Source organism: Quadrisphaera granulorum, assembly GCF_003149145.1.
Classification (GTDB): domain Bacteria; phylum Actinomycetota; class Actinomycetes; order Actinomycetales; family Quadrisphaeraceae; genus Quadrisphaera; species Quadrisphaera granulorum.
This window is the reverse complement of the sequence record NZ_QGDQ01000033.1, coordinates 1-52,892: the sequence shown is the minus strand read 5'-3', so window position 1 is coordinate 52,892 and position 52,892 is coordinate 1. Positions and strand designations below refer to the sequence as shown.

The window sequence follows — 52,892 nt, the reverse complement described above, 5'->3', positions numbered from 1 at the left end:
GGTGGAGTGTGGCGGTGAACCGCACCGGCCCGCCCGGACCCCCTGGTCCTGACGGGCGGCCGACACCGCCGGCGCCGGCGGCTGGGGATGGGGTGGTGTGGACCGCTCCGACGGGGCACACCTACCGGGTGGACCCGCAGGTGCTGCTGGACCCCGCCGACACCCCGCCGGGAACCTTCTCGGGAGATTTCTCGGGGGCTTTCTCGGGGGCACCTGCCGGTGCTCGGGCCGATGCTGGCCCGCCGGGAAGTTGGGCCGATCCCGCCGGTGACAGCGGCGGTGTGAGCGCCGCGGAGCGGCTGGTCGGTGGGCTGCCGGTGTGGGCTCACCGGTTGCTGGCCGATGTGCTGCCCGCGTGGGTGGGGTGGCCCCCTGACGGCACGCCAGCGGCGGCGGATCCGAGCCAGAGCCAGAGTCAGGTGCAGTGGTCCCCGGAGTGGGCGCGGGCGGTGTTCACCGACGTCCCACCCGACCCGCTGCCCGACCCTGACGACGATCTTGGCGACCCGGCAGACCTCCACGATGACCGCGGAGGGTTCGAGGGTCCTGACGACGAGGGAGAGGAACCGTGTCTGTTCGACGACCTCCCCGGCGCGTGACCGTCCGCTCGTCGCGGCGCGGGGCACATCACGACGGAGCCACCATGCGAAGGTTGAGCCCCGGCGGTGATCAGCGCCGCGGGTAGGTGGCCAGCTCCTCGCGCAGGTCGGCTGCGGCGCGGTAGAGCTGCTGCTGGGTGAGGCGCAACTCCACACAGCACCAGTCGTGGGCCTGCTCCGGGAAGGGCGGGGGCGCCCACTCGGCACCGAGACCGACGAGGATCCGGAACTTTCCCGGCTCGACGGCGCTTGCCTCGTCACCGCCACGAGCAGCGTCAGGTCCCACACCGAGCGATAGGCACGGCTCGAGGAAGACGAGCCACCCGCGGTCCTGGAGCACGTCCCACCAGAACGGCACGCTGTCCCCGTCAGCCTCGTCGCCGCCGCCGTCGTCGTCCTCCCACGCTGTGGCAGGGGCGACCTGCCCCCGGCCGGCGCGCTCCCACCAGTCGGCCACCTCGGCGACCTCCCACGTGGTGAGCGCAGGATCGACGAACGACCACTCCGTCCCCCGAGCGGTGCGCACCCGTCCGGCGACGAGCAGCCAGTTCGCGTCCCACTCATCGCCGTCGTCGTCGACCGTCGCATCGGGGAACTGGTACCCGGCGAGGCGCAGCTCCACCTCAGCACCGTCGTCGCCGCGCAGGATCACGTCGGCATCATGGCCGCCACGGAACAGGTGCTGCCACGGGACAGACGCGGCACCCCCAGCTCCGCCGCGTTCCACCATCAGGTACGGCCGTGTGTGAGCCGATGGTCCTGCTGAACCATCAACTCACCACCCCTCGCGGAGGCTTCCCCGTGTCACGCCGCCTTGCGGACCTCCGCGTCGCGCACAAGCTCTACGCCGGCTTCGGCGTGGTCTGCCTGCTGCTACTGACCATCGCCGGACTCAGCGCCAGCCGACTCCACCAGGCTCAGGCGAACCTCGAGCACCTGGCGTCCTCGGGGCTGGCAGCGGTCGACTCGTCGGACCGGACGGCGCTGGCCCTCCTGCAGATCCGCTACGACGCGTCGATGCTCGCCCTCGTCAGTGACCCCGCGACGCTCGCCGCCACGGTCAAGCAGATCGAGGACGACGACGCCGCCCTGCAGGAGCAGTGGAAGACCTACCTCAGCACCAAGCCCGCCAGCTCCGACCCGCAGCGCGAGGCTTTCCTGTCGGCGCTGAAGGACTACGAGACGGGCCTTCAGCAGCAGATCCCCCTGGCACAGGCGAATGACACCGCCGGCTTCCTCGAGGTCCGCGAGAAGGTGACGTCCCCCGCCGCCACGAAGGCCTTCACCGCGCTGAAGGAGATCGTCGACACCGAGAAGGCCCACGCCGACGGCCTTGCCAGAGAGGGGCGGCAGGCCTACCAGCAGGCGCTGATCGCTCTTCTCGTGGTCTCCCTGGTGGCCGTGGCGCTGGCGCTCGGTATCGCCGTCGTCGTCGCCCGCTCGGTCACCACGCCGCTCGGCACCGTCGTCGACGTCATGGCCGCGGTGGCCAAGGGACGGCTCGACCTGCGCGTCGGATTACGCCGGCGTGACGAGGTCGGCCAGCTCTCCGCCTCGACGGATGCCTCGCTGGACGCCCTCTCGGCAGCCATGCGCGAGATCCGGGCCGAGACCAACGCCCTGAGCACCTCCTCGGTGTCGCTGCGCGGCGTCTCCGGTGATCTGGCGTCGGGCGCCGAGGAGGCCGCGGCGCAGTCGCACGTCGTCTCCGCAGCCAGCGAGGAAGTCTCCGTCTCCATCTCGACCGTCGCTGCCGCGGGTGAGGAGATGACAGCGGCTATCACGCAGATCGCGGCGGCTACCGCGGAAGCCTCGTCGATGGCCACGTCCGCGGTGTCGGCCGCCGGTCAGGCCGGTCAGGCCATCGAGCGGCTGGGCACGTCGTCCCAGGAGATCGGCGACGTCGTCAAGCTCATCACCTCTATCGCCGAGCAGACCAACCTCCTCGCCCTGAACGCCACCATCGAGGCCGCCCGGGCGGGCGAGATGGGCAAGGGCTTCGCCGTCGTCGCCGGGGAGGTGAAGGAGCTGGCCCGCCAGACCGCGCAGGCCACCGACGAGATCACCGCCAAGGTGAGCGCCACCCAGAGCGACGCCGCAGCCGCAGCGACGGCTGTCACCCAGATCAGCGACGTCATCGCCCGCATCGACGAGGTCCAGGCCACCATCGCCGCCGCCGTCGAGGAGCAGTCAGCCACCACGAGCGAGATGGTCCGGAACATCACGGAGATCTCCAGCGGGTCCGGTCAGATCTCGGCGAACATCTCGAGCATCGCGAGCGGCACCGACCAGAACCGGGATCGCGCCGGCCACACCGCGCAGATGGCCGGAGACCTCTCCGGCTCGGCCAGCCGCCTGGAGGAGCTGACCGGGCGCTTCACCGTCTGACACGGTCCCGCTGCGCTCCGCGGGCCGGCTGCGCGGTGACGGCGACTGCCGCGGGGCCAGGCCCCAATCACCCCTGCGCAGGGTGCCGGGTGCAGTCGGACGTGCAGAAGTCCCCCACAAGGCCCGTGGAGGGTCCTGCGGGGGACTTCTGCACGTCCGACTGCACGGCCCCGACAGCCGTCATAGCCCCGACAGCCCGACGCGGACGTCAGGCACTCACAAGATCAGACGCCGACAGCGGCCTTCAGCACGTCGGCACGGTCGGTGGTCTCCCATGTGAAGCCCGGCAGCTCGCGCCCGAAGTGCCCGTACGCGGCGGTCTTGGCGTAGACCGGCCGCAAGAGGTCGAGGTCGCGCACGATGGCGGCCGGGCGCAGGTCGAAGACCTCGCGGATCGCCGCACTCAGACGCGCCAGCGGCACGGTCTCCGTGCCGAAGCACTCCACGTACAGCCCGACCGGGTGCGAAGCACCGATGGCGTACGCCACCTGCACCTCGCACCGGCTGGCGAGCCCGGCAGCGACGACGTTCTTGGCCACCCAGCGCATCGCGTACGCCGCCGACCTGTCGACCTTGGACGGGTCCTTGCCGGAGAACGCACCGCCACCGTGGCGGGCCATGCCGCCGTAGGTGTCCACGATGATCTTGCGACCGGTGAGGCCGGCGTCGCCCATCGGGCCACCGATCTCGAACCGGCCGGTGGGGTTCACGAGCAGACGGTGCCCGGAGGTGTCGAGGTCCGCCAGACCGCGCAGCCCCTCCAGCACGGGCGCGACCACCTCGGAGCGGATCTGCTCGGCCAGCTCACCGAGGTCGACCCGGGGCGCGTGCTGCGTGGACAGCACCACGGTGTCGAGGGAGACGGCGCGGTCACCGTCGTACCCGATGGTCACCTGAGTCTTGCCGTCGGGCCGCAGGTGCGGCAGCACGCCGTCCTTGCGGACCGCGGTGAGCTGCTCGGACAGGCGGTGCGCCAGCCAGATCGGCAGCGGCATGAGCTCGGGGGTGTCGGTGCAGGCGTACCCGAACATGAGGCCCTGGTCACCGGCGCCCTGCGCGTCGAGCGGGTCGTCGGAGTCGAGCGACCCCGAGCGCTGCTCCCAGGAGGAGTCGACGCCCTGCGCGATGTCCGTGGACTGCGCACCGATCGAGACCGAGACGCCGCAGGAGTGCCCGTCGAAGCCCTTCTCGGAGGAGTCGTACCCGATACCGAGGATGGTGTCGCGGACGATCTGCGGGATCTCGACGTAGCCCTTGGTCTTCACCTCGCCAGCAATGTGAACCTGGCCAGTGGTGACCATGGTCTCGACGGCGACCCGACTTGTCGGGTCTTGGTCGAGCATCGCGTCGAGGATGCGATCGCTGATCTGGTCGCAGATCTTGTCCGGGTGACCCTCGGTCACCGACTCGGAGGTGAACAGGCGCAGGTCGGCCTTGGCAGCCATCAGAGGTCTCCTCGCTGGTCCACTCGTCCATGGGTCAGGCGCATCGCGACAGCGTCCCAGACCGCGTCAGCGATGGTCTCCTTGGGCGCCGGACCGACGGATCTTTCGGAGCCGTCTGCCCCGAGGATGACGACGGTGTTGTCGGGGGTGCCGAACGCTCGCCCACCACCGACCTCGTTCACCACCAGGAGGTCGGCACCCTTGCGGACCGCCTTGAGCCTGCCGTGCTCGATCACCGAACCCGACGCGTCACCGGTCTCCGCAGCGAACCCGACGACGACCGTCGAGGCCGCCACCCGACCCTCGCGGCGCGCCGCGACGAGCCCGGCAAGGACGTCGGGGTTGCGGACCAGCTCCACGACGAGGCCGTCGCCGTCGTCGTCAGATTTCTTGATCTTGCTTTCGGAGGGTGCGGCGGGCCGGAAGTCGGCCACCGCGGCAGCCATGACGACGACGTCAGCGCCCCCCTCCGCAGCGGACACCACCGCGTCACGCAGCTGCAGGGCGGTGCTCACGGGCACCACGTGCGCACCGGCGGGGTCGGGCACCTCGGTGTGGGCCCGCACGTACGTGACGCGCGCACCGCGGGCGAGGGCCCGCGCGGCCAGCGCCGCACCCTGCCGCCCGGAGGAGGCGTTGCCGAGGAAGCGCACCGGGTCGAGAGGCTCGCGGGTGCCCCCCGCCGAGACCACGACGTGCCGACCGGCCAAATCGAAGGAGGAGGAGGACGACGACGACGGCGCGCCGCCCGCAGCCGCTCCGCCCAGCAGCGCCATCGCCGCAGCGTGGATGCGCTCGGGCTCCGGCAAGCGCCCGGGGCCGGTGTCGGCGCCCGTCAGGCGGCCACTGTCGGGGTCGAGCACGTGGATGCCGCGCTCGCGCAGCGTCGCGACATTGGCGACCACCGCCGGGTGCTGCCACATCTCGGTGTGCATCGCCGGGGCCAGCAGCACCGGGCAGCGCGCGGTGAGCAGCACGTTGGTGAGCAGGTCGTCGGCGAGGCCGTGGGCGGCGCGCCCCAGGAGGTCGGCGGTGGCGGGGGCGACGAGGACGAGGTCGGCCTCGCGGCCCAGCCGCACGTGCGGCACCTCGTGGACGTCGCTCCACACCCCGGTGGCCACCGGCTGGCCCGACAGCGCCGCCCACGTCGGCTCACCGACGAACTTCAGCGCCGCCTCGGTGGGCACCACACGCACGGACGCGCCGCCCTCGGTGAACAGGCGCAGCAGCAGCGCCGCCTTGTAGGCGGCGATGCCACCGCCGACACCGAGGACGACGCGCGCTGGGCTCATCGCGGGTGGGAGCTGAGAGCTGTGGTGCGGAGCAGCGCTGGGCCCAGGGACGCGGGGCTCAGAAGCCGCGCGCGTCGTCCGAGGGCGCCGCGAACGGGTCGGACGGGGCAACGGCCGCGGCCTCGGCGGCGGCCTCCTCCGGGCTGACCGGGCGGATCGTCAGCAGGCCCGCGTCGATCTCGCGCAGGGCGACGCTCAGCGGCTTCTCCTGCACGTGGGTCTCCACGAGCGGACCGACGTACTCCAGCAGGCCCTCGCCGAGCTGGGAGTAGTAGGCGTTGATCTGGCGGGCGCGCTTGGCGGCGTAGATGACCAGCCCGTACTTGGAGCCGTCGGCGGCCTCGAGGAGGTCGTCGATGGGCGGGTTGGTGATGCCTTCGGGGGCAGCGGTGGTGCCGGACACAGGTGTCCTTCCAGATCGGGGACGAGCTCGCGCTTCGGGTCGTGCAGTGCTTCTGGTCGTGCACAGGGTCAGACGGCTCAGCGAGAGGTGAGCGGACCCAGACCCATCCATGATACGAGCTCGTCAGCGGCTCGGCTGACGTCGTCGTTGACGATGGTGGTGTCGAACTCCTTCTCGGCGGCGAGTTCCACCCGTGCGGTGGACAGGCGCCGCTCCCGCTCCTCGGGTCCTTCGGTGCCCCGGCCCACCAGGCGGCGCTCCAGCTCCTCCCAGCTCGGCGGGGCGAGGAACACGAAGTGCGCGTCGGGCATCACCGCACGGACCTGGCGGGCGCCCTGCAGGTCGATCTCGAGGAGCACCGGGGTGCCGGCAGCCAGCGCCTGCTCCACCGGACCTCGGGGGGTGCCGTAGCGGTGTCTCCCGTGGACGACGGCCCACTCGAGCATCTGACCCCGCTCCACGAGCCCGTCGAACTCAGCCTCGCTCGTGAAGAGGTAGTGCACGCCGTCGACCTCGCCCGGACGGGGCGAGCGGGTGGTCGCCGAGACGGACAGCCACACCTGCGGGTAGCGGGCGCGGACGTCAGCGGCGACGGTGCCCTTGCCGACAGCCGTCGGCCCGGCCAGGACGACCAGCCGCTGGGGCGTCGTCCCGGCCGGGCCGGAGGTCGGTTGCTGGTTCAGCGGCCGAAGCGGTCGATGAGGGCGCTGATCTGGTTGGCGCCCAGACCGCGCACGCGACGCGTCTCGGAGATGCCGATCTCCTCCATGACCTTCTGGGCGCGGACCTTGCCCACGCCCGGGAGGGCCTCGAGGAGGGCGGAGACCTTCATCTTGCCGACGACGTCGTTCTCCTGGCCCTCGCGGATGACGTCGCCCAGGTCGCCCTGGGAGTGCTTGAGGCGGTTCTTCACCTCGGCGCGCTCACGACGGGCGGCGGCAGCCTTCTCCAGGGCTGCAGCACGCTGCTCGGGGGTCAGGTTGGGGAGCGGCACTGAGAGTCACCTCTGCACGTCGTTGGGTACGTCGGACTGATCTGTCGGATCTGATCTGTCTGGTCTGAACTGTCTGCTCTGGGCGGGTCTGAGGCTGCCTGATGGCAACCTAGCCAGCTCACCTGGTCAGAGCAACGCCGGGGTCACGGATGGTGACGCAGAGCGTTTCTGCAGGCGACGGCCGAGCGTACGGCCGCCTCCTGAAGAGCTCGCACCGAGGGTCCCGCGGAAAGGATCTCCCGGCTGGAGGAGGCGAGGACGGCGCTGCGCGCGGGCCCGAAAACCCGCGCGAGGTCGGCCGGTCCCGCGCCCTGCGCACCGATGCCGGGGGCCAGCAGCGGACCGTGCACGGCGGCTAGGTCCACCGCCAGGCGAGAGGCCGCGTCACCCGTCGTCGCCCCCACCACCAGCCCCACGGACCCCAGGGGCTCACCGGCCGCCTGAGCTGCGGCGTTACGCTGCGCAGCGGCCCGGGCGACGGCGGCGGCCACCGCCTCGCCGTCCTGCCCGCGGGCGTGCTGGACGGCCGCGCCCTCGGGGTTGGAGGTCAGCGCCAGCACGAAGACGCCGCGGCCGGTGCGCGCCGCAACGTCGAGCAGCGGGTCGAGCGAGCCGAAGCCCAGGAACGGCGAAGCCGTCACCGCGTCACCGGCCAGCGGGGAGCCGTCGCCGGCGAACGCGTCGGCGTAGGCCGCCATCGTCGAGCCGATGTCGCCGCGCTTGGCGTCCACAACGCACAGCACGCCGGCTGCCCTCGCATCGGCCACCACCTGCTCCAGGACAGCCACCCCGCGCGACCCGTGCCGCTCGAAGAACGCCGCCTGCGGCTTGATCGCCGCGCACGAGCCCGCCACGGCCTCTACGACGGCCCGGGAGAACCGCTCCAGGCCGCTGGCGTCGTCGGAGAGGCCCCAGGCCGCCAGGAGGGCCGGCGAAGGGTCGATACCGACGCACAGCGGACCGTGGGCGTCCATGGCGGCGGCGAGCCGCACGCCGAACGGCTGCGGGGTCGACTGCTGGGTCGGCTGCTCGGTCAACTGCTGGGTCTGGTGGGACTGCTGGGTCATAGGTCGGTGCTCCTCGTGATGCCGCGGCCGGGCTCGTGGGCGATGCCGACGACGTCGGCCAGGCGCGCCACCCCGCGGCGCGCCAGCTCCGCCTCCAGCTCCCGGGCCACGCGGGCCGGTGCGGAGGGGTCGGCGAAGGTCGCGGTGCCCACCTGGACGGCGCACGCACCGACGGCGATGAGCTGCAACGCATCGGCGCCGCTCGCCACACCACCCGCGCCCACGATGGGGACGTCGGGCAGCACGCCGGCGCGCTTGGCTGCGGTGAGCTGCCAGATGCAGCGCACGGCGATGGGCCGGATGGCCGGGCCCGACGTGCCACCGGTCACCCCCGCGAGCTGCGGGCGCAGCGTCACGGGGTCGATGACCATGCCGAGCGTGGTGTTGATGGCCGTCAGACCCGTCGCACCGCCATCGGTGCAGGCCCGCGCGACCGCCACGAGGTCGGTGACGTCGGGGCTGAGCTTGGCGAGCACGGGCAGCGCTGGACGACCCGTCGCGGCGGCGGCAGACGACACGGCGCTGCTGACGGCGTCCAGGACGGCGCGGGACGCGCCGGTGTCGCACGCGAACACCAGACCGCGGTTGGCGACGTTGGGGCACGAGATGTTGACCTCGATCGCCCCGACCGGGCTCTCGGGGCCCAGGGCCGCCAGGCGGCCGGCCAGCTCGCCGAACTCGTCCGCGTCTCCTCCGGCGATCGAGACGACGACACGCGCGCCGGCCTCGGCGAGCACGGGCAGGTCGTGCTCGAGGAAGCTGTCGATGCCCGGGCCCTGCAGGCCGATGCTGTTGAGCATCCCCGACGGCGTCTCGGCCATGCGTGGGGTGGCCCGGCCCGACCGCGGGTCACGCAGCACCGACTTGGTGACGACGGCGCCGAGCGCGGCGAGGTCGAGGTAGGGCGCCAGCTCGGCCCCGGCGGCGGCGCAGCCGGAGGCGGTCATGGTGGGCGCCGGGAGGTGGAAGGACCCGATGGACGTGGAGAGGTCCACGGCCGTCGCCGCTGGGGCGTGCACAACGTCCTTGATCGTCGCGGATTCCATGTCAGTGGCCTCCCATTGCCGTGGGAGCGCCTACGGCGTCGTCGGGGACCAGCGCCCCACCCCGCAGGTGGGGTGCGGCGCCGATGGCGTCCCAGCGAAGGGCGTCACCGTCGAAGACCGGGCCGGCGGTGCAGGCTCGCAGCATCCGCGTGCGGCGCACCCCGTCGTCGTCGTCCTGAGCGACGGGGAGCACGCACGTCATGCAGACGCCGACACCGCAGGCCATGGACTCCTCCACCGCCAGCCAGGTGCGCGCGCCCTGCCCGAGCACCTCGCGGGTGGTGGTGTGGACCGAGCGGAGCATCGGCATGGGGCCGCAGGCGTAGACCCACGGATCTCCCAGATCTGCCAGCTCCAGCAGCACCTCGGGCAGGGCGTCGGTGACGCGGCCCGGGGCTCCGAGGGAACCGTCGTCGGTGGTCACCACGAGGGCGTCAGCAATCCCGTCCAGCGCGGTCGCGTCGTCGACGGCGCTCGTGCCGAGCAGCCGGTCGGCACTGGCGGCCCCGACGATGCCCACCACGCGGCTGCCCTGGGCCGTCAGCACTCGCGCCAGCCACGGCAGCGGGGCCGCGCCATAGCCGCCGCCGATGACGACCCCGGGGGTCCCCGCCTCGGGGATCGGGAACGGGCGGCCCAGCGGCGCCGTCGTCGGGACGACGTCGCCGGGGCGCTTCGCCGCCAGCAGTCGCGTCCCCGGACCGGCCGCCGCGACCACCACCTCCAGCGTGCCCGCCACCGGGTCCGCGGCGTGCAGCGACAGCGAGCGCCGCAGGAGCATGCCGGAGTCGCCGACGCCGCACGCCACGAACTGCCCCGGCTGTGCGCGCCGCGCGGCCTCGGGGGCGTGCAGCACGAGGTGCGTGTACGCCCCGACCGGGCGCGCGGAGACGACCTCGGCCGCCTCCTGCACGCCCGCGGGCGCCGTCGTCGTCCTGCTCATCTGACAGTCACCGAACCTGTCGGCAAGCCAGTCACCGGGTCGTCTTCAGGTACTCGGCGTGCTCCTGCAGCGACCTCACCCGCACCGGCTCCCCCGCCGCGCGGGCGGCGTGGGCGGCGTCGATGGCCGCCGCGGCCGCCGCGAGCTGCTGCACCGTGGTGAAGACCGGCACGTCCATCGCGGCCGTGGCCGCGCGGATCTCGTACCCGTCAGCCCTTGCCCCTGCAGCGGCCGGGGTCTCGCCAGCGCTGGGGGTGTTGACCACGAGGTCGACCTCGCCGGCGAGGATCCGCTCGACCACGGTCGGCTCGCCGTCCTCCCCGTGACCGGAGGAGTGCTTGCGCACCACCGTGCTCGCGACGCCGTTGCGGCGCAGCATCATCGCGGTGCCCTCGGTGGCCACCACCCGGAAGCCCAGGTCAGCCAGGCGCTTCACCGGGAAGATCACGGCGCGCTTGTCGGGGTCGGCCACCGAGACGAAGACCGTTCCGGACAGCGGCAGCCCGCCGTACGCCGCGGCCTGGCTCTTGGCGAACGCCGAGGGGAAGTCGATGTCGATGCCCATGACCTCACCGGTCGAGCGCATCTCCGGCCCGAGCAGGCTGTCGACGACGAGCCCGTCCGGCGTCAGGAAGCGCTTGAACGGCAGCACCGCCTCCTTGACGGAGATCGGTGAGTCGTCGGGCAGGTCGCCGCCGTCACCGACGGCGGGCAGCAGGCCCTCGGAGCGCAGCTCGGCGATGGTGGCGCCCACCGCGATGCGCGCGGCGGCCTTGGCCAGCGCGACCCCCGTGGCCTTCGCCACGAACGGCACCGTGCGGCTGGCGCGGGGGTTGGCCTCCAGCACGTAGAGGACGTCCGAGGCGAGTGCAAACTGCACGTTGAGAAGGCCGCGCACCCCCACGCCGCGGGCGATGCCCTCGGTGGCCTCGCGCACCCGTGCCAGCACCGACGAGCCGAGCGTGATCGGCGGGAGCACGCACGCGGAGTCACCGGAGTGCACGCCGGCCTCCTCGATGTGCTCCATGACGCCGCCGATGTAGACGTCGGTGCCGTCGAAGAGGGCGTCGACGTCGATCTCCACGGCGTCGTCGAGGAACCTGTCCACCAAGACCGGGTGGTCGGGGCTCGCGACGGTCGCCTTCTTGACGTACTCCTCCAGGGAGGACTCGTCGTAGACGATCTGCATGCCGCGCCCGCCGAGCACGTAGCTGGGACGGACGAGCACCGGGAAGCCGATCTCCTCGGCGACGGCGCGGGCCTGCTCCACCGAGGTGGCGGTGCCGAACTGCGGGGCGCGCAGCCCGGCCTCGGACAGGACGCGGCCGAACTCGCCGCGGTCCTCCGCGAGGTCGATGGCGGCCGGGGTGGTCCCGAGCACCGGGATGCCCTCGGCCTCCAGCTGCGCCGCCAGGCCGAGCGGCGTCTGGCCGCCGAGGGTGGCGATGACGCCGACCAGCTCACCGGAGGCCTGCTCCGCGTGGAGCACCTCCAGGACGTCCTCCAGCGTGAGCGGCTCGAAGTAGAGCCGGTCGGAGGTGTCGTAGTCGGTGGAGACCGTCTCGGGGTTGCAGTTGACGAGCACGGCCTCGTAGCCGGCCTCGCGCAGCGCCATGACGGCGTGGACGCAGGAGTAGTCGAACTCCACGCCCTGCCCGATGCGGTTCGGTCCGGACCCGAGGACGACGACCTTGCGGCGCTCGCTCGCGGCGACCTCGCTCTCACCCTCCGACGTGCTCTCGTACGCGGAGTAGTGGTACGGCGTCTGGGCCGCGAACTCCGCCGCGCAGGTGTCGACGGTCTTGAAGACCGGCCTCACGCCGAGGCGGTGACGCAGCGCGCGCACCTCCTTCTCCCCGCCGGCACCCAGCCCGCGCAGCTGGGCGAGCTGCACGTCGGAGAAGCCGTGCTTCTTGGCCGTGCGGAGCAGCTGCTCGTCGAGCTCGGGGGCGGCGGCGATCTTGGCGGCCACCTCCTCGATGAGGAGCATCTGGTCGAGGAACCAGGGGTCGATCTTCGTGGCCTCGTGGAGCCGCTCGACGCTCGCGCCGCCGCGCAGCGCCTGCTGTACCGAGACGATCCGACCGTCGGTAGGGGTCTTGGCCTTCTCGACGAGCGCGTCGACCTCCTCGGCGGTGGGCTGCTCCCCGGCCCAGGAGAACGACGCCCCGCGCTGCTCCACCGAGCGCAGCGCCTTCTGCAGTGCCTCGGGGAACGACCTGCCGATGGCCATCGCCTCCCCGACGCTCTTCATCGTCGTCGTGAGGGAGGAGTCCGCGGCGGGGAACTTCTCGAAGGCGAAGCGGGGCACCTTCACCACGACGTAGTCCAGCGTCGGCTCGAAGCTGGCCGGGGTCTCGCGGGTGATGTCGTTGGCGACCTCGTCGAGGCTGTACCCGACGGCGAGCTTCGCGGCGATCTTGGCGATCGGGAAGCCCGTCGCCTTGGACGCCAGCGCCGAGGAGCGCGAGACGCGCGGGTTCATCTCGATGACGATCATGCGGCCGTCGGCCGGGTTGATCGCGAACTGGATGTTGCAGCCGCCGGTGTCGACACCGACCTCGCGGATGACGGCGATGCCGACGTCACGCATCCGCTGGTACTCGCGGTCGGTGAGCGTCATGGCGGGCGCCACGGTGATCGAGTCACCGGTGTGCACACCCATGGGGTCGAAGTTCTCGATCGAGCAGACGACGACGACGTTGTCGGCGTGGTCGCGCATGAGCTCGAGCTCGTACTCCTTCCACCCGAGGATCGACTCCTCCAGGAGCACCTCGGTGGTGGGGCTGGCGTGCAGGCCCGCACCGGCAATACGGCGCAGGTCTGCTTCGTCGTGCGCGAACCCGGAGCCGAGGCCACCCATCGTGAAGGAGGGCCGGACGACGAGCGGGTACCCCAGCTCAGCCGCGACCTCGAGGCACTCCTCCATGGAGTGTGCGGTGCGGCTGCGGGCGCTCTCGGCGCCGCAGCGCTCCACGACGCCCTTGAACGACTGGCGGTCCTCACCGAGCTGGATGGCGGGGACGTCGGCGCCGATGAGCTCGCAGTCGTACTTCGCCAGGGTCCCGGCCTCGTGCAGCGCGATGGCGGCGTTGAGGGCGGTCTGGCCGCCGAGGGTCGCCAGGACGGCGTCGGGGCGCTCCTTGGCGATGATCGCCTCGATGACCTCGGAGGTGATCGGCTCGACGTAGGTGGCGTCGGCGACCTCGGGGTCGGTCATGATCGTCGCCGGGTTGGAGTTGACGAGGATCACCCGCAGGCCCTCAGAGCGCAGCACGCGGCACGCCTGGGTGCCGGAGTAGTCGAACTCCGCGGCCTGGCCGATGACGATCGGGCCGGAGCCGATGACGAGGACGGAGCTGAGGTCTTCACGGCGCGGCATCAGCGGTCGCCCTTCGTCTCGGTGGAGCCGGTGGTCGAGCTGGTCGGCTTGGGTGCGTTGAGCAGCGGCGGCAGCGGGGCGGCAGGGTCGGCGACGAGGTCGACGAACCTGTCGAAGAGGTAGTTCGCGTCGTGCGGGCCGGCGGCCGCCTCCGGGTGGTACTGCACCGAGAAGGCGGGGGTCCCGGTGACCCGCAGGCCCTCGACCACCCCGTCGTTGAGGCCGACGTGGCTGACCTCCACCTGGCCGAACGGCGAGGCGATGGATCCTTCGAGCGGCGCGTCCACGGCGAAGCCGTGGTTGTGCGCGGTGATCTCCACGCGGCCGGTGGACCTGTCGAGCACCGGCTGGTTCACGCCGCGGTGGCCGTAGCGCAGCTTGTACGTGCCCAGCCCGAGCGCACGGCCCAGCAGCTGGTTGCCGTAGCAGATGCCGAAGAACGGGATCTTCCGCTCGAGCACCTGCTGCAGCAGCTCCACCTCGTGGGTGGCGGCGCTGGGGTCACCGGGGCCGTTGGAGAAGAAGACGCCGTCGGGGCTGACCGCCAGGACGTCGTCGATCGTCGCCATCGCGGGGAGCACGTGCACCTCGGCGCCGCGCTTGGCGAGCTCACGGGGGGTGTTGGCCTTGATGCCCAGGTCGACCGCGGCGACAGTGAGCCGCTTGGCGCCGATCGCGGGGACGACGTACGTGTCGTCCGTGCTGACCTGGCCGGCCAGGTCAGCACCAGCCATCTCCGCGCCGGTGCGGACCCGCTCGAGCAGCTGGTCGCGGGAGGAGCCGGACAGGGCCGCCCCGGAGAAGACACCGACGCGCATGGCGCCGCGCTCGCGCAGGTGGCGGGTCAGCGCCCGGGTGTCGACGCCGGAGATCCCGACGACGCCCTGCGTGCTCAGCTCGTCGCCCAGCTCGCGCCGCGAGCGCCAGTTGGAGGCGCGACGGGCTGGGTCGCGGACGACGAAGCCGGCCACCCAGATGCGGGCGGACTCGTCGTCCTCGTCGTTCCAGCCGGTGTTACCGATGTGCGGCGCCGTCATGACCACCACCTGGCGGTGGTAGCTGGGGTCGGTGATCGTCTCCTGGTAGCCGGTCATGGCGGTGCAGAAGACGGCCTCGCCGACGGTCTCGCCGGTGGCTCCGTAGGCCTCGCCGGTGAAGGCGCGGCCGTCCTCGAGCAGCAGCAGCGCAGGGCTGCCGGTCGTCGCCGTCGTCGTCGTGCTCATGCGGCGTCCTTCCCGTGGGTCGTCTGTCCACTGGGGCCGATGAGCCCCTCCACCAGGGCAACGAGGCGGGGAGCGTCCTGCTGCGGCTTGGTCCGCACGGCGCTGTCCACCTCCGTTCCGCCTGCTCCACCGAGCCGCCAGGTCACCACGACGAGGTCCTCCTTGCCGAACATCACCTTGCCCGCCTGGCCGCGGGCACGGGTCACGCGCACGAGGTCAGCCGCGGGGATCGAGAACGAGGCCGCGCCGGGTCGGCGCAGCAGCAGGGCGGGCTGCCCTGCAGAGAGAGCCTCCAGCTCCACGAGGCTGCGGCTGCCCAGGCCGTGCGCGGTGACGCGCTCGAAGGGGCGGCCAGAGAGAACGGTGGAGACGTAGGTTCCGGTCGCCGTGCGCCCGGAGGCTGCGGTGGGTTGTTCGGCCGTGCCGCCGACCCACTCCTCACCGGCTCCGGTGGGCAGCGGAGCGGGCGCGGGGAGCGCGGGAGTGTCGCCGTCGTAGGTGCCGGCCTCCTGCTGAGCAGCGCGGCGCCGCCAGGAGCGGAGCATGACCCACCAGATGAGGGGCACGAGGGCCAGCAGCACCAGCCCTGCGATCACTTGCTCCACGAGGCCCCCTCCTTGACGGCACCACCGAGGTCGCCGGGCAGAAGACGAGTGATCACTTGCTCCACGAGGCCCCCTCCCGGTCGGACGCGGGGAGCGCGCGCGGGGTGGCGAGTGCACCGTCGAGCACGGTGGGGTGCCCGCCGTAGAAGGTGGCGACCACGCGGCCAGGCAGCTCGCGCCCGGCGAACGGGCTGTTGCGGCCCTTGGTGGCCATGGCGGCCGGGTCAACGGTCCAGCGGGCAGCAGGATCGATGAGGACGACGTGGGCCGCCTCCCCCACCGCGAGCGCGCCGCCCTGGCCCGTCACGCGACCGATGCGCGCGGGGGTCTGCGACATGACCCGGGCGACGCCGGCCCAGTCGAGGTGGCCTGGCTCGACGAGCGCGGCCAGCACCACGGACAGCGCGGTCTCCAGCCCGGTCATGCCCATCGCGGCGGCAGACCACTCGCAGTCCTTGTCCTCCACGGGGTGGGGGGCGTGGTCGGTGGCGACGATGTCGATGGTTCCGTCGGCGACGCCCTCGCGCAGCGCGCGCACGTCGTCGTTGGACCTCAGGGGCGGGTTGACCTTGTAGACCGGGTCGTACCCGCGGACCAGCTCGTCGGTGAGGAGCAGGTGGTGGGGGGTGACCTCGGCGGTGACGTCGACGCCACGCGCCTTGGCCCAGCGCACGATCTCCACAGACCCGGCGGTGGAGACGTGGCAGACGTGCAGGCGGGAGCCGACGTGCCCGGCGAGCAGCACGTCGCGGGCGATGATCGCCTCTTCGGCGACGGCGGGCCAGCCACGCAGCCCGAGCACGCCGGACAGCGCGGACTCGTTCATCTGCGCGCCCTCGGTGAGGCGCGGCTCCTGGGCATGCTGCGCGACGACACCGTCGAAGGCCTTGACGTACTCCAGCGCCCGACGCAGGAGGACGGCGTCGAAGACGCACTTGCCGTCGTCGGAGAAGACGCGCACGCCGGCGGCGGAGTCGGCCATGGCGCCGAGCTCGGCCAGCCGCTCCCCCGCCAGACCGATCGTCACGGCGCCGACGGGGCGGACGTCGCACCAGCCGGCCTGCTGCCCGAGGCGCCAGACCTGCTCGACCACGCCGGCGGTGTCGGCGACGGGCGCGGTGTTGGCCATGGCGTGCACCGCAGTGAAGCCACCGAGGGCGGCGGCGCGGGTGCCGGTCTCGACGGTCTCGGCGTCTTCCCGGCCCGGCTCGCGCAGGTGGGTGTGCAGGTCGACCAGGCCCGGGAGGGCGATCAGCCCGCTTGCCCGGACGACGCGCGCTCCCTCGGGGGCGCTCAGGGAGCCGGCGGGGCCGACCTCGGCGATGGCGCCGTCGCGCAGCAGCAGGTCGGCCGCCTCGCCGCCCAGCGGGCGGGCGCCCGTGATCAGGGTCGTGTCCACCGTCACTCCTCTTCTCCGGCGAGCAGCAGGTACAGCGCGGCCATGCGCACCGCCACCCCGTTGGTCACCTGCTCGACCACGCGGGAGCGCGGTCCGTCGGCGGCCTCGGCGGTGATCTCCAGGCCGCGGTTCATCGGGCCAGGGTGCAGCAGCTGTGCATGGGGGGTGAGCGCGGTCAGCGCTGCCATCCGCTCAGCGGTGACGCCGTAGCGGCGCGAGTACTCCCGCGCCGAGGGGAAGTAGGCGGCGTTCATGCGCTCCAGCTGCACCCGCAGCGCCATCAGCGCGTCGGGTGCCTCACCGAGGGCGGCGTCGAGGTCGTAGGAGACCTCGCACGGCCAGGTCTCCACCCCCAGCGGCAGCAGGGTCGGTGGGGCCACGAGCGTGACCCGGGCACCGAGGGTGTGCAGGAGGTGCACGTTGGACCGGGCAACCCGACTGTGCAGGACATCCCCGACGACGACGACGCGCCGCCCGGCCAGGTCCGCCCCCGCCGCGGCGCCGAGCTGGCCGCCGCCCACGAGGTGCTTGCGCAGCGTGAACGTGTCGAGCAGCGCCTGGGTGGGGTGCTCGTGCGTTCCGTCACCGGCGTTGAGCACCGCGCCGGAGGTCCAGCCCTTCTCCGCGAGGCGGTGGGGGGCCCCGGAGGAGGCGTGCCGGATGACGACGGCGTCGGCGCCCATCGCCTGCAGCGTCAGCGCGGTGTCCTTGAGGCTCTCGCCCTTGGAGACGCTGGAGCCCTTGGCGGAGAAGGTGATGACGTCGGCCGAGAGCCGCTTGGCGGCGGTCTCGAAGCTGAGCCGGGTGCGGGTGGAGTCCTCGAAGAAGAGGTTCACCACCGTGCGACCGCGCAGCGCGGGCAGCTTCTTGATCTCGCGCTGCTGCGTGGCAGCCATCTGCTCGGCCACGTCGAGCAGGCGCACCGCCTGCTCGCGGGTGAGGTCGGCAGCGGACAGGAGGTGCTTCACGACGTGCCTGCCTCACGTGACTCGATCCGGACCTCGTCGACGCCGTCGGTCTCGACCAGGCGCACATAGACCCGCTCCGACGTCGACGTCGGCAGGTTCTTGCCCACGTGGTCGGCGCGGATCGGCAGCTCGCGGTGGCCGCGGTCGACGAGGACGGCCAGGCGCACGGCCCGCGGGCGGCCCAGGTCGGACAGGGCGTCGAGCGCGGCGCGCACGGTGCGGCCGGAGTAGAGGACGTCGTCGACGAGGACGACAGTGGTGCCGTCGATGCCGGCCGCGGGCAGCGTGGTCGGCTCGGGTGCGCGGGTGGGGTTCCGGCGCAGGTCGTCGCGGTGCATCGTCACGTCGAGCGAACCGGTGCAGGCGGCGGCGTCGAAGCCGGGCTCGACCTGCTCGAGACGCTCCGCAAGGCGGCGGGCGAGGAGGGTGCCGCGACGGGGGATGCCCATGAGCACCAGGCCCTGCGGGCCCTTGTTGCGCTCGAGCAGCTCGTGGGCGATCCGGGTCAGCGACCGCGAGATCTCGGAAGCGTCCAGGACGGTGGACGCATGGACGGTGACATTTTCGGGAGACAGGCGTGCGTCAGCCATGCTCGTGACTCACTGACTCCTTCCCCGCCTCACAGGACGGAGGTTGAAGGACGTCGTTCGACAGGTGCGGCTCCGACCGTACTGCACCCCGCGGGAGACGCCGCACCGAGCGGCTCCTGGCAACGATCTTGTGGCGATCATCTCCCGGTCAGCTCACGGCGGGCCGCCGACGCATAGGGGCGTCGCTCTGCGAGGCTGAGGGGCACCACAAGCACCACCGGCGTACGCATCGTCGCCGACCGTCGCCATCGGGTCCCCGCTGGTCACTCTGGGTGAACAGTTACTGCCTGTGACCTTCCTGGAGTTGACCTGGAAGTCACTCCCCGTGACGATCACAGTCAGTTGGTGCGCGCACCGCAATGCAGCGCACGGGATCGAGAGAAAGGGACGTCATGTCTGAGGAAGGATCGGGCTACGCCAAGGCGCTCGGCGGCCGGCTGCGAGCCATCCGCACCCAGCAGGGCCTGTCCCTGCAGGGCGTGGAGCAGCGGTCCAACGGACAGTGGAAGGCCGTCGTGGTCGGCTCCTACGAGCGCGGCGACCGCGCCGTCACCGTCCAGCGCCTCGCCGAACTGGCGGACTTCTACGGCGTGCCCGTCTCAGCGCTCCTGCCCGACGGCGGCAACGCCGGTCACAGCGAGCCCCCGCCGAAGCTCGTGCTCGACCTGGAGCGCCTCCAGTCGGTGCCCTCGGAGAAGGCCGGCCCGCTCGCGCGCTACGCCGCCACCATCCAGAGCCAGCGCGGCGACTACAACGGCAAGGTGCTCTCGATCCGCTCGGACGACCTGCGCGCCCTCGCCGTCATCTACGACCTCCCCCCGCACCAGCTCGCGGAGGAGCTCATCGGCTGGGGCGTGCTCGACCCCGACGCCCGCCGCGCCGTGAGCCAGAACGGCTGACCCTCACCGACCACAGCGCGTCATCAAGACATGATCAAGCAGAAGACCCGCACTCCGGCCTCCGGGGTGCGGGTCTTCTGCAGGATCAGCGCTGCGTGACGGAGCGACTCAGCTCTCGACGAGCCCCGGCTTGAGCTGCAGCAGCCGACCGAGCAGACCGTTGACGAACGACGGCGACTCGTCGGTGGACAGCTCCGACACCAGACCGACCGCCTCGGACAGCACCACCTCGTCGGGCACGTCGTCGGCCCAGAGCAGCTCGAACACCCCGATCCGCAGGAGGTTCCTGTCGACAGCGGGCATCCGGTCGAGCGGCCACCCGTGCGAGTACGTCTCGAGCAGCTCGTCGATGCGCTCACGGTGAGCCTGCACACCCTCGACGAGGTCGAGGCTGTACTGGGGCACCGGCACGAGGCCGCTGGCCAGCCGGTCAGCGGCCAGGGTCACCGGGTCGAGCCCTCGCTGCTCAGCTTCGAAGAGCAGGTCGAGGGCCCGCTTGCGGGCCTTGGTCCGGGCAGCCACGTCAGCGGGCCGTCGTCGTCGTCATCACCCTGGGTGAGGAGTCGCGCGGGGCGTCAGTTGACGCGGCCGAGGTAGTCACCGGTGCGGGTGTCGACCTTGACCTTGACACCGGTCTCCAGGAACAGCGGCACCTGGATCTGGTAGCCGGTCTCCACCGTGGCGGGCTTGGTGCCACCGGTGGAGCGGTCACCCTGCAGACCCGGCTCGGTGTACGTCACCTCGAGGACGACGGAGGTGGGCAGCTCGACGTAGAGCGGCGTGCCCTCGTGCATCGCGACGATGACCTCGGCGCTCTCCAGGAGGAAGTTCGCGGCGTCACCGACGGTAGCCTCGGGCACGGTGATCTGGTCGTACGTGTCGGAGTCCATGAAGACGAAGTCGACGCCGTCGCGGTAGAGGTACTGCATGTCGCGCTTGTCGACGGTGGCGGTGTCGACCTTGGTGCCAGCGTTGAACGTGCGGTCGACAACCTTGCCCGAGAGCACGTTCTTGAGCTTGCTCCGGACGAACGCGCCGCCCTTGCCGGGCTTGACGTGCTGGAACTCAATGACGGACCACAGCTGTCCGTCGAGGTTGAGCACGAGGCCGTTCTTCAGGTCGTTCGTCGATGCCACGTGGGGAGATGTTACCGGGGCAGGCACGGTGCCCCGGACGGCGGCGACCTCGTCCGGGTCAGGCGCTGATGGCGGAGTAGGCCGCGGCCAGCAGCGACGGGTCGGGGCCCTCGAGGCGGCTGGGCTTGGCGACGTCGTCGAGGACGACGAAGCGCAGCAGGTCACCGCGGGTCTTCTTGTCGCGCTTCATGCCTTCGAGCAGCTGCGGCCAGCGGTCTCCGCGGTAGGTCAGGGGCAGGCCGACCGCGCCGAGCACGCTGCGGTGGCGCTCGACCACGGCGTCGTCGAGGCGGCCCGCGAGGCGGGCGAGCTCCGCGGCGAACACCATGCCGATGCTGACGGCCGCGCCGTGGCGCCACTCGTACCGCTCGACAAGCTCGATGGCGTGACCGAGGGTATGGCCGTAGTTGAGGATCTCGCGCAGGCCCGACTCCTTGAGGTCCTCGCCGACGACGTCGGCCTTGACCTGCACGGCCCGCTCGACGAGCTCGCGGATCATGGGAGCGCCCGCGTCGCGGATGGCGGCCGGGTCGGCCTCGACCAGCTCAAGAATGCGAGGGTCGGCGATGAACCCGCACTTCACGACCTCGGCCATGCCGGCCACGAGATCGTTCACCGGCAGGGTGCGCAGCGCGGCGAGGTCGCAGAGAACGCCCGACGGCGGGTGGAACGACCCGACGAGGTTCTTGCCCTCCTTGGTGTTGATGCCGGTCTTGCCGCCGACGGCGGCGTCGACCATGGCCAGCAGCGTGGTGGGCACCTGGACGACCTTCACCCCGCGCAGCCACGTGGCGGCCACGAAGCCGGCGAGGTCGGTCACCGCTCCCCCGCCGACGCCGACGACGGCGTCCGTGCGCGTGAAGCCGGCCTGGCCGAGCACGCCCCAGCAGAAGGCGGCCACCTCGGCGCGCTTGGCGTCCTCGCCGTCGGGGACCTCGGCGAGGTAGGCCTCGAAGCCGGCGGTGGCCAGGTCGTCACGGACGGCCTCGCCCGTGGCCGCGAGCGCGTGCGGGTGGACGACGAGCACGCGCTGCACCCGGTCACCGAGCAGGCCGGGCAGCTCGCCGAGCAGGCCGCTGCCGACGAGCACGTCGTAGGGGGCGTCGCCGCGGACGGTGATCCGGGTCGGCTGGTCTGCGCTCGGCTGGCTGGGGCTGGTGGCGCTGATCGCGGCGGTGCTCACGCCGACCGATCCTACGGAGCCCCCTCCACCCCCTCCGTGATCATGGGCCTCCGCCACCCCACGGCAGTGAGTTCCTGCGGCGTTGCTGCATGGGGCGACCGTCACGACTGACCGAGGTCACCTTCGGCACTGACCGTGGTCACCTTCGGCAACCAGGCCCAGGGCGAACACCTCCGCAACTCACCGTGGTCACCTCCGGAGCTGACCTCGGTCAGTGGCGGCGATCACCTCGTCGATCCAGAGGGAGATGGCGCGAACTCGCGTGAACGGCTCTGGCCGGGGGGCCGTCTCGGAGCAGGAGACTCCGAGTGGGCCACCGCGACGCATCTCGTCGATCAAGGACGTCAGCGCCACAACGCCGTGGGCTGCGATCTGACCATGACCGATCACGCAGATCTTGGCGATCGATCGACAGCGCCCGCACGTGAGGCCGATCGATCGCCAAGATCAGCACCTTGATGCGGTGACATGTGCCCAGATCACGCCGCGTTGTGGCGCGCACTTCCTTGATCGCCGCCGGTTGAGGCCACGAGCTCTGCGGCCGGACCGGCACATTCACGCGTGCTCGTCAGCGAGGTGTCCAACCGTCCATGATCACGCTGCGATGCGTGCACAGAGTCCATGATCACGGCCAAGAGTGTGCACAACGTCCATGATCACGGACGGGGGTTAGTGGAGCGCAAGGAGACGCAGGACGACGTCGGCGACCTGGCGCGCAGACCGGCCGTCCGTAGGAACCACGTGATCGGCGACCTCGGCGTAGTGCTTCTCACGCGACGACATCACCTGGCGCCAACGCTCCTCAGCACCACCGGCGAGCATCGGACGGGTGCTGGTGTCACCCAGCCGCGAGCGCACGTGCTCCCACGTGGTCGTCAGCAGCACCACGGGTGAGCGCAGCGCGACGAGGTCGGCGCGCGTGTCGGCGTCGAGCACGGACCCGCCGCCCAGGGACAGCACACCGGAGTGGCCGTCGAGGGCATCGACGACGGCGGCGCGCTCCAGCGCACGGAACGCGGCTTCGCCGTCCTCGGCGAACACCGTGGCGACGGGACGACCGGCCACGGCCTCGACGTCGGCGTCGGTGTCGCGCAGGACGACGCCGAGATCACGCGCGAGCAACGCTCCGACCGCCGACTTGCCGGCCCCCATCGGGCCGACGAGCACGACCCGAGGGGCCACGGTCACGCGCCGTTAGCGCTGGCAGGGCTGTCAGGGTTGTCAGCGCTGTCGATGTGGGTGCGCATGAGCTCCGGGATCGACTCCAGGTAGGCGCGCACGTTGCGGGCCGTCTCCGGCACCGAGTCACCGCCGAACTTCTCCAGCAGCGCATCCGCCAGGACCAGCGCGACCATCGCCTCGGCGACGACGCCCGCGGCGGGCACCGCGCACACGTCGGACCGCTGGTGGTGGGCCTGGGTGACCTCACCGGTGGCGACGTCGACGGTGGCCAGCGCCCGCGGCACGGTGGCGATGGGCTTCATCGCGGCGCGTACGCGCAGCACCTCGCCGGTGGTCATGCCGCCCTCAGTACCGCCCGCGCGGGCGGTGCGGCGGCGCAGCACGCCGTCGGGGCCGGGCTCGATCTCGTCATGGGCGGCCGAGCCGCGACGGCGGGCGGTCTCGAAGCCGTCACCGACCTCGACGCCCTTGATGGCCTGGATGCCCATGAGCGCCTGCGCGAGGCGACCGTCGATGCGGCGGTCCCAGTGGGTGTGGCTGCCCAGGCCCGGCGGCACGCCGTAGGCCAGCACCTCGACGACGCCGCCGAGGGTGTCGCCCTCCTTGTGGCAGGCGTCGACCTCCTCGACCATGCGCACGCTCGTGGCCGGGTGGTGGCAGCGCAGCGGGTCGGCGTCGAGGGCGGCGACGTCGTCGGGGTGCGGCAACGGGGATCCCTCCGGCACCGCCACCGGCCCGAGGGAGACCGTGTGCGAGACCAGCCGGATGCCCGCGGCCTGCTCGAGGAAGGCCGCGGCGACGGCGCCGAGCGCCACCCGGGTGGCGGTCTCCCGGGCGCTGGCGCGCTCCAGCACGGGGCGCGCCTCGTCGAAGCCGTGCTTCTGCATGCCGACGAGGTCGGCGTGGCCCGGGCGCGGACGCGTCAGCGCCGCGTTGCGGCCCGTGGACTTGAGCAGGGACGGGTCCACCGGGTCGGCAGACATCACCGTGGACCACTTGGGCCACTCGGTGTTGCCGATGGTCAGCGCGAACGGACCGCCCTGCGTCACGCCGTGGCGCAGGCCACCGAGCACGGTGACCTCGTCTTGCTCGAACGCCATGCGCGCGCCTCGGCCGTAGCCGAGGCGTCGCCGAGCGAGAGCGGCGACGAGGACGTCGGTGGTGACGGAGACCCCCGAGGGCAAGCCCTCGAGCACTCCGACGAGGGCGGGGCCGTGAGACTCCCCCGCAGTCAGCCAGCGCAGCACGCGGCCGATCCTCCCACGTAGCTCAAAGTGGCCCCGTCCAGCTCGGAGCGGCTCAGGTGTGGGCAGTTCAGGAGAGCGTGACGGGGGTTCCCATCCGCAGCGTGTAGGTGGTGGCCCCGCCGAGCAGGTCGACGGTCTGCCCGTCCTGACTGTCGACCACGACGAGCCACGACAGCGGCGGGGTGGACCCGAGCGTCTGACCGGCCGAGGCGTTGGTGGTCGAACGGGCGCCGCCCTGGACCACGTCGAAGGTGTGGACGCGGGTCGTGGTGTCGGTGCCGGTCCACTGGACCGTCGTCGGAGACGAGGAGGTCGCCGTCGACGTCGAGGTGGGAGTCGACGTCGGGGTGTCCGTCGCCGTGGAGGTGGGGGTGGACGTCGCCGTGGGCGTCGGGGTTGCTGTTGCCGTGGGGGTCTGGGTCGGCGTCTGGGTCGGCGTGGACGTTGCCGTGGGGGTCGAGCTGGACGACGACGGCGCCGGCGTGAACGTCGGGGCGTATCCCGCCGACTGGTCAGTGGAGGGCCATCCGGAAACCGACCCCGAGCCGCTGCCAGGGTTGGTGCTGCCGAACTCCCAGGAGCCGGAAGAGCCGGAGGTGGCGCTGGTCGACGGAGACATCGTCGAGGTGGCGGCCGACGTCAGTGCGCCGCCGTCGACAAGCGGGACGAACGCATTGCGCGCGGCCACGCTGATCCCCGCGCCGGGTGCCGAGGTGGCCCCGGAGCTCGGCGTGCTGGTGGCTCCGGGAGCCGAACCGGCCACAGCCTGCGAGGCGGGGGCGACGAGCTCGGTACCGGGGGTGCTCCCGAGGAGCACCGCTCCGGCGACGGCCCCGGCGACGGTGGCCAGGCCTCCGACGAGCAGTGGGGTGCGCTTCTGGGTGGCCCAGGTGCGGACGCGTCCGATCAGCGGGGCCTCCGTCGCCGCAGGAGCGGCTGCGGGCGCGGCGGGCGCCGGAACGCGTGCGCCACTGCTCTGCGCGGGCGGCACCGCGAACGGCGACGCCGGCTGGGACTGCGCGGAATCTCCGCCGGTCCCACCGCCGAAGGGCGATCCGAACGGCGAGCCGAAGGGGGATTCAGACATGGGGCCCTCCTCAGGCCGTCGTAGCGGGGGCGGGCGACGGCGAGGGGATCGCCGAGGCGGTGGGGGCCTGGGACGACGGCAGCACGAACGCCGTCATCCCGATGGTCGTCGAGAGGTCACCGGCCTGGGTGGCGGGCTTACCGGGTGAGGCCGGCGCTGCCTGCTCGACGGTGGCGGAGATGGTGGTCACGAGCACCGAGCGAGACAGGTCCTGCACCTGGTCGAGGAAGGCCTGGACCTCGGCGAAGGATCCGACCACCTGCACTGTGACGGGCATCTGCACCACGTCGGCGAGACCTGCCACGGCGGCGCTCGACGTGGTCGGTGCGGTCTGCTCTGACGCACCCGCCGTGGGCTCGGTCGCGGTGGATGCGGCCGTGGCGGGGACGGCGGCCGCGGCAGGGCGCTGCGCCGGGGCAGCCGGCGTCACGGACACCAGGGCGACGCCGGCCGCGGTAGCGGCAGCGTCGATCTGGCGGCTGAAGGGCGAGAGGTCCAGCGTTGCGGGCAGGGCCTGGCGCAGCGATGCGAGCTCCGCCTTGCTCGCCGGGAGCTGCGCGCTCTGCTCGACGAGGACCTTGAGCTTCTGCGCCTCCAGGACGTTGGTGTTCACCACCGACTGCTGCTGGGCGTTCAGGTCAGCGACCTGGTCCCGCTGGGGGCTGATGAGCAGCAACCACGCGGCGGCCACGAGCAGGACGGCCAGCAGCGAGGTGCCGGCGACCCAGGTGCGGGGGGTGTTGGCCAGCACGTCAGCCAGCCTCCTTCTCGAAGCGGTGGGACAGCGCGTCCGGCGTCACGCCGACCGTCGAGGAGAACGAGACGACGGGGGTGCTGCCGAGGGTTGTCTGCTGCGCCGTGCTGTAGCGGGCGTCGGCGAGGCCCGGCAGGGCCGTCAGGCCGTCCAGCCACGCCGCGACGCCGTCCTGGGAGGTGGCGTAGCCGTTGACGCTGATGGTGGCGATGGCCGGTTCCGCGAGGGGATCCGCACCGGCTGCGGCGCTGCCGTCAGCGGTGGCGGTGTCGGCGAGGGTCAGCGAGATGTCGGTCAGCCACACACCCGCGGGAGCAGAGCCGTTGACCGCGGTGAGCAGGTTGCTCCACCTCACGTCGCCGGCCATGACCTGCGACTGCACGCCCTGCAGGCGCTTGGTCTCGTTCTGGGTGGCCGTGACGTCAGCGAACTGCGCCTGCTGCTGCTGCAGGCTGGTGGTGCGTGCCTGCTCGGCCGCCAGGCGGTCGGCGGCGTCCCGTCCGTCGAGAAGGGCACCGGCGTAGACGCACCCGAGGACGACGAAGACGGCGGCGAGTCCGCCCCCGAGAGCGCGCTGCGTGCGCAGCAGGCTCCGCGCCGCCAGGACCTCCTGCGGCAGCAGGTTGACCCGCGCCGGGCGCATACCCGGGCCGGTGAAGCCCTGCTCGGGGAGCTCGACGGTGTCGTCGGCCAGGGGCAGCACCTCGGTGGGGGCGGTCACGAGGCCACCGCCAGCGCGAGGCCGATGGCAACGACGGAGGGGTCGTCGCCGGAGCCGGCGACGTCGTCGTCCTGAGCGCCCTCTCCCGAACGGAAGCGGACCGTGCTGCCGAAGCGCACGGGGAGGTCGACCACGGCCTCGAGGTAGTCCGCGGTTCCAGGGAACTGGCTGCCGCCGCCGGTGAGCACCACGGAGGTCACGGGGAAGCGGGAGTTGGTGCTGGCGTGGTAGTCGAGGGAGCTGCGGACCTCGTCCATGAGCTGGCCGAGGCCGGCCGCGATGACCTGCTCGTTCCCGATGGCATCGGTGTCGTCGAGGCCGGCGCTGAGCTTGCGGAGCTCGGCTTCCTCCTCGGTGGTGCCCTCGGCGCGGGCCAGGGCGGCCGTGATGTCGCTGCCACCCGCCTGCAGGATGCGCACGAGGTGGGGCACGCCACCGGTGTGGATGGTGAGCGTCGTGATGCGGCCGCCGATGTCGACCACCATCTCCGTGGGGCCCTGCTCGTGCCAGCGACTGCCGACGGCGCGCATCACGGCGAACGGCACGAGGTCGACCGAGCCGACGCGCAGGCCCGCGGCTTCGACGGCGTGCACGTTGCGCAGCACGTCCTCGCGGGGAGCGGCGACGAGCAGACCACGCTGCACCACCGCGCCGGACGGCGAGTTCAGGCGCTCCAGCAGGTGGAAGTCGAGCACGGCCTCGTCGACGGGGATGGAGAGGACGTCGGCCACCTGGAAAGGCAGCGCCTGGGCAAGGTCGGCCTCGGGGAGGTCGGGCAGGTCGATCTGGCGGACCATGACGCGGCGGTTGGCCATTCCGAGCTGGACCGTGCGGCTGGAGAAGCGGCCGGTCTTCCACAGCTGCTTGACGGCAGCGGTGACGGCGGCGGCGTCCTGAACCACCCCGTCGACGACGGCGCCCTCCGGCAGCTCGACCTGCGCCTCGCGGCGCAGCACTGCTCCGCCGGATCCGAAGGACAGCTCGGCCGCGCGCAGGGCCGCGCTGCCGATGTCCAGGCCGATGCCCTTGGCTCTCACGACTCCCCTTCCGTCACCACACTGCGGTGCCCCCGCAGGGGTCTCGTGGTGCTCATCGGACGGGTAGAGCGAGGTCTGAGCCGTTCGGAGGACGGTTCAGCCGTTCGCCGGGGCTACTGGGGCGTCACCGAGGCCCGTGGCGCGGGGGCTCAGAGCCCGGCGAGGTCCAGGTACGCCCCCACGAGGGCGTCTCCGGCCAGGAGCGCGGCGAAGGCGCCGGCGAGCATGAACGGGCCGAAAGGAAGAGCGGTGCTCCGTCCCGCGCGGCCGGCCAGCACCATCGGCAGCGCCACGAGCCCCCCGAGGAGGAACGCGAGGAAGCCGCCGACGGCGAGCTCACCCCACCCGAGCCACCCCAGATGCAGGCCCAGCAACCCGGCGAGCTTGACGTCTCCCAGGCCCATCCCGTCGGGCCTGGCCAGGTGCAGCGCCAGGTAGATCCCTCCGAGGACGACGGCGCCGAGCAGCGCGCCGAGCAGCGCCGACGGACGGTGGTCCGCGAGGGCCGCCACGGTGAGCAGCACCGCCGAGACCGGGTAGGACGGCAGCACGATGGCGTCCGGGAGGCGGTGTACGTCGAGGTCGATGAGCGCCAGCGCCACCGAGATCGCCGTCAGGTACAGCCAGGCCGGCAGCGACCAGTCGAGCCCGACCACCGCGGTGACCACCGCGAACGCGACCGCCGTGCCCGCCTCGACCAGCGGGTACCGCGCGCTGATGCGAGCGCGGCAGTCACGGCACCGCCCGCGCAGCAGCAACCAGCTGAGCACCGGGACGTTGTCGCGGGCACGCACCCGGTGGTCGCAGACCGGGCACGCGCTGGGCGGGAACGCCACGGACTGGCCGCGGGGCACCCGGTGGACGACGACGTTGAGGAACGACCCGACGAGCAGGCCCAGGAGCGCTGCGCTGGTGACGAGCAGCGGCTCAGGAGCCACGAACGACCTCGTGAACGCTGCTCACGCTGGCCTGGCTGGCGTCCGGTGGGGCGTTCCACTTCTGCGCGGACGTGCCGCTGCACGGCTCGACCACGATGACGTTGCCAAGCCTGTTGGGTTCGTCCAACGGGCCGTATCCCATGCACCGTCCGTAGGTGTCGATGAAGGTGTAGCTCGCGCCGTAGTTCCCGGGCACTTCACCGGTGCGCTTCCAGAGCTGGGTGGGGTCTGTCCCCTTGGGAGCGCACCTGTCGAAGTAGGGCTTGGCGGGCTGGCTCTGGTTCGAGGGCACCGTGGTCAGGCACATCGTCTGGTTGTATGTGGACGAAGAGCTATTGCCGTCCAGCGCCGTCACCTGGTCGGTTGCGTTTTCCTGGTAGGTGATGGCTTGATTCCAGGCAACGCCTGTTCTGCCACTCGGGTCCTGCTTGCACGGATAGAGGAACTCGTACCGGTACCCCATCGACAGATAGGCGATGTCGAAGCAGCGGCCGAACTGCGCGTAGTTAACGATCTGGTTGGTCGCCTTGCCTGCTGCGCCGGCCCCGAAAGCCGCTGCGGGGGCCCAAGCACCCCAGGCATCGCCAGTGCCCCAGCAGTTTGTTCCATACTTCAGCAGCTTGCCCGCGAGGGCGTTGTTGTCGGTGGTGTCGGCTATTAAGCAGTGGCCTTCATCGCGAGTGTTGTCGGCCTTCTGGCCCCACAGGACGGTGCCGTCCTTGTAGCTGTACAGCTGGTCGACACGGCTCGCGTCGCACTTGCGCAGTGTCACCGTCACCGTCTGCTCCACCGCTCCCGTCAGGCAGAGCGCGGTGGATCCCTTGACCGTGGTGCTGCTCAGGCGGATGCGGTAGTCCGTGTCCCACTGGAAGAGCTGGGAGGGCTCGGTCGCGCTGCACTGAGCGATCGGGGTGTAGGTCAGGGTGCTTCCTTCGGTGAAGCCGCTCGCCGTGATGCACCAGCCCTGACCGACAGGCATCATCAGGCCGCCTAGGCGGTTTTCGTTGGTGAGCTTGAAGGCGTAGGTCGCCTTGAGCTGCCGGTCACCCGCCGACGTCGCTGGCCCAGGAACGCCGTCGCTCAATCCCTTCGACGCGAGGACGGCGATCTTGGGCGTGTTGCCGCTGCCCGAAGCCACGGGACAGTCAATTCGTGTGCTGCTGGACGAGGTGGGATCGCCGGTCCAGTAGGTGATGGCGACGTAGTACGACAGCGTCGGTGAAGCGTTACTCACCGCACCGGAGACCTCGCAGGGCAGCTTGGTCGGCGAGCCGTAGATCTTGCCGGTCACATCCGGCGAGCCCGCCGCCGTGCGGATCTGGCTCAGCGCAGCATCAAGACCCGCTTCTGCCGCCGAAACCGTCGAGGCGCGCTTCTGCATGAACATTGCAGGGGCGGTCTGCTGGATGACCGACATCGAGATGATGACCCCGAGGCTCGCCACGACCAGCATGAGCATGATGACGAGCAGCAGGGCCGCGCCCTCGTCCGAACCATGCTCGCCCTCACCGTCGATGTGACGGCGCAGACGATGGCGCAGGGGGTCTACCAGACGCTTCACGATGCTGCTCCAGGGCGATTCGGAGACGGGACAACGGCCGAGATGGCTCCCCCGCTACGGACGATGCGGCGTCGGGCCATCACGAGCGGTTGGCCGTCGGGTTGCAAACCGGCTTGTCGGTGCTGCTCTGGTACCCCGGAGAGGCCAACGAGGTGTTCCGCGCGACGAAGGCTGCGGAAAGGGCTGAGGCGCCGTCGCCACGGGCGGTCACCGCGAGGTTGACCTTGAGCTGCTGATGCGGCAGGGCCGCTGTCGGTGCCAGCGTCGTGAACGGCGAGGCGGTGGAACTCCTGAGGGCCGTGGTCAGCACGGTGCTCCAGCTCCCCGCGCTCGGCGAGCCGCTCTCCAGCCAGCTGCGGGTCTGCAGCACGCCGGTCGACGAGACGTAGCGCCACTGGTAGCAGCGCTCGCCGCCGCCCGCAGTGATGCCGCGGTACTCCACCCACGACGTGTCCCCCACCGTGCCGGGCAGGTTTATGGCGTCGGCGTAGCGCACCTGCTGGTCGAGGGTGGTGAAGACCTCCCAGACGTCAGTCTGGGAACTGGCCGCGCCTTGGACCCGCACGGTGCTGCGTGAGATGCCCATGATCCCCGTCATGACCACGGCGAGGACGGTCGCGAACAGGCTCATGGCCACAACGAGCTCGACGAGCGTTGCCCCCGACTCGCCCTGTGGCTCCCTATGGAGCGCGCGGCTCGCCTGACCAGCCGTCACGGGCCGCTGGCGCCAACGTTCGGCCATCACGGCTTCACCGTGACGGTGACCGTCGCCACGTTCGAGACAACACCGCTAGAGGTCGTGAACTTGTACTGGAAGGTGTATGTGCCCGTCCAACCCGGGTTGGGTTGGAACGTGACAGTGCCCGCAGCATCGTTTGCTGTAAGGGTGGGATTGCTGTGCCCCGGGGTCTGCATAGTGGTGATGTCGTTGCCCTTGGGAGACGCTCCCGTGTCGTTGCCCAACACATCGATGATTTGTGTGTTCCCCTTGGTCCCCGCGAGAGGATTGTCGTTCACCGCGACCGCCGGGTCGTTGACGTTCCAGGTCAGGTCCGCGTTGGGGTCGATGAGCGTGGTGACGACGTAAGAGCAGGTGGCCGTGGCGCACGCCGAGGCAGCCACCGGCGTCCAGGTGACCTGGACGAACGCGCGCACCATCCGCACGTACCCGGTGGCCGGCGAGGTCGGCATCGTCCCGACGCCCTGGCACGGCGTGTTCGCCGCGCTCGTCGAGGAGCTGGCTCGGTCGCACAGGCCGATGAAGGTCTTCACGGCGTAATCGGTCTTGCCGACCCTCGGCGTCGAGCTGAGGGGAAGCACAGCAGCGGAACTGCCCCGCGTCGTCGCAGCGGGGTCTGACGCCTGCCAGGTCTGCGACAGGTTGGGCAGGCCCGCGCTACTCCACTGCTCGGCGACGTCCACAGCGTTGCGACCGGCGGCGAGCCCCGTGGGCAGAAGCTTCCCGTCGGTCTGGACCACGGCATTGGGCACGACGGCGCGGACCTGCTCCATCGCCTGGTTCGCGACGGCCACGGCTCCCTGCCGCTGCTGGAGCGCAGCGGTGTTGCTGATGCCGCTCATGCTGAAGCGCAGGGCAGCGGTGGCGACGATCACCAGGAGCACGAGGGCAACGACGACCTCGATCAGCGTGAACCCGGCCTCGCGTTCGGGGCGGGGCTCGCGCTGCGCGGCGCGCTGCCTGCGGAAGACGTCCATGGTGTCCTCTCCATCGGCAGTCTCGGCAGGGCCTTGAGGGCTGGTCACGGAACGCGCACCAAACGCACGAAGGGCCCGGACTCGAGTCGAGTCCGGGCCCTTCTGAGGCTGGGCGGATCAGGCGCAGGTGCCCTCGCGAGCCCCGGCGGCGCCGGCCTTAAGCCCGCCGGTTGCGCTGTCGTACTGGAACACCACGCTGTCAGAGATCGCCGTGCCCTTGGTGTTGTAGCCGATGACGCAGAACGCGGTGGCGGTGGCCGGCGCGGCGTTGAGCTTCACCTTGATGACGTTGCCGCCGGAGGTCTTCACGTCAGGAACGACCGCGCTGGAGTCCTGGAAGGATGCCGTGCCCGAGTAGGTCTGCGCGTCAACGTAGGCGGTCTGCATCTCCTGCGCCACGGCGGTGATGTCCGACTTGATAGAGGTGTCGACGGCCTTCTTGCGCTGGTTCAGGAAGACCGGCACCGCGATCGCGGCCAGGATGCCGATGATGATCATGACGACGAGGAGCTCGACGAGCGTGAAGCCGGCGTCCTTCTCCTCCGTGGACTTGCGGATCCGAGCGAGCACGGTGCTCCCCTTCTGTCGATCATCGGAGCCCCCGTAGTCCGGAGGCTTCACCACCTAGTCATCGACCCTTGGATGCCTCGCTTGACCCCCTGCGGCGCCGGTCACCCGTCTGGTCCTCCCCTGAACGGACGAGTGCCCGGACCGCCGCAGCGACCCGGGCACCCGGAAGACTCCACACGTCACTGGATGACGTTGAACACCGAGAAGATCGGCATATAGAGAGCAACGATCATGCCGCCGACCACGGCACCGAGGCCGGTGATCATGAGCGGCTCAATCAGCGACGTGAGCGCATCGGTGGTGGCTTCCACCTGCTCGTCGTAGAATTCGCTGATCTTCTCGAGCATGGCGTCGAGCGCGCCGGTGTCCTCACCGACGGCCATCATCTGCGCCACCATCGGCGGGATCACCGAGTGCCCCAGGAGCGGTCCGGTGAGGGAGCCGCCGTTGCGGACACTGTCCTGGCAGTCGTGCAGAGCCTTGGACACGACGACGTTGCCCGTGGTGCCCGCGACGATCTCGAGAGCGTGGATGACCGGCACACCGGAGCGAACCATCGTGCCGAGGTTGCGGGCCATGCGACTGATGGCGATCTTGGCCGTCAGCTTGCCGAACACGGGCACCTTGAGCTTGATCGGGTCGACGACGTTGCGCACGTCGTCGCGGTGCTTGACGCGCCCCCAGACCACAGCACCCACCACGGCCAGCACGAGCAGCACAGGACCGAACAGCCGCAGTCCGTGCGAGAGCGTCACCAGCAGCTGCGTCGGCCCCGGCAGCGGGGCACCCAGCTGCGAGAACATCGTCGCGAAGACGGGCACGATGAAGATGAGCATCGCCAGCACCGCGAGGATGGCGATGCAGAAGACCACCACGGGGTAGGTCATGGCGCTGCGCACCTTGGCCTTGAGCTTGGCCTCGGCCTCGAAGTTCTCGGCGATCTGTCGCAGCGACTGATCGAGGAAACCTCCCGCCTCACCCGCGCGCGTCATGTTCACCATGAGCGGCGGGAAGACGCGCGGGTACCGAGCCAGAGCCGAGGAGAGCGAACCACCCTCCTCGACAGCGGTGCGGACCTCAGCGAGGACCTTGGCCAGCGCCTTGTTCTCGGTCTGGTCCGCCAGGATGCTCAGCGCCCGCATCAGGGGCAGCCCCGAACTCACCATCGTGGCGAACTGCCGCGCCATGATGGCGAGGTCGGTGGTCTTGACACTGTTGCCGAACGGCAGCGTGATCTCCCGCTGCAGACCTTGACCCGCCAGCTTCACGGACAGCGGCGCCTGGCCCGACGCGCGCAGCTTGGCGATCAGCGCCGCCTCGCTGCGCGCCTCCATCTTCCCGACCTTCTTGCGGCCGGAGGCGTCGCGGACGACGTACTCGAACGACTGCGTGCCGGTGCCCGACTGCCCGGACGAGACGGAGCTGGGCCCCTTGGTGGCGGCCTTGCCGACGGTCTTGGCCGCAGGCCTGGCCTTGGTCGGGGCCTTGGCGAGGCTCTTGGTGGGTGCGGCCATGGTCAGGCCCTCCCTGCGAGGCGCTCGAAGTCCTCGGGGTGGTGGCAGCGCGAGCGCGCCTCCGCGTACGTCACGCGACCGGTGCGGACGAGGTTGGCGAGGTGCTGGTCCAGGGAGTGCATGCCCTGCTGGGCCCCGGCCTGCATCATCGAGTAGATCTGGTGGGTCTTGCCCTCGCGGATGAGGTTGCGGATCGCGGGGGTGGCCACGAGCACCTCGGTGGCAGCAGCGCGGCCGCGGCCGTCCGCCGTCTTGCACAGCGTCTGGCAGACGACGCCCTGCAGCGCACCGGCCAGCTGCGTGCGGATCTGCGCGTGCTGGTCGGAGGGGAAGACGTCGATGATCCTGTCGATGGTCTGGGCGGCGTCCTGCGTGTGCAAGGTCGCGAACACGAGGTGACCGGTCTCGGCGGCGGTCAGCGCCACGGAGATCGTCTCCAGGTCCCGGAGCTCACCGACGAGGATGATGTCCGGGTCCTGCCGCAGCACGTGCTTGAGCGCCGCCGCGAACGAGCGGGTGTCCTCCCCCACCTCGCGCTGGTTGACGATCGCGCGCTGGTGCTTGTGGAGGAACTCGATGGGGTCTTCGACGGTCATGATGTGGTCGGCGCGGGTGCGGTTGGCCTGGTCGATGATCGCGGCGAGCGTCGTCGACTTGCCCGAACCCGTCGGACCGGTGACGAGCACGAGCCCCCTCGGCAGGTTCGCGAAGCTCGACAGCACCGGCGGCATGCCGAGCGACTCCAGCGACTTCACCTCGGTGGGAATGACGCGGAACACTGCCCCGACCGACTCCCGCTGGCGGTACAGGTTGACGCGGAAACGGCCGTAGCCCGGCACCGGCAGGGCGAAGTCGAGCTCCATCTCCTCCTCGAACCGCTGCCGCTGCTTGAGGGTCAGGACGGCGAACAGCGAGCGCTTCAGTGGCTCCGGCTTGAGCACGGGGAAGCCCTCCAGGGGCTCCAACTCACCGTGCACGCGGGCCATCGGCGGAGCGCCGACCGTGAGGTGCAGGTCGGAGGCACCGCGAGCGGCCAGGGCCCGCAGCACCGCAGGGACGTCGACCATCTCCTCGTCCGGCGCAGCCCCCGCGCCGACCCCCGGGCGCGCGCCCATGGGCGGCAGCGGAGCCGTCGGAGCGGGCGGGGCGCCGGGCACCGTCGGAGGCGACGCCTGCGCCGGGACCGACGCAGGGCGCGCTCCCGGGGGCGCCAGCAGCGGCCCCTCGTGGTCACCCGTCCCGTAGCTGCTCACCGCTGGTCCTCCCGAGGTGCACGCCGGCACGAGGGCCTCGCGCCCTCTCCAGGTGGCCTTCGGCAGGTGCACGCACCCGCTTGAGTGATAGGGCGCGCTCTACCAGGTGGACTCGGCCAGCGCCGCGGTGACGCGGACCCGGAGGGCTTCCGCGTCGTCCTCCGTCACAGCTCCCCCGGACAGGACGGCGAGGTCCTGACGCGGGTCCTGCTCGTCCGGCAGCGCGGCGAGACGGTCGGCGACCTCGACGGCGGTGCGCAGGCAGGCCAGCCACGGCGTCAGTGGCTGGGTGTCGCTGGGGTGCGCCGCATCGTGGACGGCATCGATGGGGTCGACGACGTCGACGGCGTCCTCGGCGTCGAGCTGGCGCAGCGCCTCCCCCAGCTCCGGGGGGAAGCCGAAGGAGTCGACGGCCTCCGCGGACAGCTCGCTGTGCCGAACGCCGTACCGCGCGAGCTCGGCGCGCGCGAGAGCAGCACGGCCGCCGCGGCGCACGTCGTCGTCGTCGAGAAGGGCCGCATAACTTGCAGCGTCCGTCTGCCACAGCACCGCCTGGCCGAGCGCTGACAGCAGGCCCAGGCAGAACGCCTCGCCCCCGGGCAGCCCGAACGTGCCGGACAGTTCCCCGCTGGCCGTGGCGGTCAGCCGGCAGCGCGACCAGAACGCCTCGGGTACGCCCTCACCGCCCTCCAGGCCGGCGGCCGCGGCAGCGGCGAACGCGCGCACGGTGTCGGCACCGACGGTCGTCACGGCGAAGGCGACCGTGCGGACCCGCCCGGACAGCCCGTACGCGGCGCTGTTGGCGAGGGCGACGACGCGGGCGGCCAGCGCGACGTCGGCGCCCAGCACGTGCGCCAGCTCCCGCGCGCCCACGGACGGGTCGGCCGCGAGGGCCACGACGCGGGCCGCGACCGGACGGCGAGCACCGAGGTGACCGACAGCGGCGAACAGCTCCTCGCGCGAAGGCGCCGGCAGCCCAGCGTGCAACTCAGACGGCGACACGGAGCACCTCCCCCACCGTTGTGTGGCCGTCGAGCACCTTGGCGAGCCCGTCCTGCAGCAGCGGCACCATGCCCCGCTCCCGCGCCAGCGCGCCGATCTGACCGCTCGGCGCACGCTGCACGGCGAGGCGCTCGACGTCCTCGTCCACGGCCATTACCTCGTGCAGGGCCAGCCGCCCGCGGTACCCGGTGCGGGCACACGCGGCGCACCCCACCGGGCGGTGGAGCACCACGGGCTCCCCCTCGGGCAGGTGCGGCCACGGCAGGCCGCTGCCCCAGACCTCCTCACCGGCGGCGCGGTAGGGCTCCTTGCACCGGTCGCACAGACGGCGCGCCAACCGCTGCGCCACCACACACGCCAGCGCCGAGCCCACGAGGTAGGGCTCCACGCCCATCTCCACCAGGCGGGTCACCGCCGAGGGCGCGTCGTTGGTGTGCAACGTCGACAGCACGAGGTGACCCGTGAGCGAGGCCTCGACGGCGATCGTCGCGGTCTCGGCGTCGCGGATCTCCCCGAGCAGGACGACGTCGGGGTCGGAACGCAGGATCGATCGGAGCGCCCTGGCGAACGTCATGCCCGTGCGCGGGTTGATCTGCACCTGGTTGAGGCCCGGGAGGCGGTACTCCACCGGGTCCTCGACGGTGATGACGTTGAGCTCCGGGCGGCTGACGGCGTTGAGCGTCGCGTACAGCGTGGTCGACTTGCCGGAGCCCGTCGGGCCCGTGACCAGCACCATCCCGTAGGGACGGCGGTAGGCCGCCTCGTAGCGGCGCCGGTTCGCGTCACCGAACGCCAACTGGGCCAGGTCCAGGCGCACCGTCGACTCGTCGAGCACGCGCAGGACGAGCTTCTCGCCCCACACCGTCGGCAGGGTCGCCAGGCGCAGCCCGACCTCCCGCCCACCGGCCATCACCGTAAGGCGGCCATCCTGTGGGACGCGACGGTCGGCGATGTCCAGGTCGGCCATGACCTTGAGCCGCGAGACCAGGCTTGCGTGCACCGACGGCGACAGCTCCAGCACGTCGTGCAGCACCCCGTCGATGCGGTAGCGGACGCGCGTGCGGTCCTCCCCCGGGTCGATGTGCACGTCGCTGGCACGGTCGGCCACCGCGCGCGCCACCATCGAGTCGACGAAGCGCACCACGGGAGACTCGCTGGCCGCATCACCCTCGAACAGCGACTCCGCCCCACGTCCGCCCGGGGCCTGGGCAGCGGAGGTCTGCGCGGCGACCTGGTCGGTGAGCAGGTCGAGGTCGGCGTCGTCGCGGCAGTGCCTGTCGATGGCAGCCAGGACGTCGGCCCGCAGGGCCTGCGCCACCTGCACCTCGGCACCGGCGAGGGCCCGCACGTCGTCGAGGGCGACGACGTCGCCGGGGTCGGCCATGACCACGAGCAGACGCCCGCCGGCCAGAGCGATGGGCAGCACGGCGTGCCGGCGGCACAGGGCGACGGGCAGGCGCAGCACGGCCGCCGGATCGACGGGGGTGACCGACAGGTCGAGCACGGGCACCTCGCGCCCGCGCGCACCCCGGGTCCCGTCTGCGTGCAGCATCCACACCTCCGGCCGGCAGCCGTCAGCCGCCGTCAACGTCGCCCGCACCGTCAGCAGCGACGGCAGGAACGTCGACAGGTCGGCGCCGGCGGTTGACCCGGCGCGCTCGGATGGTGGGCCGTCCGGAGGACAGTGCCGCCCGGCCGGCTCAGCGGATCGGCGTGTCAGCGGGCAGTGCAGGTCAACGGGCAGGGCGGGTCAGCGGGTGACGAGCTGGTCCGTGCGCGCGTCGACCACGGCCATCGCCGCCTCTCCGGCGGCCCGCATCACCTCGAGCGGCGCGGAGCGTCCCGTCATGAGCTGCACCTGCCGCTCCGCCTGGTGGACGAGCATGGAGAACCCGCCCACGGCGTCTCCCCCGGTCGCCGCCCAGGCCTGCGCCAGCGCGGTCGGCCAGGGGGCATAGACGACGTCGAGCAGAGCTCCCGCCGGCGGTCGGCCGCCCAGGGCACGGGAGAGGGCTCCGGCGACGGCGTCCGCGGCACCGGCGGGCGCTGTCGAGACCGCCGCGTCGCACCCCGCCAGTACGCGGGCCACCTCGAGGGGATCGCCCCAGGGACGGAGCGCCACCCGCACCCCGAGCCGCTCGCCGACCTCCAGCAGGGGCCACGCGCGCTCCACGGAGCGCACGACGACGACGGGCTCGGTGACGCCCAGCTTCGCGAGCGCTGCCACGGCGGAGGCGGCCGTCGCGCCGCCGCCGAGCACCACCGCCGTCGTCGCCCGGTCCAGGCCCACCTCGGCGAGCGCCGCGATGATGCCGTGCACGTCGGTGTTCACGCCCCGCCACGCGACGGGGCTGTCAGGCATGGATCCGGAGACGGGCTTCTCGACGGGCACCAGGGTGTTGACGGAGCCCACCGCCAGCGCCAGGTCGGACGCACTGGCCAGCAGCGGGATCACCGCCTGCTTGAGCGGCATGGTGAGGGAGACGCCCGCCCAGCCGGCGTCGAGCTCGGCGAAGGCCGCGGGCAGCGCCGCCGTGTCAACCTCGCGACGGTCGTACGTCCAGTCCAGCCCGAGCGCCGAGTAGGCAGCCCGGTGCAGGGCGGGCGACAGGGAGTGGGCAATCGGTGAGCCCCAGACGGCAGCCTTCACGATCAGCCCTGCTGCTGCGGGTTGGCGCGCAGCCAGGCCTGGAACTCGGCCACGTTCTGCTGGTGCTCGGCGTAGGTCGCGGCGAACTTCGTCTCACCCGTCGTGGGGTTGACGACGACGAAGAACTGCCAATCACCCGGCGTCGGGTTCAGCGCGGCGCGCATGGCGTCCTCACCGGGTGAGGCGATGGGCCCCGGCGGCAGACCCGGGTGCAGGTACGTGTTGTACGGCGACGGGTTCTGGCGGTCTTCGGGCGTCGTCGTCAGACCGGTCTTACCGGTGGCGTAGTTAACGGTGGTGTCGAACTGCAGCGGCTTGCCCGCGGTGACGCGGTTCTCGATGACCCGGGCGACCTTGGCCATGTCCTCGGCGTTGGCGCCCTCCTTCTGCACCAGGCTCGCCTCGGTCATGAGGCGGTGGCGCTCGGCGGGGTCGGCGGGGAAACCGACGTCGTTCATCGCCTTCTCGGTGCGCTGCACCATGGCCTGCAGCTGCTGGAGCGCCGAGGTCCCGGGGTCGAACGTGTACGTGGCGGGGAACAGGTAGCCCTCGACGGCACCCTGCGCGTCGGCAGGCAACCCGAGCTGGGGGTCCTTGGCGGCCGCCTCGTAATCGGAGACCGGCAGGGCTGTGGCCTCGGACAGGCGCTGGTAGATCTGGGCGGCGGTGTAGCCCTCGGGCACCTGCACCTTCCAGGAGGAGCGCGCGGCCGGATCGAGCAGCAGGGAGATCGCGGAGGCCGCGGACATCTCCTGGCGCAGCTCGTAGGTGCCGGGCTGGATCGACGCCGCCTGAGGGTTCTCCGCGGCCGCGGAGACGAACGCCCCTGGCGTCTTCACCACGCCGGCCTTCGCCAGCACCGAGCCGATCGTCCGGCCGGACGCGCCATCGGGGATCTGCACGGTCACCGAGCCGCTGCCGTCGCCGGAGTAGTCGCCGCTGTCGGTGACGCTCGCGACGATCTCCTTGAGCTGCCCACCCACCAGCACGACGGAGGCTCCGAAGAGGACGGCGCACACGGCCAGCACCACGAGGGTGATGCGCTGACGACGACGGCGACGGCCGTCACGGTCACCGCGTCCGGCTCTGCGCTGCGAAGGCCCTGGACCCCGACCCGCGCCGTCCCGGGAGGACGAGCGGGACTCCGGGGTCCCCGGCAGGTCTTCCAGCGACAAGCCAGCCATCGACGCGCCTCGCCCCTTCCCCCCGTGCCGCGGCGTCAGCCCGGCGCGGGCCCGGGGTCGACGGTCGACCCCGGCGGCCGACCCGTGGCGCGCTCCGCGTCAAGGGCCGTCTGCAGGATGAGCACTGCCGCGACCTGGTCGACCACCTCGCGGTGGCGCCGGCCCGACCGCCCGGAGGCCGTCAACGCCTGGTGGGCGCTGACGGTGCTCAACCGCTCGTCCACGAGTCGCACCGGCACCGGCACGACTCTGCCTGCCAGTTCAGCAGCGTAGTCACGCACAGCCGCCGCCGCGGGACCTTCGCGCCCCGACAGTGACACGGGCAACCCGACGATGATCTCGACGACGTCCCGTTCAGCGACCTCGGTGACAATGCGTCGCAGGTCAGAGCCCTGCGCACGGTCACGCTTGAGCGTCTCGACGGGTGTTGCGATGAAGCCGCTCGGGTCGCTCGCGGCGAGTCCGACGCGCACCGACCCGACGTCCACGCCGAGCCGGACGCCCCGTCTCACCGGCTCCTCACAGCTCTGCGACGCCTCAGGAGACGGCAGCGCCGACGGTGGAAGCCACCGCGGAGCGCACGGCGTCGAGTGCGGCGGGCAGCGCCGACGCGTCGGTGCCGCCGCCCTGCGCGACGTCGTCCTTGCCGCCCCCACCGCCACCGAGAGTGGTCGCGGCGACGCGCACGAGCGCACCGGCCTTGAGGCCCGCGGCGCGGGCCGCGGGGCTGGTGGCGATGACAACGACGGGCCGGCCCTTGGCGACCCCCCCGACGGCGACGACGGAAGCGGACTCGCCGAGGCGACCGCGGACGTCGAGCGCGAGGGTGCGCAGGTCGTCGGCGGAGGCGACCTCGCCAGCGCTCGTGGCGACGAGGCGCACCTGCGCGGCACCGGGCAGCACCTCGGCGCCCGCCGCCAGCGCACCGGCCCCGGCGAGCACCTCCTTGGCGCGGGCAGCCGCGATGGTCTTGTCGGCCTCCTTGAGCTGGTCGAGGAGGGCGGCGATGCGGTCGGGCAGCTCCTCGGAGCGCACCTTGAGCAGCCCCGTCAGCTGGCTGACCAGGGCGGACTCACGCGCCAGGTGGGCGTGCGCGTCGGGGCCGACGAGAGCCTCCACGCGGCGGGTACCGGAGCCGATGGACTGCTCCCCCAGCAGCGCGACGACGCCGAGCTGGCCGGTGCGCTGCACGTGCGTGCCACCGCACAGCTCCTTCGACCACTCGCCGATGCCCACCATGCGGACGCGGTCGCCGTACTTGTCGCCGAAGAACGCCAGGGCGCCGGCGCGGCGGGCGGAGTCCGGATCGGTGACGGTGGTGGTGACGGGCAGGTCGTCGGCGAGGAAGGTGTTGACCTCGGCCTCGACGTCGGCCAGCTGGGCCGCGGACGGCGCGGCCAGGGCCGTGTAGTCGAACCGCAGGCGGCCCGGGGCGTTCTCGGAGCCGGCCTGGCGGGTGCCGTCCGGGCCGAGGGAGTCGCGCAGGCCCTGGTGCACGAGGTGCGTCGCGGTGTGGGCACGGGCGATGGCCAAGCGGCGGGAGGCGTCGACGACGGCCTCCACCGGGTCACCGACGGCCACCTCGCCGGACACCACGGTGGCGTGGTGGACGTTGAGGCCGGGGATAGGCCGCTGGACGTCGGTGACGTCGATGACCGCGCGCACGCCCGCGGGGCCGTTCACGGTCAGGCGGCCGTGGTCGGCCAGCTGGCCGCCGCTCTCGGCGTAGAAGGGTGTCCTGTCGAGGACGAGCTCGACGTCGTCGCCGGCCAGTGCCACCGGAACACTGACGCCGTCGCGCAGCAGACCCGCCACACGGCCCTCCGCGGAGAGCACCTCGTAACCGAGGAAGTCCACATCCCGGCCCAGGTCGTCAGCGACCTGGCGGTAGCCCGCGGTGTCCGTCCGACCAGCGCGCTTGGCGCGGGCGTCCTCGCGGGCGCGGGTGCGCTGCTCGGTCATGAGACGGCGGAAGCCCTCGGCGTCCACCGAGACGCCCTGCTCGGCGGCCATCTCCAGGGTGAGGTCGATGGGGAAGCCGAAGGTGTCGTGCAGCTCGAAGGCGCGCTCTCCCGAGAGCACAGGAGCACCGCCGTTGCTTCCGGCGGACGCGGCCGCCTTCTTCGCCTGGGCCACCGCGGTGTCGAGGATCGTGGTGCCCGACACGAGGGTGCGCCGGAAGGCCTCCTCCTCGGCGTAGGCGACCGCGCTGATGCGGCTGAAGCCCTCGCGCAGCTCCGGGTAGGCCGGAGCCATGGCCTCCAGGGAGACCGGCAGCAGCTCCGGCAGCGTCGGGGCGTCCACGCCGAGCAGACGCATCGCGCGGACCGCGCGGCGCACGAGGCGACGCAGCACGTAGCCGCCGCCCTCGTTGCCGGGCGTGACGCCGTCACCGATGAGCATGAGCGAGGCGCGCACGTGGTCGGCCACCACGCGCAGCCGGACGTCGGCCTCGCGGTCGGCGCCGTAGCCAACCCCGGCCAGCTGGGCCGCGTGCCGCAGCACGGGGGCCACCTGGTCGATCTCGTACATGTTGTCGACGCCCTGCAGGAGCAGCGCGGCGCGCTCCAGCCCCATGCCGGTGTCGATGTTCTTCTTCGGCAGCTCGTGGAGGATCGGGAAGTCCTTCCCCTGCCCCTCACCGCGCTGGAACTGCATGAAGACGAGGTTCCAGATCTCCAGGTAGCGGTCTCCGGCCGGGTCGTTGGCCGGACCGCCGTCGGGCCCGTAGGCGGGGCCACGGTCGATGTAGATCTCCGAGCACGGGCCGGCCGGGCCGGGCTGGCCGGTGGACCAGTAGTTGTCCTCCATGCCCAGGCGCTGCACGCGCTCGGCCGGCAGGCCGGCGATGCGGCGCCACAGCCCGAGCGCCTCGTCGTCGTCGGTGTAGACGGTGGTCCAGATCTTGTCAGGGTCGAAGCCGTAGCCGCCCTGGTCCTGCGGGGTGGTGACGAGCTCCCACGCGTAGGAGATCGCCCCCTCCTTGAAGTAGTCGCCGAAGGAGAAGTTGCCGTTCATCTGGAAGAACGTGCCGTGGCGCGTGGTCTTGCCGACCTCGTCGATGTCGAGGGTCCGCACGCACTTCTGCACGCTGGTGGCACGCGGGTACGGCGGGGTCTGCTGACCCGTGAGGTAGGGAATGAACGGCACCATGCCGGCCACCGTGAACAGCAGCGTGGGGTCGGGGCTGATGAGCGAGGCGCTCGGCACGACGGTGTGGCCACGGGCCTCGAAGAAGTCGAGCCAGCGCCGGCGAATCTCGGCGGTCTCCACGGGTCCCCTCCTGGGGTGGTCTACGTGAGTTCGGGGAAGGAAGCAGCGGCAGCTGCTGAGGGCCGGCCCACGGGGCGAGCCGCGCAGCCGGCGGACGTCAGCCCGCGTGCAGGCCGCGCCGCGGCGCGGTGGGGTTCTCGAGCAGGTCGCGGGCGGTGGCCTCGTCGAGGGTGCCGGTGTCGACACCGAGGGCGATGCGCAGCTCCTCCTCGCGCTCGGCAGCGCCGGCGCGCACGTCGGCAGCGAACGCGCGCACCCCCTCGGACAGACCCGCCCAGCCGCCCTGCGACGTGCTCACCGAGCGCGCCGCCTGCACGGCGCCGACGGCAGCGGCCACCACGCCCAGGCCGACGAGCACGAGCTTGCCCACGCTCAGGCCCCCTGACGGGCGGCGGCGCGGCGACCCGCGCGACGACCGTTGACGGCCTGGCGGACGCCGTAGGTGAAGGCCGCGACCCGCACCACCGGCGAGCCGAGCGTGGCGGCGAACAGCGCCGTCAGCGCCGAGGCGTTAGTGGTGATCTGCGCCGCGTTCGTGGTGATGGTGTCGATCTTCTCCATCTGCTCGTTCGCCTGGCCGACCGTGGTGGTCACCTCGGCGATGAGCGGGACGGTGGAGTCGGACACGCCCTTGATGGCGGCGCGGGCCTCGTCGAGCACCTGGCCCAGCTTGAGGATGGGCCGCGCCAGCAGGGCGACCAGGACGACGAAGGCGAGGGCCGCGATGAGCCCCGCGACATCTCCGACGGACAAGGGGACTCCTGAGTTCTGGGGCGGTGACCCAACCAGCGGGGTGCCCGGCGACCCTACCGCGCAGGCGTCCGAGGCCAGGTGGCGGCGTTCGCGTGGTGCGGCGGATGAGCGCACCAGCTCAAGGAGACCCAAGAGCTGTCGATCTTCCCTTCATGGCCCGCCTCGTCCCGTCGCTGAGCGGACCGGACGTCGGGACCTGGTCCGCTGCCGCGACGCTGGGCTACCAGGCGTACACCGTCCTCGCGGTGCATGCCGTCCATCTGCTGGTGATCTGGTTGACCGGCGCACCCGCCCGCGTCGATGTGATCCTCGCGAGCGCCGGCGTCTGGGTGGTGCTGCTGGTCTGGGTGAAGACGCGCGGCACGCGCCTGCGCGACGGAGAGGTCGCCGGGCTCTGCTCGACCGGAGCCGTGATCGCCGTCGTCAACGGTCTGTTCGCCCAGCCTCCGACGCACGTGGCCTTCATCGCCGTGGGCCTCGTGGGGATGCTCCTCTCGACGTGCTCCTTCACGTCGCTGGCCGTGGCGCGAGTCGTGCTCCCCGTCGTGCTCGTAGGCCAGGTGATGCTGCAGCTGGGCACCTTCGGAACCTCGGTCACCAGCCTGGCCGTCGCCGGCTTCACCGTGGCGGCCACCCTGGGCGCCTGCCAGCTGGTGCTGTCCGCCAAGGCCGCACTGGACGAGGCGCTGGCCCGGGCGGACCAGGCGGCGCGGACGGACCCGCTGACCGGGCTGCTCAACCGCAGAGCGCTGGCGCAGGCGTTCGGTGCGGTGCGCGCCGCCGCGCCCGGGGGTCACCGGGCGGCCGTCGTGGCACTGGACCTCGACCACTTCAAACGCATCAACGACGAGCACGGCCACGACGCCGGCGACGACGTGCTCCGGCGCGTGGCCGACGTCATGCGCGCGCACACCCGCCAGGGTGACCTGCTCGTACGCCTCGGTGGGGAGGAGCTCGCCTGGGTGGGTAGCTGGGCCGACGCCGAGGAGGCCCACGCCAGCGCCGACCGTCTACGCGCTGCGGTGGCCGCCGCGCCGTCGCAGGGCATACCCGTCACCACGAGCGCGGGAGTGGCGTTCTCGACCGACGCCACACACGCGGCGCCGGACGCCGAGGCGCTCTCGCGCCTGCTGGTCCGCGCCGACGTCGCGCTCTACGAGGCCAAGCGCGCGGGACGCGACCGCGTCGTCCTCGCGGCACCTCAGCTGCCCACTGACGCCGACCCCCACCACGGAAACGACGGCACCGACGACAGAGCCAGCACCCACGACAGAGCCCCCGCCCCGCAGGTGCGGGACGGGGGCTCCGGCAAGCCCTCGGCGGCGGCCGCCGCGGGGACTGCTGAGATCGCGGGTCAGCGAGCGTAGAACTCGACGACGCGAGAGACCTCACAGGTCACGGGGATCTCCTCGCGGGTGGGGCGACGAGCCAGGCGGACCTTGAGGTCGGCCAGCTGCACCTCGAGGTAACCCGGCAGCGTCGGCAGGACGTCGCGGTGGGCGCCGGCAGCAGCCACCTGGAACGGCGTCAGCGAGGCGCTCTTGGAGTGCACCGAGATGATCTGGCCCGGGCTCACGCGGAACGACGGACGGTCGACACGGACGCCGTCGACGAGGATGTGGCGGTGCACCACGAGCTGGCGCGCCTGAGCGATGGTGCGGGCCAGGCCGGAGCGCAGCACGAGGGCGTCGAGGCGCATCTCGAGCAGCTCGACGAGCACGTCACCGGTGCGGCCCTGCGAACGGCGGGCCTCCTCGAACGTGTTGCGCAGCTGCGCCTCACGGATGCCGTACTGAGCACGCAGGAGCTGCTTCTGGCGCAGGCCCAGGGAGTACTCGGACTCCGTGCGGCGACGGGCACGGCCGTGCTCGCCCGGTGGGTAGGGGCGGACCTCGAAGTAGCGCGCCGCCTTCGGCGTGAGCGGCACCCCGAGGGCGCGGGACAGGCGGACCTGGCGACGGTTGCGGTTGGAGTGGGACACGAGCTGGTGACTCTCCTTCTCGGGGCGGGCACTCGTGGTCGGTGACCCCGCCACTCGGACCGAGCGGGACGACCAGCGAACGACGGCGGCCTCCACGCCCCGGCTGGGGCGGTGACCACGAGGCGCTCCCCCGTCATCAGACGACGGGCTCAGCACCAGCGGAGAACACTACCGCAGCTCACCGGTCAAGCCGGCACGCACAACGACCGATGCACGGAGGGTGGATCTCCTTCGGAGGTCGGCCGCACCACAGGATCGCTGGTGGTTGCCGTCGGCGCTGGGGCTGCTCATCGCGGCAGCTCACGCCGTGCTGCTCGCAGTGCAGGCCACCGGCGAGGTCCCCCTGCCGTGGGCGGCGGCGACGGCCGGTCCGCAGATCGCCTTGACCGCCACGTGCGGCGTCTGGTGGCTGTGCGCCGGCTCGTACACCATCGTGCGACGGGGAGACGTCGGGCGCGAGGCCGCCGTCATCCCGCTCGGTCACGTGGTCGCGATGGCGACGATGGGCGTGTTCAGCGCCATCCCCGGCGTGCCGTGGTGCACCGCGGTAGCCCTGGTCACCATCCCCATCGCCACGGGGATCCGCTGGAGCGCCAGCGTCGTCCGGGTGGTGCTCGCTACGGCGGCCGTCGCGTCCGTCGCTGTCTCGTTTACTGCAGTGGGCGCCCGCGCCGGGATCGGGCTGGGGATCTTTGCCGCCGCCTGCACGATGATCTCGGTGCTCACGCCGACACTCGTCATGCTGCGCCTGGAGTCGCGGCTGCGCGACGCGGCAGACACCGCCCTGCGCCAGGCGGTCACCGACCCCTTGACAGGCCTCCTCAATCGCCGCGGGCTGGAGGAGCACGCCGCGAGGGGTGACGCCTGGGGTGTCGCCGCCCTCGGCGCCCCGTTCGACTCCCGTGCCCGGGACGGGGGTGGCCACATCGGCGTCGCCGTCGTCGACGTCGACCACTTCAAGCGCGTCAACGACGAATTCGGCCATGCCGCGGGCGACGTCGTGCTGCGGGCGGTTGCCGACGTCATGCGCCAGCACGTCCGCGCGACCGACCTCCTCGTGCGTCACGGCGGCGAGGAGTTCGCGTGGGTGGGCCGCTGGCCCGACGCGGAGGCGGCCATGGCGTCGGCCGAGCGGCTACGCCAGGCCGTGAGCGAGGCGCCCATGCCGCACGGGCGCGCCGTCACGGTGAGCATCGGCGTCACCGTCAGCACGACGAGCGATCCCCCGGCCCCGGATGCCGACCCGGTCGCGGAGGTGCACCGGCTCATCGCCCGGGCCGACATCGCCCTCTACACCGCCAAGCGCACCGGCAGGAACTGCGTGGTGCTGGCGTCGGCCGCCGGGACGACCGACGACTCCAACGACTCCAACGACTCCAACGACGACGCCAGCGCCGTGGAACTCAACGCTGGCGCAGGAGCGCCCTGATCCGCTGCAGGCGGGCGCCGATGTCGCGCTCCACCCCGCGGTCGGTGGGTCGGTAGTACTCGCGGCCGGCGAGGTCGTCCGGGGCGTACTGCTGCGAGGCCACCGCGTGCGGGGCGTCGTGGGCGTACACGTAGCCCTGACCGTGGCCGATCTTCTGCGCCCCGGCGTAGTGCGCGTCGCGCAGGTGCGGCGGCACCGGACCGCCGCGGCCGGCGCGCACGTCCGCGATGGCCGCGTCGATCCCCAGGTAGGCGGCGTTGCTCTTGGGGGCGGTGGCCAGGTGCACCACGGCCTGGGCCAGCACGATCCGCGCCTCCGGCATCCCGATGAGCTGCACCGCCTGGGCTGCGGCCACCGCCGTCTGCAGGGCGCTGGGGTCGGCCATGCCGACGTCCTCGCTCGCCGAGATCACCAGCCGCCGGGCCACGAAGCGGGGGTCCTCCCCCGCCTCCAGCATGCGCGCGAGGTAGTGGAGGGCGGCGTCGACGTCGGAGCCTCGCAGGCTCTTGATGAGCGCGCTCGCGACGTCGTAGTGCTGGTCCCCGCCGCGGTCGTATCGCACCGCGGCGATGTCGACGGCCCGCTCGGCCGCCGCCAGGTCGACGCGGGCGGCGCCAGCCGCGGCGGCAGCGTCGTCGCAGTCGCCGTCGTCGTCCTCCTCGGGTTCTGAGGACGACGACGAGGACGCGCGGGCGTCCAGCGCGAGGCCGGCAGCCGCCTCCAGGGCCGTGAGGGCCCGGCGAGCGTCACCCCCGGCCAGCCGGACGAGGTGGGCCAGTGCGTCGTCGTCGAGGGCCACCTGGCCGGCCAGACCGCGCTGGTCGGAGACGGCGCGCTGGAGCAGGTCGCGGACGTCGTCGTCGGTGAGCGGCGCCAGGCGCAGCAGCAGGGAGCGGCTGAGCAGCGGTGAGACCACGGAGAAGCTGGGGTTCTCCGTGGTGGCGGCGATCAGCACCACCCAGCGCTCCTCCACGCCGGGGAGCAGGGCGTCCTGCTGGGCCTTGGTGAACCGGTGGATCTCGTCGAGGAAGAGGACGGTCCGGCGGTCGTGGAGGTCGCGGGCGGTCTTGGCGGCGTCGAGCACGCGGCGGACGTCCTTGACGCCGGCGGTGACGGCGCTGAGCTCCTCGAAGCGCCACCCGGTGCCGCGCGCGACCACGTGGGCCAGAGTCGTCTTGCCCGTGCCGGGCGGACCCCAGAGCAGCACCGAGGCCGGCCCGGCGCGGCCGTCGCCTCCCTCCACGAGGCGGCGCAGCGGCGCGCCGGGGGTGAGCAGGTGCTGCTGACCGGCGACCTCGTCGAGGGTGCGAGGGCGCATCCGGACGGCCAGCGGGGCCCGGACGGAGCGCGGTGGGGGCGCAGCCCCGTGGCGGCCGGCGCCGCTCTCGTCGTCGTCCTCCCCGAGGCCGTCGCTGAACAGGTCACTCACGGCGCCCATCCCAGCACGCCCCCCTTCCCCTCTCCGTGATCATGAGACCTCCGACCGTGATCATGGGCGTCCGCCACCTGCGAGGGTGGCGGACGCCCATGATCACGGCGGGAAGGCGCACCTGTCGTCCATGATCACGGAGAGGGTGAGGGACGAGGTGGCGCGTTCCGGACGATCCGGACGTAGCGTGAGGTGGTGACGCACACGACGTCCGTCCTTCCCACCGCACCGACCGACCTGCCCACCACGCTGGGCGCCCTGCGCAACAGCGGCCTGCCCCAGGCGCAGCCCCGCTCGGTCAAGGCCGAGCTGCGCGAGAACCTCCTGGCCCGCATGCGCGCCGGCGAGCCCCGCTTCCCCGGCGTCGTCGGCTTCGACGACACCGTGCTGCCCGAGGTGGAGCGGGCCCTGCTCGCCGGGCACGACCTCGTGCTCCTCGGGGAGCGCGGCCAGGGCAAGACCCGCCTCATCCGCTCCCTCGTGGCGCTGCTCGACGAGTGGACGCCCGTCATCGAGGGCTCCGAGCTGGGCGAGCACCCCCTGGAGCCCATCACCCCGGCCTCGGTCCGCCGGGCGCGCGAACTGGGCGACGACCTGCCGGTCACCTGGCGTCACCGCTCCGAGCGGTACGCGGAGAAGCTGGCCACGCCGGACACGTCCGTCGGTGACCTCATCGGCGACGTCGACCCGGTCCGCATCGCCGAGGGCCGCACGCTGGGCGACCCCGAGACCATCCACTTCGGCCTGGTGCCGCGCACGCACCGCGGGATCTTCGCCGTCAACGAGCTGCCCGACCTCGCCGAGCGCATCCAGGTCTCGCTGCTCAACGTGCTCGAGGAGCGTGACGTGCAGGTCCGCGGCTACACGCTGCGGCTGCCGCTCGACGTGCTCGTCGTCGCCAGCGCCAACCCCGAGGACTACACCAACCGCGGCCGCATCATCACGCCGCTCAAGGACAGGTTCGGGGCGGAGGTGCGCACGCACTACCCGCTCGACGTCGACCTCGAGGTGGAGCTCGTGGCCCAGGAGGCCCGACTCGTGGCCGACGTGCCGCGCCACCTGCTCGAGGTGGTGGCCCGGTTCACGCGGGCGGTGCGCGAGTCGCCCGCGGTCGACGCGCGCTCCGGCGTCTCGGCGCGCTTCGCCGTGGCCGCCGCCGAGACGCTGTCGGGAGCGGCGCTGCGGCGCGCAGCGCTCACGGGCGACGAACCCGTGGCGCGCGTGGGCGACACCTACGGCGTGGTGCCGACGCTGCGTGGCAAGGTCGAGTTCGAGTCCGGCGAGGAGGGCCGCGAGGAGGAGGTGCTCGTCCACCTGCTCCGCACGGCCGTGGCGGAGGTCTTCCGGGCCCGGCTCGGCGGCGCCGACCTGTCGGGCTTCACGTCGCTGGTCTCCGAGGGCGGCACGGTCTTCACGGGCGAGCTGGTGAGCAGCTCCGAGCTGCTCGCGCAGGTGGGGCGGGTCGAGGGGCTGGCGCGCGTGCTGGCACGGCTCGACCTGCCCGAGGCCCCGACCCCCGGCCAGGCCGCGTCCGGGGTGGAGATGGTGCTCGAAGGCCTGCACCTGACGCGGCGGCTGGCCAAGGACGTCGAGGCCGGCAGCGACGGCCACGGCGACCGCGCCGTCTACGGCGGCTGACGGGCTGAGCAGGACGACGACGACGGCGGCGCGGGCTGCGAGGGGGACGCGATGAGCAGGGCCTACCGGTACGGCGCGTGGGACGGCGGCGCTGACCCGCTCGCCCCTCCGTACGACGTGCGCGCGGCGGTCGACGCGATCGGACGGGATGTCATGCAGGGGCGGTCGCTGGCCGAGGCGCTGCGCGACCTCCTGCGGCGCGGACTCGAGGACGACCGAGGCCGCCGGGAAGGGCTCGACGAGCTGCGGGAACGCGTGCGGCGCCGGCGCGAGCAGCTCCGCGCCTCCGGCGACCTGGCCGGGTCGCTGCAGCAGGCGCGGGAGAAGCTCGACCAGGCGCTGACCACCGAGCGCTCGGCGCTGGACCAGAAGGCCGCCGAGGCCGCCGAGCGGCAGTCGGCCAGCGGCGAGGACGCGGGTGCCGCCGACGGCCCGGACGCCGCAGACAGCGCGGGCAGCACTGACAGCGCGGCGGCCGACGTGATGGAGGCGCAGCTGGCGCACGCCCAGCTCGACGCGCTGCCGCGGCGCACGGCAGCGGCGGTCCGTGAGCTGGCCGACTACGACTGGACCTCACCGGCGGCGAAGCAGCTGTACGAGGAGATCCTCGACGACCTTCGCCAGCAGGCGCTGCGGGCGCAGATCCCCGGGCTCGGACAGATGGGTCAGCAGGGTCAGGGCGGCGAGGGCGGCCAGGGTCAGTCCGGGCCGTCGATGGAGGGCGTCAAGGAGCTCCTCGGGGACCTCAACGCCTTGCTCGCCGCGCACGAGCGCGGTGAGGACACCACGCAGCAGTTCGCCGAGTTCATGGACAAGCACGGCGAGGCGTTCCCGGAGAACCCGCGCGACGTCGACGAGCTGCTCGACGCCCTCGCACAGCGCGCCGCCGCCATGCAGCGGCTCATGCGGTCGCTGTCGAAGGAGGAGCGCAGCCAGCTGCAGCAGCTCATGGCGCAGGCCATGGCCGACGCCGGGCTCGAGGCCGAGGTCAGCGCGCTCAACCAGCACCTGCAGGACCTGCGCCCCGGCGCCTTCATGCGGGGTCGTGGGCGGGAGTCCTTCAACGGCTCCCAGCCTCTCGGGATGGACGACGCCACGGGGGCGCTGGCCGAACTGGCGGACCTGGACGATCTCGACGACCAGCTGGCGATGGACGGGCCAGGACAGGGGCTGGACGACGTCGACGTCGAAGCTGTCGAGCGCCAGCTGGGCACCGGCGCCGCCCACCAGCTGCGCCGTCTCGCCGAGCTGGAGCGCGAGCTCAAGCGGCAGGGCTGGCTGACCGGACCGGCCAGCCAGTTGCAGCTGTCCCCCAAGGCGCTGCGCCGGCTCGGCCAGACCGCGCTACGCCGGGTCTTCGCCGACCTCGAGTCGTCTCGGAGGGGCTCGCACGACGAGCGCTCCGCCGGTGCGGCCGGTGAGGCCACGGGCACCTGGCGGGAGTGGCAGTTCGGTGACGAGCAACCGCTCGACGCCGTCGCCACGGTGCGCCGGGCCGTCATGCGCTCCGCGGCGACGCGCTCGCCGTCGTCGTCGTCCTCCTCTTTCGAGCAGAGGGGGGTGCGGTTGCTGCCGGAGGACTTCGCGGTGGCCGAGACCGAGCGGCGCTCCAGCGCGGCGGTGGCGCTGTGCGTGGACCTGTCGTGGTCGATGTACGCCGAGGACCGGTGGGCGCCGATGAAGCAGACCGCGATGGCGCTGGCGCACCTCGTGGCGACGCAGCACCCGAGCGACGCGTTCGAGATCATCGGGTTCGACAGGACGGCGCGGACGATGTCCACGGCCGAGCTGGCCGCGGTCGAGCCGGCGTGGATCCAGGGCACCAACCTGCAGCACGCGCTGGCGCTGGCGCGCCGGCACCTGTCGCGGCACCCGGACGCGCAGCCGATCGTCCTGGTGGTCACGGACGGTGAGCCGACGGCGCACCTCGACGACGACGGCGAGGCGTGGTTCGACTGGCCGACGTCGCCGGAGACGCTGCGGCGGACGATCGGCGAGGTGGACGCCATGACGCGCTCGCGCGTGGCGATCAACACGTTCCTGCTGGGCGAGGACCCGGGCCTGCGGCGCTTCGCCGACGCGATGGCGCGGCGCAACGGCGGGCGGGTGTTCGCGCCGTCGCTGGAGCGGCTCGGGGAGTTCGTGGTGTCGGACTACCTGCGCGCCAGGAACGGCGGCTCGGGCAGCCGCCGCGTCTCCTGACCTCCCGCCGTGATCATGGGCGTCCGCCACCCTCCCGCCGTGATCATGGGCGTCCGCCACCCTCACCACGCACGGACGCGGGTCTTCGGAGCCATTCCCAGCAGCTCCCCGAATGCCAGCTCCAGCTCCAACGACCGCCCCAGCACCGCCCCCTTGCGCGCCGGCAACACCCGCCACCCGAACTCCCGCTCCAACCGGTCACGGCGCGC

47 protein-coding genes and 1 pseudogene are annotated in these 52,892 nt (G+C 72.2%); 7 read left to right on the top strand and 41 right to left on the bottom strand.

Features of this window, described 5'->3' with window-relative positions:
- Nucleotides 1-599: pseudogene (locus BXY45_RS19590) on the top strand (hypothetical protein); the annotation flags it as partial.
- Between the two features lie 70 nt (nt 600-669).
- Here the strand turns inward: BXY45_RS19590 and BXY45_RS19585 are convergent.
- Nucleotides 670-1,251 (bottom strand): WapI family immunity protein, encoded by a 582-nt coding sequence (locus BXY45_RS19585; protein ID WP_146211287.1) that lies wholly within the window; start codon nt 1,249-1,251, stop codon nt 670-672.
- 149 nt (nt 1,252-1,400) lie between these two features.
- Between BXY45_RS19585 and BXY45_RS19580 the strand changes: the two genes are divergently transcribed.
- Complete coding sequence (locus tag BXY45_RS19580; protein WP_245961933.1) at nt 1,401-2,987, top strand: methyl-accepting chemotaxis protein; 1,587 nt, start codon at nt 1,401-1,403, stop codon at nt 2,985-2,987.
- Between the two features lie 224 nt (nt 2,988-3,211).
- Here BXY45_RS19580 and metK read toward each other — a convergent pair whose 3' ends face one another.
- From metK to pyrR, 14 genes are all read right to left on the bottom strand, one after another.
- Nucleotides 3,212-4,432, bottom strand: a complete 1,221-nt coding sequence (metK, locus tag BXY45_RS19575) for a methionine adenosyltransferase (RefSeq protein ID WP_109776210.1) — start codon at nt 4,430-4,432, stop codon at nt 3,212-3,214.
- Nucleotides 4,432-5,724 carry a bifunctional phosphopantothenoylcysteine decarboxylase/phosphopantothenate--cysteine ligase CoaBC gene (gene coaBC / locus BXY45_RS19570; RefSeq protein ID WP_109776209.1) on the bottom strand — a complete coding sequence of 431 codons (1,293 nt, stop codon included), beginning with the start codon at nt 5,722-5,724 and terminating at the stop codon, nt 4,432-4,434. Before coaBC ends, metK begins: the two co-directional genes overlap by 1 nt.
- A gap of 58 nt (nt 5,725-5,782) precedes the next feature.
- Complete coding sequence (rpoZ, locus tag BXY45_RS24375) at nt 5,783-6,127, bottom strand: DNA-directed RNA polymerase subunit omega (RefSeq protein ID WP_109776208.1); 345 nt, start codon at nt 6,125-6,127, stop codon at nt 5,783-5,785.
- A gap of 77 nt (nt 6,128-6,204) precedes the next feature.
- On the bottom strand, nt 6,205-6,810 hold the full coding sequence (gmk, locus tag BXY45_RS19560) for a guanylate kinase (protein ID WP_109776207.1): 606 nt from the start codon (nt 6,808-6,810) through the stop codon (nt 6,205-6,207).
- Nucleotides 6,807-7,121 (bottom strand): integration host factor, actinobacterial type, encoded by a 315-nt coding sequence (gene mihF / locus BXY45_RS19555; protein ID WP_109776206.1) that lies wholly within the window; start codon nt 7,119-7,121, stop codon nt 6,807-6,809. The genes gmk and mihF overlap by 4 nt, the downstream gene beginning before the upstream one ends.
- A 143-nt stretch (nt 7,122-7,264) precedes the next feature.
- Complete coding sequence (gene pyrF / locus BXY45_RS19550) at nt 7,265-8,188, bottom strand: orotidine-5'-phosphate decarboxylase (RefSeq protein WP_109776205.1); 924 nt, start codon at nt 8,186-8,188, stop codon at nt 7,265-7,267.
- Complete coding sequence (locus tag BXY45_RS19545; protein WP_109776204.1) at nt 8,185-9,234, bottom strand: dihydroorotate dehydrogenase; 1,050 nt, start codon at nt 9,232-9,234, stop codon at nt 8,185-8,187. The genes pyrF and BXY45_RS19545 overlap by 4 nt, the downstream gene beginning before the upstream one ends.
- A 1-nt stretch (nt 9,235) precedes the next feature.
- Nucleotides 9,236-10,177, bottom strand: coding sequence for a dihydroorotate dehydrogenase electron transfer subunit (locus BXY45_RS19540; protein ID WP_109776203.1), 942 nt, complete (start codon nt 10,175-10,177; stop codon nt 9,236-9,238).
- 31 nt (nt 10,178-10,208) lie between these two features.
- The gene (gene carB / locus BXY45_RS19535; RefSeq protein ID WP_109776202.1) at nt 10,209-13,559 is read right to left on the bottom strand and encodes a carbamoyl-phosphate synthase large subunit; all 3,351 of its coding nucleotides are present in this window, start codon (nt 13,557-13,559) and stop codon (nt 10,209-10,211) included.
- On the bottom strand, nt 13,559-14,782 hold the full coding sequence (carA, locus tag BXY45_RS19530; protein ID WP_109776201.1) for a glutamine-hydrolyzing carbamoyl-phosphate synthase small subunit: 1,224 nt from the start codon (nt 14,780-14,782) through the stop codon (nt 13,559-13,561). Before carA ends, carB begins: the two co-directional genes overlap by 1 nt.
- Nucleotides 14,779-15,387 (bottom strand): PH-like domain-containing protein, encoded by a 609-nt coding sequence (locus BXY45_RS19525; RefSeq protein ID WP_146211286.1) that lies wholly within the window; start codon nt 15,385-15,387, stop codon nt 14,779-14,781. The genes carA and BXY45_RS19525 overlap by 4 nt, the downstream gene beginning before the upstream one ends.
- A 52-nt stretch (nt 15,388-15,439) precedes the next feature.
- Nucleotides 15,440-16,786 carry a dihydroorotase gene (locus BXY45_RS19520; RefSeq protein ID WP_211319760.1) on the bottom strand — a complete coding sequence of 449 codons (1,347 nt, stop codon included), beginning with the start codon at nt 16,784-16,786 and terminating at the stop codon, nt 15,440-15,442.
- A gap of 2 nt (nt 16,787-16,788) precedes the next feature.
- Nucleotides 16,789-17,754, bottom strand: a complete 966-nt coding sequence (locus tag BXY45_RS19515) for an aspartate carbamoyltransferase catalytic subunit (RefSeq protein WP_109776198.1) — start codon at nt 17,752-17,754, stop codon at nt 16,789-16,791.
- A complete protein-coding gene (gene pyrR, locus BXY45_RS19510; RefSeq protein WP_109776197.1) occupies nt 17,751-18,344 on the bottom strand; it encodes a bifunctional pyr operon transcriptional regulator/uracil phosphoribosyltransferase PyrR in 594 nt (197 codons plus the stop codon). Before pyrR ends, BXY45_RS19515 begins: the two co-directional genes overlap by 4 nt.
- A gap of 392 nt (nt 18,345-18,736) precedes the next feature.
- On the opposite strand from pyrR, the gene bldD reads away from it, so the two are divergent.
- On the top strand, nt 18,737-19,243 hold the full coding sequence (bldD, locus tag BXY45_RS19505; RefSeq protein ID WP_109776196.1) for a transcriptional regulator BldD: 507 nt from the start codon (nt 18,737-18,739) through the stop codon (nt 19,241-19,243).
- Between the two features lie 108 nt (nt 19,244-19,351).
- Here the strand turns inward: bldD and nusB are convergent, their stop codons facing one another.
- The 24 genes from nusB to BXY45_RS19385 form a co-directional block, all read right to left on the bottom strand.
- Complete coding sequence (gene nusB, locus BXY45_RS19500; RefSeq protein ID WP_109776195.1) at nt 19,352-19,765, bottom strand: transcription antitermination factor NusB; 414 nt, start codon at nt 19,763-19,765, stop codon at nt 19,352-19,354.
- Between the two features lie 53 nt (nt 19,766-19,818).
- Nucleotides 19,819-20,379, bottom strand: a complete 561-nt coding sequence (gene efp, locus BXY45_RS19495; protein ID WP_109776194.1) for an elongation factor P — start codon at nt 20,377-20,379, stop codon at nt 19,819-19,821.
- A gap of 58 nt (nt 20,380-20,437) precedes the next feature.
- A complete protein-coding gene (gene aroB / locus BXY45_RS19490; protein WP_109776219.1) occupies nt 20,438-21,499 on the bottom strand; it encodes a 3-dehydroquinate synthase in 1,062 nt (353 codons plus the stop codon).
- Between the two features lie 732 nt (nt 21,500-22,231).
- Nucleotides 22,232-22,744, bottom strand: a complete 513-nt coding sequence (locus BXY45_RS19480; RefSeq protein WP_211319759.1) for a shikimate kinase — start codon at nt 22,742-22,744, stop codon at nt 22,232-22,234.
- 2 nt (nt 22,745-22,746) lie between these two features.
- Complete coding sequence (gene aroC, locus BXY45_RS19475) at nt 22,747-23,991, bottom strand: chorismate synthase (protein ID WP_109776191.1); 1,245 nt, start codon at nt 23,989-23,991, stop codon at nt 22,747-22,749.
- A gap of 67 nt (nt 23,992-24,058) precedes the next feature.
- Nucleotides 24,059-25,078, bottom strand: coding sequence for a hypothetical protein (locus BXY45_RS23540; protein WP_170131626.1), 1,020 nt, complete (start codon nt 25,076-25,078; stop codon nt 24,059-24,061).
- Between the two features lie 10 nt (nt 25,079-25,088).
- Nucleotides 25,089-25,829 carry a type 4a pilus biogenesis protein PilO gene (pilO, locus tag BXY45_RS23535; protein WP_170131625.1) on the bottom strand — a complete coding sequence of 247 codons (741 nt, stop codon included), beginning with the start codon at nt 25,827-25,829 and terminating at the stop codon, nt 25,089-25,091.
- A gap of 1 nt (nt 25,830) precedes the next feature.
- A complete protein-coding gene (locus BXY45_RS19465; protein WP_109776189.1) occupies nt 25,831-26,553 on the bottom strand; it encodes a PilN domain-containing protein in 723 nt (240 codons plus the stop codon).
- A complete protein-coding gene (gene pilM / locus BXY45_RS19460) occupies nt 26,550-27,590 on the bottom strand; it encodes a type IV pilus assembly protein PilM (RefSeq protein WP_109776188.1) in 1,041 nt (346 codons plus the stop codon). Before pilM ends, BXY45_RS19465 begins: the two co-directional genes overlap by 4 nt.
- 149 nt (nt 27,591-27,739) lie before the next feature.
- The gene (locus tag BXY45_RS19455) at nt 27,740-28,528 is read right to left on the bottom strand and encodes a prepilin peptidase (RefSeq protein WP_109776187.1); all 789 of its coding nucleotides are present in this window, start codon (nt 28,526-28,528) and stop codon (nt 27,740-27,742) included.
- The gene (locus BXY45_RS19450) at nt 28,518-30,089 is read right to left on the bottom strand and encodes an RICIN domain-containing protein (protein ID WP_109776186.1); all 1,572 of its coding nucleotides are present in this window, start codon (nt 30,087-30,089) and stop codon (nt 28,518-28,520) included. Before BXY45_RS19450 ends, BXY45_RS19455 begins: the two co-directional genes overlap by 11 nt.
- Nucleotides 30,090-30,168: 79 nt before the next feature.
- A complete protein-coding gene (locus BXY45_RS19445) occupies nt 30,169-30,720 on the bottom strand; it encodes a hypothetical protein (protein ID WP_146211284.1) in 552 nt (183 codons plus the stop codon).
- 110 nt (nt 30,721-30,830) lie between these two features.
- Nucleotides 30,831-31,805, bottom strand: coding sequence for an Ig-like domain-containing protein (locus BXY45_RS19440; protein ID WP_109776184.1), 975 nt, complete (start codon nt 31,803-31,805; stop codon nt 30,831-30,833).
- A gap of 117 nt (nt 31,806-31,922) precedes the next feature.
- Entirely contained in the window at nt 31,923-32,375 is a 453-nt protein-coding gene (locus BXY45_RS19435) for a type II secretion system protein (RefSeq protein WP_109776218.1), read from the bottom strand.
- Nucleotides 32,376-32,554: 179 nt separating this feature from the next.
- The gene (locus BXY45_RS19430) at nt 32,555-33,889 is read right to left on the bottom strand and encodes a type II secretion system F family protein (RefSeq protein ID WP_109776183.1); all 1,335 of its coding nucleotides are present in this window, start codon (nt 33,887-33,889) and stop codon (nt 32,555-32,557) included.
- Nucleotides 33,890-33,891: 2 nt separating this feature from the next.
- Nucleotides 33,892-35,142 carry a type IV pilus twitching motility protein PilT gene (locus BXY45_RS19425; RefSeq protein ID WP_281270628.1) on the bottom strand — a complete coding sequence of 417 codons (1,251 nt, stop codon included), beginning with the start codon at nt 35,140-35,142 and terminating at the stop codon, nt 33,892-33,894.
- A 99-nt stretch (nt 35,143-35,241) separates the two neighbouring features.
- Complete coding sequence (locus tag BXY45_RS19420; RefSeq protein ID WP_109776182.1) at nt 35,242-36,144, bottom strand: HDOD domain-containing protein; 903 nt, start codon at nt 36,142-36,144, stop codon at nt 35,242-35,244.
- Entirely contained in the window at nt 36,131-37,696 is a 1,566-nt protein-coding gene (locus tag BXY45_RS19415; protein WP_109776216.1) for a GspE/PulE family protein, read from the bottom strand. The genes BXY45_RS19420 and BXY45_RS19415 overlap by 14 nt, the downstream gene beginning before the upstream one ends.
- Nucleotides 37,697-37,894: 198 nt before the next feature.
- Nucleotides 37,895-38,794: a shikimate dehydrogenase gene (locus tag BXY45_RS19410; protein ID WP_109776181.1), complete on the bottom strand. Its 900-nt coding sequence runs from the start codon at nt 38,792-38,794 to the stop codon at nt 37,895-37,897.
- A gap of 2 nt (nt 38,795-38,796) precedes the next feature.
- Nucleotides 38,797-39,978: an endolytic transglycosylase MltG gene (mltG, locus tag BXY45_RS19405; RefSeq protein ID WP_109776180.1), complete on the bottom strand. Its 1,182-nt coding sequence runs from the start codon at nt 39,976-39,978 to the stop codon at nt 38,797-38,799.
- 35 nt (nt 39,979-40,013) lie between these two features.
- Nucleotides 40,014-40,490, bottom strand: coding sequence for a Holliday junction resolvase RuvX (ruvX, locus tag BXY45_RS19400; RefSeq protein WP_109776179.1), 477 nt, complete (start codon nt 40,488-40,490; stop codon nt 40,014-40,016).
- A gap of 25 nt (nt 40,491-40,515) precedes the next feature.
- Nucleotides 40,516-43,251: an alanine--tRNA ligase gene (gene alaS, locus BXY45_RS19395; protein ID WP_109776178.1), complete on the bottom strand. Its 2,736-nt coding sequence runs from the start codon at nt 43,249-43,251 to the stop codon at nt 40,516-40,518.
- A gap of 97 nt (nt 43,252-43,348) precedes the next feature.
- Nucleotides 43,349-43,621 (bottom strand): hypothetical protein, encoded by a 273-nt coding sequence (locus BXY45_RS19390; RefSeq protein WP_109776177.1) that lies wholly within the window; start codon nt 43,619-43,621, stop codon nt 43,349-43,351.
- Between the two features lie 2 nt (nt 43,622-43,623).
- Nucleotides 43,624-44,004: a DUF948 domain-containing protein gene (locus BXY45_RS19385; protein WP_109776176.1), complete on the bottom strand. Its 381-nt coding sequence runs from the start codon at nt 44,002-44,004 to the stop codon at nt 43,624-43,626.
- 152 nt (nt 44,005-44,156) lie between these two features.
- Between BXY45_RS19385 and BXY45_RS19380 the strand changes: the two genes are divergently transcribed.
- Entirely contained in the window at nt 44,157-45,371 is a 1,215-nt protein-coding gene (locus tag BXY45_RS19380) for a GGDEF domain-containing protein (RefSeq protein WP_109776175.1), read from the top strand.
- On the opposite strand, the gene rpsD is transcribed toward BXY45_RS19380, so the two are convergent.
- The gene (gene rpsD / locus BXY45_RS19375; RefSeq protein ID WP_109776215.1) at nt 45,359-45,985 is read right to left on the bottom strand and encodes a 30S ribosomal protein S4; all 627 of its coding nucleotides are present in this window, start codon (nt 45,983-45,985) and stop codon (nt 45,359-45,361) included. The genes BXY45_RS19380 and rpsD overlap by 13 nt on opposite strands.
- 265 nt (nt 45,986-46,250) lie before the next feature.
- Here rpsD and BXY45_RS19370 point away from each other — a divergent pair, with 265 nt between their 5' ends.
- A complete protein-coding gene (locus tag BXY45_RS19370) occupies nt 46,251-47,414 on the top strand; it encodes a GGDEF domain-containing protein (protein ID WP_109776174.1) in 1,164 nt (387 codons plus the stop codon).
- On the opposite strand, the gene BXY45_RS19365 is transcribed toward BXY45_RS19370, so the two are convergent.
- Nucleotides 47,389-48,843 carry a replication-associated recombination protein A gene (locus tag BXY45_RS19365; protein WP_245961931.1) on the bottom strand — a complete coding sequence of 485 codons (1,455 nt, stop codon included), beginning with the start codon at nt 48,841-48,843 and terminating at the stop codon, nt 47,389-47,391. The two genes, BXY45_RS19370 and BXY45_RS19365, sit on opposite strands and share 26 nt — an antisense overlap.
- Nucleotides 48,844-49,038: 195 nt before the next feature.
- On the opposite strand from BXY45_RS19365, the gene BXY45_RS19360 reads away from it, so the two are divergent.
- Together BXY45_RS19360 and BXY45_RS19355 are read left to right on the top strand one after the other, a co-directional pair.
- Nucleotides 49,039-50,481 carry a sigma 54-interacting transcriptional regulator gene (locus tag BXY45_RS19360; protein ID WP_109776214.1) on the top strand — a complete coding sequence of 481 codons (1,443 nt, stop codon included), beginning with the start codon at nt 49,039-49,041 and terminating at the stop codon, nt 50,479-50,481.
- Between the two features lie 51 nt (nt 50,482-50,532).
- Complete coding sequence (locus BXY45_RS19355) at nt 50,533-52,683, top strand: vWA domain-containing protein (RefSeq protein ID WP_109776172.1); 2,151 nt, start codon at nt 50,533-50,535, stop codon at nt 52,681-52,683.
- The last annotated feature ends 209 nt before the right edge of the window (nt 52,684-52,892 follow it).

Bases quoted from the DNA above. Each gene is read 5' to 3' on its own strand.
- BXY45_RS19545 (WP_109776204.1), bottom strand. From the start codon at position 9,234: ATGGAATCCGCGACGATCAAGGACGTTGTGCACGCCCCAGCGGCGACG.
- BXY45_RS19440 (WP_109776184.1), bottom strand. From the start codon at position 31,805: ATGGACGTCTTCCGCAGGCAGCGCGCCGCGCAGCGCGAGCCCCGCCCC.
- BXY45_RS19355 (WP_109776172.1), top strand. From the start codon at position 50,533: ATGAGCAGGGCCTACCGGTACGGCGCGTGGGACGGCGGCGCTGACCCG.
- pyrF (WP_109776205.1), bottom strand. From the start codon at position 8,188: ATGACCCAGCAGTCCCACCAGACCCAGCAGTTGACCGAGCAGCCGACC.
- pyrR (WP_109776197.1), bottom strand. From the start codon at position 18,344: ATGGCTGACGCACGCCTGTCTCCCGAAAATGTCACCGTCCATGCGTCC.
- BXY45_RS19415 (WP_109776216.1), bottom strand. From the start codon at position 37,696: ATGCTGCACGCAGACGGGACCCGGGGTGCGCGCGGGCGCGAGGTGCCC.
- metK (WP_109776210.1), bottom strand. From the start codon at position 4,432: ATGGCTGCCAAGGCCGACCTGCGCCTGTTCACCTCCGAGTCGGTGACC.
- BXY45_RS23540 (WP_170131626.1), bottom strand. From the start codon at position 25,078: ATGTCTGAATCCCCCTTCGGCTCGCCGTTCGGATCGCCCTTCGGCGGT.
- BXY45_RS19540 (WP_109776203.1), bottom strand. From the start codon at position 10,177: ATGAGCAGGACGACGACGGCGCCCGCGGGCGTGCAGGAGGCGGCCGAG.
- carA (WP_109776201.1), bottom strand. From the start codon at position 14,782: ATGAGCACGACGACGACGGCGACGACCGGCAGCCCTGCGCTGCTGCTG.
- BXY45_RS19445 (WP_146211284.1), bottom strand. From the start codon at position 30,720: ATGAGCCTGTTCGCGACCGTCCTCGCCGTGGTCATGACGGGGATCATG.
- BXY45_RS19430 (WP_109776183.1), bottom strand. From the start codon at position 33,889: ATGGCCGCACCCACCAAGAGCCTCGCCAAGGCCCCGACCAAGGCCAGG.
- BXY45_RS19380 (WP_109776175.1), top strand. From the start codon at position 44,157: ATGGCCCGCCTCGTCCCGTCGCTGAGCGGACCGGACGTCGGGACCTGG.
- carB (WP_109776202.1), bottom strand. From the start codon at position 13,559: ATGCCGCGCCGTGAAGACCTCAGCTCCGTCCTCGTCATCGGCTCCGGC.
- coaBC (WP_109776209.1), bottom strand. From the start codon at position 5,724: ATGAGCCCAGCGCGCGTCGTCCTCGGTGTCGGCGGTGGCATCGCCGCC.
- bldD (WP_109776196.1), top strand. From the start codon at position 18,737: ATGTCTGAGGAAGGATCGGGCTACGCCAAGGCGCTCGGCGGCCGGCTG.
- mltG (WP_109776180.1), bottom strand. From the start codon at position 39,978: ATGGCTGGCTTGTCGCTGGAAGACCTGCCGGGGACCCCGGAGTCCCGC.